The following is a 57,671-nucleotide window of genomic DNA, read 5'->3' as shown; positions in this document are numbered from 1 at the left end:
AGAACAAGTTGATTGACTACAAAGCCATGAGGGTTATACAAACCAATGGCAAGGAGGATTGGAAGCCAAAGGCACGCAGTTATATGATGAACCGCAAACCGGAGGATATTGTAGCCCAATTCAATAAGGAGATAAGAGGATTCTACAATTATTACTCGATAGCGAACAATGTATCTACTCTTTGCAAAAGGTTCGGTTATATTATGGAATACAGTATGTACAAAAGCATCGCCAAAAAGCAAAGCAGCAGTGTACGGAAGATTAAAAAGAAATACTCGAAAGACAAAGACTTTGTAATCAGTTACACGGATGCAAAAGGGCAATGCAAATGCCGTGTGTTCTATAATGAGGGTTTCAAGAGAAAAGACGCTCAATGTGATGCTAAATGCGACATAATGCCAAACACCAATTTTCTGCCAGCCTCAAGTCTTGTTGAGAGACTAAAGGCGGAACAGTGCGAGGTATGCGGAGCGCATGGCAAAACGGTGATGCACCATGTTCGTGCCTTGAAAGACTTGACAGGCAAGAACGAATGGGAACGCATCATGCTCAAAATGCACCGTAAAACATTGGCAGTCTGTCCAGAATGTAATGCTAAAATACATGGCAATGTATAACACTAAGTTGAATTATAACGGAGAGCCGTGTACATGGAGACATGTAAGCACGGTTCGGGGGCAGGCTCTCGGAAACCTACCGCAGAAATGCGGCAAGGCGCCGAGTGCCGAGCCTACAATTTACAAAAACGGTATTTATTGTTCCTTTCCGCATGCGGTGGAACTGCTTAACAAGCCTTATTCGGATTTGTTTACTATCCTGACCTCGTATCCGGAGCTGGAAAACTACCTTTCCCCCTTCATGGATGCCTGGAAAGGGGGCGCCCAGGACCAGCTCCAGGGCCAGATCGCTTCGGCAAAAATTCCCCTTACGCGCATGATTTCCCCACAGTTGTATTGGGTGATGACAGGTAATGATTTTTCGTTGGACATAAACAACCCGAAAGAGCCCAAGCTGCTTTGCGTGGGTAACAATCCGGACAGGCAGAACATCTACTCGGCGGCACTTGGACTATACAATTCCCGCATCGTCAAACTCATCAACAAGAAAGGACAGCTTAAGAGCACTGTCATCATTGACGAGCTGCCGACCATCTATTTCCGTGGATTGGACAACCTCATCGCTACCGCCCGAAGCAACAAGGTAGCGGTCTGTCTCGGCTTTCAGGATTTTAGCCAGTTGAACCGCGATTACGGTGAAAAAGAGTCGAAGGTCATCCAAAACACGGTAGGCAATATTTTCAGCGGTCAGGTGGTTGGAGAAACTGCGAAGACGCTTTCCGAACGTTTCGGCAAAGTACTCCAGCAGCGGCAGTCTGTCTCCATCAACCGTCAGGATGTATCCACCTCCATTAGCACACAACTTGACTCGCTCATCCCGGCTTCCAAGATTGCCAACCTGTCCCAGGGTACATTTGTCGGAGCCGTTTCCGACAATTTTGGCGAAAAGATAGACCAGAAAATATTCCATGCTGAAATCATTGTGGACCATGCCAAAGTCGGCGCGGAGGAAAAGGCTTACCGGAAAATCCCTGTCATCAATGAATTTAAGGACAAGGATGGAAACGATATCATGATGCAGCAGATACAGCGCAACTACGACCAGATTAAATTGGATGCTCAGGCAATCATTAATGAGGAAATGAACCGAATCAAAAATGATCCGGAGTTATGTGAAAGGTTGGGGTTAAAAGATGATACCTCACACAAGTAAAATCTGTCTAATTCAAAATAAACATAACATCTGAAAAGATTATTCTCCTTTAAGTACTGTCGTTCTTCTTTTCAGATGTTAGTATACCTTCCTTTATGACAATGATATTAGGATATTTCTAAGGTTTATTAATATTCCTGATGCGATTTTCTCGATCAATCAATTTATTAATATCAATATCTTGAATATTAATTATGGTTATAAGTCCAAACATAGAAATGCTTTCGTTACGTACAAACTCATTCAATTTCTTAGCCTCTTGATAAACTTTATCTATCCAATGATACGACGCTATTGTCTCATAATATTTACTCCCCAATAAGCCGTGCTCTCTGAATTTAACATTGGCTTCAAGAGTATAACGAACCCCCACGGATATATCATCCAACTTTTCATCAAGGATAAAATTGGCAATATCTTGAAAATTCGCCGTGTCAACTTTTGACAAGAGATTGCTTAAATTGTGAGTCCGAATAATTTTATACGTTGATTTTTCATCAGAGTCACTTCTCAAAAAAATCAAAGATTTCAAACTGCACTCAAAAGAAAATAATAAATCCACCAATATTTTACTACGTGTACTTATATTTGTAAACACATTTATTAAGGCCCTATATCGTGCTAAATAGCCAGAACTATCTGTCAAAAAAAAATCTGATATTTCTTTTCTTAAATCATCGTCCATAATCAAAATATTAAATCAGTTAATCCGTATTAATAAATTGCACTTTATTCCTTTTGCAATTTTAACTTTCACGTTGTTCTATAAACACATATTTGCTCAATTTAAGAATTAAGCAGAACAAGACAACAACTTTGTCTAACGAATAATCTTCGATTTGAAGTAAAGAATGTGCTACCTCATTTCTCAAATTCCAGCCTATTTTCTCTGACATTACATATTTGAGCATGGTAAGATGATCTTTGACAAAACTAGAAGGTCTCTCTGGAGTTCCCTTCAGATCTGCAATAATATCATCAAAAAGTTTTTCCATTATGACATCTCCATCTTTTGAACGTCTCTTAGCAAAAGTGGGTATTTTAAGTTTCTCAATAAAAAATCTCAAAAGACCTTCAATCTTAAGTGTTAAGCTATCTATAATAGTGACATAATCAGGGATATAACTTCCTTCAGCTTGTTTAAGTTCATCAAAGATTCTCTTTAATCCAGGTTTAACAGTATCTAAAGGAACAACACAAATCTTTTTACCATTATAGTTTCTCTCAATAGGTTCATTTAACCATGTTTTTTCCAAATAGTTTAAAACTGAATCGTATGATAACTTTTGAGAGTCAATGGCTGCCATAAATAATTTAAGCATTTTTAATGTACCAATTTTGAAGAAGAAACTATATGTAGACCAAAATTTTCCTTCTGCTGGTGTGTATGTTTTAACGGTGTTGCCATATCTGTCAAGGCATGACAAAGGAAGGGTACCTATAAGTCCATTGTCCACAGCATCAGATAAGGCTTGAATAGAATCATCTGTTTCATACCAAGGAGTCCCTGCAAATTGATCTAACAACTCATCTACAGAACAAGTCTCTATAGTCTGTTTTACAGTTTCATCAATTGTTTTTATATAATCATCTGGAATTGGAATGGAAGTTTCTGTCAATTGGAAAGTATTTCTCTTTTCAGAGTATAACTCTTCCATCTCTTTTATTTTTCCATTGTCCTTTATTTTAAGATAAATATCCAAAGCTAATTTTATAAAATGCATTGAAGCTATATCTTCCTGCCTGCTTTTGGCAATCTGTTCATATACCTCAGCTCTCTGTCTTAAAGAATCTTCTATTGAAAGATTTATTTTTTGTTTTAACTTATCCGTAAATTCAATAGCATCTGCGGCCATATAAAGATTATCTTTTTCTATCAAGCTGATAGCATATTTATTACGCTCTATAACTTTTTCAAAGTCTATGTATTTTTTACAAATGCTATAATGCTCTAACATGAACCTTGAATAATTTAAAGGAACATGTTTTGTGTTATCATTTACACTCCAATGTTGCTGTATATCAAAAACTTGTTCAATGATTGCCTTTTGACAATCTTCAAACTTACTATTTATTGCAATTTGTAAAGCCAATTCCAAACGATTAAGAACATATCCCAATTTGAAATATTCTCCTTTTTGAGCTTCACCATAATATTCTTGAGCTAAGGAGATTAATTCGTTGCATAACTGAAGCTTGAAACTGTTATTTTTCGACCAGTCTGTTTTTTGTCCGAAATATACCATCAAACCATATTCGGTTTTTGCATAGAGATTATTCGTTTTTTTATAACGCTGCTCAAAGAACTCGAAATTTTCTTTAGTAAGATTTCTAACATCAGGCCAATAAAAAGGTATTTTGTTTCCATTTGCCATATCTTGTGTTCCTGCCATTTGCCACGATAATCCTTTAATTGTCCCCTTTGTTTCATCATCTTGAAACTCAAAAGACTTTCTTATTAAAAAAACTTGTCGATCTAATTCTGCTTGCAAAGCAACATTAATCATATCTTTTTCACAAAGTTCACTTATTACTTTTTGAAATTCATTATTAATTGTAGATGAGTCCTTATTCTTATAATTTACAGAATCAAAATTCTTTAAGAACTCTTCATATATACCATATTCACTCTTATTTTCCATCTTTCCAGTATTTAATTGTTTTTTTTGATAATACTTCCGTGGAGAATGCATAAATCGCTTTCCTTTCTTTGTTCTACTGTCACCTTTTCCCATATTAACATTTACAATGTTATCATCCAAATTTCACAACAATCTCCGCCACTTCCCCATGCACCCTCTGCACATTCAGCACCCGTGCCGGAATCCCATGGTTGAAACAGCATTGGATAAACTCCATCCCGATAAACACTCCTGTATTGTATTCCCCGACATTATCTCCGTCATTTTTGCAGAAAGTTACGGTTCCTTTCATCTCCTCATTCTTTCTCTTGCGGTATTGCGCCTCCTTTTCAAACATCATAAAGACTTCTCCTCTAACAATCTGCACCTGTTGGCCTCCGGTTTGTAGGAATTGCAGGTAGCTCTCCAGCAGGTCTTCCGGGCATCCGCTATGGAATAGCATGTTTCTTATCCCTTGTATCTGAATTGAATTTTCCATTGCTTTTTATTTGGCTATGATTATCTTTTTATCCTTGATGACAAGTGTGTCTTTCCCGCCATGATTCGTTAGGCTTACATCCTTCAAGTCAATACGGCTGTTGGAAATGGAAAACTCCTGATGAATCGTATCATTCCGCAGGAAGTGGATGTCCTGCTTGTACAGGTTCGGAATGGAAAAGAACAAAGTGATTATCCCGATAAAGCACAGCACCATCAATACCGTAAAGGTTACAAACCAGCGTTGGTATTTACGGTCTTCCACAACCTTTACTTCAATAGGAAATGGAGATTCCTGATAGCTCACCCGTTTCTGTTTCCATGTTACTCTGCAACGTAGGTTCGAGAACTCATGCAGACTGAACAGTTCCGGCAGTTCCTGTAAGAAATGCAGGTACTGTTTGGTTTCCATCAGCACTTCCAGCTCCACGGTTACGCGAATGACACTGCGTTTCATTATCTTGGGTTTCCCCGATGCGCCTGCGGGCTTGGCTACATTGACAGGACGGATGTCCGATGCGCCTGTGTCTACACTCATGGCAAGCTCCATTCCGGTGTTTCCTAAAGAGGGGGCATCTGTAGGATGGGTTCCAAAAGATGAAGAACTTTCTGCACCTTCATATTCCGCTATCAGGTCTGCTATTTCGCGCACTTCAGTTACTGCCACATTCTTTGCCTCTGCATTGGCAAAGGTTTCCACTTTGGTCTTGACCATATCGGTCAGAAAGGCTTTTATCTTGTCTTCGCTTTTCTTATGGATAAGGTAGCTGGGATACTTCTTCGTGAAGTTCCGGGCTACGTTTTCCATATAGTCCATTGTATAATTAAAACTATCAATAATAGATATAAGAAAAGTAATAGATGAATTTACTTTCAAAGCAGAAGGAACCATAATTTTATTTTTTTAAATATTTACATTTATTACCTATGATTTTTCTTAACCATTCTGGTGTATATTCTTTACTTCGTGGATACTCTTTAAACATTTTCAACAACCAATCAGGATTATGAAATAAAGATGGAATTTGATCAAAGTCATCATAATTAAACTTGGATGTATATATGTCTCTATTTTTTAACGATATTTCAACTTGAAACCATGCACCTTGTTTTGAATTGTTCTTATACATTAGTTTACGTATATTTCTAAATGCATTACAGATTTTATCTACATTTTTTGTATTTAATGTTATTGTATCCCCTTTAGATGAAGTGATATTAAACATATCAACTATACATGAGACAAATAATATCTTATATCCAAGTCCTTCCTTTAGCTTTTGAGGTTCACAATTCATTATATAAAGTAGTACATCTTTGAATTGAGCCTCAATAGTATCATCAAATTGATTACGAAAAGGGATAGTAATTTTTTTATCTATTCTATTTTGATAAGATAAAGGAATAATCTCCAAATCAGTATCTCTGTAGATCTTTTTTATGGTATCCAATACCCAAAACCAATATGCTTCTCTTTTTCTTACACTACCACTATTTGGAGCAGCAAAGTAGATACCTTCAGACCAAATTATTTCCGCAAAAAAATCAGGATTCCACACTTCAAAATCATATTCATTATCATCTTCTTCATTATATTCCGCTATATTCAATATCAAGGATGCATCAGTAGCAATATTAAAACATAGTGACAATAATAATCCTCCAAAAGCATCATATTCATATAGATAATTTTTATATTTATCAAAAATTACCATAAAATGATTTTTATCACCTTTATTGCCATATAAATATTTTTGTATTTCAAATAATATCTGAAGCAATATTTCATTCTTACAAAATATTTCCTCATTTAGGCTCTTTATTTTAACTGCACAATTATAAAATATTTTGTTGACAATTAATGGACTACCTATATAACGCATAAGATGAACACGATATTTCAATGGTAAATGTCCAAAAGAGTTATTCCTTATTTCCTCTTTCAACAACATCAAATAATTATCTATTTCTTTCATATCATTCATATTTTTGTATTTCCAATTTTGTATATTCTACCTTTTTCTGAAGTTGGACTAAAGATATATGTTTCATCAATAGGTTGAGTTACAAAAATAGTATTACCTGTTGTTTGAGCTATTTTTTGTATAAATTCATAACAGCATTCACAAATCTTTTTATTTACTCCAAAAGCCATTTCATTTTTCTGCTTCACAAGCATCTGTTTTTCAGCATGAGAAGCACTGCTACTACCAGATATTCCATTATCTAAAAAGGAGTTTTTATGTAAACTATGCTCTATATTCATAGTTTCTGCAATAACTAAAGAAACAGGAACATCCACCATATTAGGAACCTGCTGTCTAAATTTCCTACTTACTCTTTTTTTACTATATCCGCTGATAGTTACGATTCCATCTGAACAAACAGTTCTACCACTATTACTTTTGGGCAATAATTTTGCTATATCTTCAGCTCTTCTCCAAGCCTCCTTAGACATTTCACAAAGAACATCTTCCAATTCTTCTTGAGATTTTATCTTTATTTCCCCAATAGAATCATCTTTCGGAAAGCTATTATCAACAACTGTGGATGATAAATTCTCATAAACTTTTGGATGTACGTTATTACTATAAGTTAATGTTTTATTCTTATCACTCCATTCTTTTTCCCTAACCTCCAGATTATTCCTTTTGATAATTCCCGGTGACAAATACAGCACCATCATCATCGGAGAGTTTCCGGCACTCATATACTCCTCTATTTTCACACAGAAGCAGTCCCAGAACCGGAAAATATCCACTATTTCCACTTCGTTGTAGATAAAATGGATTTCCCCGTTGTGCATGGCCCCTTCGTTCAGCCAGTCATAGAAGAACTGTTCTTCACCCTTGCACTCAAACGCAAGCGTAATCAGGTCTCCCTCGACCAGCAGACACTCCCGATTGCCGATTTCCTCGCATACTTGGATGTGGAGTTGTATGATTTTTCTCAGATTCGGGTCATCATAGTGCCGGATGTGGCACCGATAGTTATAATAGAGTATCGGCACCTCCATTCCTCTTATTTTCAGAATAGTTTCATAAATCATGATAATACAGTTTCAGGTGAATGACTATGGTAATAGGTCGCGGCTGATCCAATAGTATGTCTGCCCGTTGGACTGGAACGACTTGCCGGCGGCTTCGTCTAGCAGTTTTTTCTTTTCCTTGAAATATTCAATCAGCATGTCCAGCTCCGCATCCGTAATCATTTTCTTTTTCCGCAAGTCCTTGACACGGTAAACTTCAAAGAAAGGATAGTCGGTCGGGCAGGAGGTAAACCTTTGCAAGACCTCTGACAGGGGCATTCTCAGGAAAGTCTTTCTCCCTACCTTGCAATATCTGTCCCTGTTGCGCTCTGAAAGGAAATGTCTGGTCAGTTTTCTTCTTACACGTCGGGTTGAGGCATATTCCGGTGCGTTCAGGCTGTCCGTCTTTACACGTACGGTAGATTCTTCGGCATCTGTCTGTAGGTAGTCGTCCGGACAATCGCAGATATCCACCTTCGCTTGCTTTTTCTTTTTGACCGCTTCGTATTTATAGTCAACAATCAGCTTGGAGGGTGCTTCCACATACTTTCTCAACCGTTTGAACTCCTCTTCGTTGACAAGCAGATAATAGTCCAGTGTGGAGGACAGCGAGTCCGGCAGTACGATTGGCTGTGCAGGCAGGCTCCAGGCGGGTTCGGTATCCGGAAGTACGGATAGCATGGGTTGTACCCCCGACTGGCGGATATGGTAATAAGCTGTCATTGTCGAATCTGTCCTATATCGGTGTGTACCCACTTCGTCGAATGCCCTTGCCAGGCTGTTGCTCAGCAGGGTATTGTCAAACTTCACTTGTATCAGCATGGAATCCACGGCGGTGGTCAGTCCTTCCAGTTCCAGCGATTCGTTCTTTTGCGGAAACACCAGCCATCCCTGTGTCATGCTCCGGTTTGGAAAGTCCAGACAATAGGTGTTATGGTTCACCTCCGCATATTCGTTTTCATTTCTGATTTGTTCGGGATATACAATCAGTTCCCGTTTTTTCCGGCTGATGCGTGGTGCCGAGCAGTCTATCATGTTCCCGATTTGCAGCACGAAGTTGTTGAAGTTGTCCGGTTCTCCTCCGTAGAGCTGGAAGCCGATCATGCGGCAGTTGTTTTTTACCAGCTTGTTCACCAAGGTGGAGTCTGCCCACTCGCTGTTGAACCCTTTATCGCCGATGACAACCAGAATATTGGTTTCATCCGGACATTTGTTGAATTGCTCCACTCCGATCCGAAGGCCGGACCAGCTGCCGAATCGTCCGTATGTAGGTTTCAGTTGCTCGGCATTACGTGCTTTGGCGGAAAGGAAATCAAGCAGCTCCATGTAGTCGGGAGTCAGTTTGCAGATGGGGTCTTTCCGGTTGTCCGGTTCATTGAAGGTAAGCACGGCACCGAACCTGAAAGAAAAGCTGTCGTCATTCACCAGTTGCGATTGCAGTCCCTGGATGGCATTCACCACGGCTGGAAACCGTTGGATGGTGTTCTCTTTTCCTTCCAGGACAAACATGAGGTTTATTTTTTGCAGGTCCTTCTCTATCTTGTTTTTGAAAGTCCCGTAATAGATTGGATTGCCGTTGACATTCAGCACATAGCTTTCCCGTTTGTCGATGACCGGCATCGGAAGCCGGGTTTTGAAGCAGAAGCTCGTGTCATTGTTCCGGTAGGACAGTACCGGGCTGTAGCGGATAGCAGGCTGGCTGGCCGAAAGTTGCAGTTTCCGCTTCAGGTCGTTGGATGATAGCGGCAAGGTGTCTTTCCGTTCCCTGTCTTTAAAGACGAGCGTGCTGTCCGGCAGCGAGGTTATGTCTATATGGAGCTGCTGTTCGGGGGCGGTCAGCAGGCGTCCGTCTATCCATCCGATGACAGCATGCCCTATGCTGTCTGCGTCAAGCTGCGGCTTGTCTGCCACGAGGGTGCATCCTTTGTCTTCCGATATTTGATAAGGATATACGACACTGTAAAATGGAATCTTGCCAGCCTCTTGTGTCAGGTCTGTATTTTTGAACAGTTTTACGGAGTCGTTGGCAAAATACGTTTTTGGGGTGGCCAATGCCACGCTGTCGTTCAGCATGACCACCTGTTTGTTTTTGAATCCGGTAACAATGTCGGTAAAGCCGCTCCGGGTCAGCAACAGGTCGTTTTGGTTGATCCATCCGCAGTATTTTGCCTGTTTCCATTCTTTCAGTTTCCCGTTTTTCAGAATGGCTGGGTCGTATTGAATGACTCTGAGCCAGTCTCCTTTTCGCTTGATGACGAGAAATGCGTCCATGTATTTCACAGACTGCATCTCGTTCTTTCCGCTCGGACTCAGATAGGTCGTTCCTGCTTCATTGGCAAAGACAATCCACGGGGTATGCTTGGGCAGTGTCTGGCTGCGGGGAGCCTTTACCCCTTCTATGGAATAGTTTCGCATATATTCACGGGGTACATTCTTTATCCGCGTAAAACGGTGTACCGGTCTGCAGGATGCCATACAGATGATGCACCCGCAAATCCATCCTCCTTTTATGAGTGTCGATATGCAATTCTTTTTCATGCCTCATTTGTTTTTTTGTTCGGAAAAGCGTTCGTGCTGTGTTACCATCAGCTGCATCACACATTCGTTGTTCAGGTTGTCTCCCATATCGACGAACACCTCGTCTATAAGGGTTTTCCTGCGTGCTATGATTTTCAGTCCTTGACAATAGGAATAGAAATCATTCTTCTTGCTGTTGTTGACGGTTACCGCTATGTCCGGATTTCCGCAAAGGTATTTCTTCAGGATATAATTGTAATGGGTATTGAACGGCTTGCCGTCCACGATGGCTTGCAAGTGTTCACGGATGTCATTGCCGATGATGACAAGCACGTCTGTCGAGTCGTTCTCCGTATATTGGGGAAGGATTTCAATGGTGTGCCGGACCGGATATTGGGTATTCTCCGTAGTCAGCAGAACCTCGTATATGCCGGGTTCTGTATAGGCGTAGAGTGGGTTCTGCTCCCGCGAATCGACAATTCCGGATTCTCCGAACTGCCAGCGCCATTCTTTCGAAGGACCGTATCCTTTGAAAGATACGATTTCTCCTTGAAAGGCGGTTGCCGGTGCTTTCATCCTGACAAGCTCGTCGCTTCCGTAATCATCCCGGCTCCTGTGTACTGTGATGATCTGTTTCCTTTCCAGTCCTCCGTCCACTTGAAGGCGTACTTGGTAGCGTCCCGGTTTCTTGAACACGTATTCTCCGCTCCGTTCGTGTGATATGTCCCCGTTGCCGAATTCCCAAAGCCAGGAGCGTGCGTTGCGGGTGCTGTCTGCATAATGGACCGTTTCTCCGGTTTCCACCTCTATGGGGGTCAGTGTCATACGCACGGTGCGGCTGGAAAAGAACAGCCGGATCAGTATGGCGACAAGGATGCACAGCAGCATGGCTGCGATTACGAACAGAATCTTTCTGGTATAAATTTTTCCCATGTCATTTGTTTTTAGTTCCTGAGCGCAAGTCTTCCTCCTTTTTCTGCAAGCCTATCTCGCACTCCTCCAGATTGGCTTTGAACAGACTTATGTTTTGTCCGATACTCCATAGCTGTTTCCTGTCGGACAGCCACATGGCATAAAAGTCGGCAATGTGCATGAACAGCTTGTATCGCTTGTCCCAGCTGTTCCTTTCGTATGTGTTCCGCAGGTTGTTTATCAGATAATGGATGTCGTCTTCTTCATACTGGGCGTAAACGCCCGGTTCAAATGTTTCTATTTTACGGAACAGGGAGTCCACCGGCAACTGGCTTTCCGCTTGTTCCTGCTGGAAATCCTTGATGCGGTTCATCTTGATCTTTACGAACTCTTTCTGCTCAAACATCTTGAAATCTGAGTTCCACATGAAGATTACCAGACAACACGCTACGGTTGTCAGGAAAAAGAACAGGAATACATAGGCATGTCCCATGAATATTTCCCGTTTGTTCATTGTCTTTCTGTTGTTGTCCATGGCTTTCCGTTTTATTGTTTGTTGCCGCCGGAACCCACATTCAGGTTACGCCTTGTTTTCCAGTTGTCTTGGATGCACTGCATCAGGTCTTTCTTCACCATCTCTTCCTGGATATTCAGCAGACGGATGGAGTCTTTTACCCCGAGGAAGATGTTGAGGTTTTCCAGCAGCTGCCTGTAAAGCCTGCAATCTTTGGTGTCCATGCCTTGGACATATTTGAGCAGGTTCATCTTGCGCGTACTGACTACGCTTTGCAGGAGCTTGTCGTTTATTTGCGGTGAAGTGTTCATCAGTTTCATGTACTGGTAGATGGAGTCCATGCTGTTCGACAGGGACAGCTCTTTGGCATAGATATGGTCATATTCCAGCGCCTGCTCCGTGATTCGCTTTACTTCTATGCCGGAGGTTTTCAGGAAACAGGCAAAGATGCTTACTGCAAGGATGGTGCAGCATGTCAGATAGCCCGCGAATCTCAGATAGGCTTTCCTTACTTCTGTGTTGTTTTTCGGTTTCATATAGGATGATGTTTTATATTCATAAATAGGTGCTGATACCCAGATAGGCGCCTTGTTCGGTTGGGGTTCCCAGCCTGAACCGGGCATCTTCCTGCTGGATGATGTAGCGGATCTGTATCTCCTTGTCCGAGGGGAGGAACAGTTCTGTCAGCGCATTCAGTATTTTACTGTCGGCGGCGCCGGGAAAGAAGCTCTCCATCCGTCGGGCGGACAGGGGACCGATTTCCACCAGCATCTGGTAGGTGCCGTCGGCAAAACTGTTTCCCAGAACCATGTCGTCTCCCAGAATGCAGCTTCCCAATTTGGGAATAAGGCAGGAATCCACTTCCACCACGCATTTGTCTCCTCTCTTGATATGCATGGGCACACCAGTCAGAATGGTCATGCACTCGCCGGTTTTGGAGAGGCTCGCTGTAATCTGTTCCATATAGGCCAGCATATGGACAAGCATGACCGCCAGATGGGTCGGCAGCAATTCCAGTACGGGCCATTGACCGGAAAAGATGCTTACGAAATCCGGATGTACGTTCATCTCGTCAATGCGGCGTTCCTTGTTCTGGAAGGCTACCAGCATATGGTCCAGGGAGATTTCGAAAGGCTTGAAGAAACGGCGGGCGAAAAATTCCTCTTCACGGTGGATGCGGATTTCGTCCAGCACCTGTTCCTTCGATATTTTCTCGGACTGGTAAAGGTTCTTGTGGAATATGCCTTCGGGCAGCTCGTCATAAAGGCTTCTCCTGTTCACATAAAGATACAGGTAATCCGTCAGGTCATAATGGGAATATTCCGGGTGGATATCATGGATGTCTTTCGAGAATCCGCGCCGGATGTCTCCCCGTCTGAATATGAGGGTACGCTCTGCATCATACCCGGCCTCTTTCAGTCCGCTGGCCACCACTTCCGCCTTGAAGTCGGTATCCGGCAGGTTGAATGAATGGGAATTTTCGTCAAACCGTACTATTTTATCTTGTTCTTCCGTCATGTCCGTTCGCTTATAGGGGATTAGTCCAGTATGTTCCAGCGTGACTCGCTCGATTCTTTCGGTTGTCTGGAGCGTTCGGCGACAACGATGTTTTCCTTGTGCTTGCCGATATATTCCAGACGGCTGAGGGTTGTCCACAGGTCGTTGAACAGGTATAGGAAACGTTCCGCCGTAACCATCAGTTGGCGGATATTGTGGTGGTTGTACAGCAGCCCGCAGTTTTCCCTCAGCAGGCCTTCGTAGGCACCGGGAGTGATGCCGTTCCATTCGTTGAAGTATTTCAGCAGGTCCTCCTTGTCTTCCTTGTCCATGAAACTCAGGCATACATACAGGCGGTGAGCCAATGTGGAGAATACATTCAGGAAGTGTAGCGGTGAATAGTATTGCCCCTCGTTGCGGAAGGAGAAGTAGATATCGGATATGAACAGCATGACATGGCGGCACAGCATACCGATGTTGGTGGCCAGGCTGGTCTGTTTTTCTGCATTCTCCACTTTGGCAAGGATGTCAAACGAGGCCTTTTCTATGGAATCTACAAGTTGCCCGAATTTGGTATAGTAGCCTTTCAGGTCCGGATGGCTGGACATGCTTGTGCATGGCGGGATGAAGTTTCCGTCCACTTCACAGCGGTTTCCGTTCTTGCGCAGGCGGCCGATTAGCAGAAAGTGTCTTCCCAGCTCGCTTCCGTCGGTCTGTCCGCTCGGCAGCACGCTCAATGCATATTTGGGTAAGGCATTGGGCTGGCGTGGACTGATTTCCTTCTCGTTCGGAATACCCGAAGGAAGATGCTCGAAAGGGTCTGCCATCAGTATGACATCCCACCGCTTGTCCTTTTCTTCTTCCTCTTCTGTAGGGATATGGAAACTGGCGGTGAGTTCGTCATCCTCACCGGCATCATAATCTATCAGGTAACCTCCGGAAGTAAGGGCGTGGCAACGTTTCAGACGGACTTCCAAGGTGCCTGTAACGAGTTCCGTAATGCTGAAATCGCCGGAAACCGGCTCTCCTTTCTTGAATGGCAGGAGTCCGTAGGTATTGCGGTTCAGATGAAATGACTGGTATTCGCACAACCGGTCCGTAAAGTGGTCTTCCTGTTGGGTGAAATGCCCTTTGTTGACAGGCATTCCGTCCGCCCAGTTTACCAGCGGATATTTTTTCTTTTGGCTCTGTTTTCCTATCATAATGTTTCTATTTAATATTCGTTATACTTTATAAGTTCGTTTGCCACACGTTTGGCTATGATTACATCGTGTCTTTTCAGCTTGTTGCCGGCAAGTGTAACGTCGGGGTCTATATAGCGCCGTCTCTTGAAAAAGGACGGTTTGGTATAGAATACCCATTCGTAATAGGCTCCTCCTTCATTCTTATATACGATGGGCGAAGACGGTGATTTGAGGTTGCAGTCGTCAATCATGCGCTGGAACCACTGCCCGAAGATGACATCCTCGGATGCCTTGCCGGTTATGCGTTCCGATGCGGGGTCATCCACCCTGCGGAATATATCCACATCCATTACGATGCTCCGTTCACGGTTGATGTACAAGGTATCCGAGTCATATTCCTCCGAATATTTCCATACTTTATAAATTTCAATGGGTATGTCGAAATAGCTGTTCACCGTTTGGGAATACAGGAGTGGAAATGCAAAGGGCAGCAGACAGGTGGAGGCCCAGATGCCGTACTGGAGTTCGTTGCAGAGGTTGAACACTACGGAAAAGAGTCCGGCTCCTAGAAGCATGACCGTAACCGTCAGCAGGCATTGGATGCCGAAAGAAGGCATTTCCTTGCTTGATGCGAACACTTTGCGAAGGATGAGCCGATTGTAATATCCGGCAGTCCAGTACAGGATGACCAACAGGATGTAGGCATAGGGCATGAAGTTATAGTCCATGAATCCGGACAGACCGGGCAGGGCAAGGATTATGCCGCACAGCAGCAGATACGCAATCAGTTTTTTGTTGTTGAGCAGCTTGTTCTTGCGTGCGATAAAATAGGCTGCGATTCCGAAAATCACGGTCAGCAGCGGCATCAGCAGGTACGATGAAATGAGATGTTGGGTAACTGGGTTCATAAGTATGGTATTTATGCTTTATTGTATTCTATGAATATCCGGTAATTGAATGTGTCCGGCGAACAGGCCGAAAGTTTGGTACGCAGGTTGTCTTTTATCTGTTTTTCCTGCGAAGGCTCATCCAGTTTCGTTCCAAGAATCAGATGGACTTCTTTGGTTCGGATCAGTCCTTCGTGCGGCATCGGGCTGATTTCCACCCCGTTCCGGATTTCTGTACGCACCAGCAGTTCGCCGAGTTCTTTTTTGCAGAAACTGGCTATGTCGTTCTGTGTCAGGACACGGCCGTGCGAAATGAAGGCGTATTTGTAGATGTCAATCCGTTCTCTGTTTTGGGGGGCTTGTTTCCCGCCGTAGGTGGTACTTACCAGAGCCAATGTCTTCGGGTCCAGGTAAGTGGTGGCGTTGGGGGACAGGTTTACGCCTGCCTGTATCCGGTTTCCTACCTCACAGTTGGTTGTCCAGTATTTGACGGTAATCTGCCCCTTGCCGGACAGTTCGTCAATCATAAGGTAATAAGGTGTTTCCCTGAACTCGTTCATGTTGTCTGCTGTCTGTTTCATTTGCGCCATCAGCTGCTCCATCTGGATGGTAAGTGCCTGTAGCTTGATGCTTGATACGGCATTGAAGGCATGGGTCTCGTCATCCAGCAGGTCGGACAGATAGCCGAGCAGCTCCCTGGCGGAACGGGAGTCGAAACGCTCGCATCCTCCTTTGCGGATGGAGTAGGTTCCATAGCTTTCCGTGGAATCCTTTGCGGGATAGAGGAGTTCATGGTAGTTCTTTCCGTCAGAATCCTTCACGCTGTGTACAGACAGAAGGGATTCGTAGCTGCCCGTGCGCAAGGGTATCACCCTGAAAGTTTCCTCAAGGGTGGTCGTCTGTTCGTGAAGCGTTTTGTTCTCTACAGGCACGATGTTGATGCCGGCATGAAGTTCTTCAAGGACTTCCGCTGTGAAATGGGCGGGGAACTGTATCTTCACCCATACCAGTTTGTCCTGCATCTTCTCCAAAACGGCCTCTTTGAAACAGGGCCGCAGGGTATCCGGAAGGTTTTTCCTGCAGGAACCGTTGAGTGGAAAGGACTGCGATACTTTCAGAAAATGTTTGCTGTAAATATCCATGACTTCCTTGTCTATGACGGACATCACGTCATAGTCTTGGAAAAAGGCACGGGTTGGTTCTTTCTGTATGGTTGTCTTTTCATGGATTCCCCCTTCCATCACGACTGTTTTCCCTTCTACGGACCATTCCGTACAGGGGAGCAGGAGCAGATATTCATAGCTTTCCGTAAGGTTGGGAAAATCCAGATAGAACGAAAAGTCTTCAAGGTCGGAAATGGATTCATCCACCGCCATTCCTAACCAGACGGTACGCGGAGGCATCCTTGTCTCTGCACGGGCAATCATGGTCTTCTCCAAGGTAGGGGCTATCCGGTAGAGAAGGTCGTCGCAGACCATATATTTCACGTCGGCTTTGTGCAGCAGGGTATCGCAGGCGGGATAAAACGATACGCTTCCGGTCGATAGCTTCCGGGTAAGCGAGTCGCTCTCGTAATACATGCCCGATGCCCTGGTTATCAGGTAACACGGTTCTATGGGATAGGCGTGTACGATGCCGTGTGCGGGAAAGGGTGAGGTAAGGATGTCCGGAGTAAGGATTCGGGCGGTCTTTTCCAACAGCCTTGTCTCGATGGCGGTAAAATCCTCTCCCAGCATATATATCTCGTTGGACAACGCTTCCAGCAGGAGCTTGACAACCGGGTCGAAGTTTTCCGCCTTTTTTATTCCCCAGAAAGCCGCAGCGTATTTCAGCATACGGTTTCTGATTTGCTCTTTATTGTATTTTTCTGTACTCATAATCCTTTCATCGGGTTGAAATCGGTCCTAAATAGATTACATAATAGAAACACCGTTTTTCTCCGGTATGTACCAGGGTTCCATATACATATACTTGTACACGTTTCTTTACGGCGGGAGCATCAAATACATTGTCCTGTCGGGTGGTGTCATCAATGATGACACGTACATTTACACCCGTAAGCCGCTTCTCGTGCCGGGTAATTGCCTTGGTTATGTATTCCGAGAATTGTCCTTCCCAACGGGTGTGTGAAACAATGCTTTCAAAGTCGAGAAAAAAGATCTCACAGCCGAACTCCTTGTCAAAGGCATGTTCGCCGGGAGCCGTACTGATCAGCAGTTCGATAAACTGGTCGATGGACTCGATTTCCGAGCAGGATGCAAGACGGCTGTTTTCCACATCCTCGCTGAGCAGGGCTTCAAAATCCAGGGGCAACTTGCAAAACTTTGTTTCCATACTTGTCAGTACCATTCGTTTTCAAATTCTTCGTCTATGAACTTCAGTGTTCTTGCGGCAAACAGAAGGACGATGCTGCTGGAATTGGATATACGGTCAACCTTGCGTTGCAGGCGGATGCAGTTCCCTTCCACAAAGCGCAAGGCAAATGCCGCCTGTTGGTCAGGTTGGTCCTTCTGATAAATCCGTATTTCGCCGTTCTCACGGGAGTCGTTGTATGCGGCCCATCTCAACAGCTCGTCACCCGGCATCCCGCTGAGGGTACAGGTGACGAATCCGCCGTAGGCTTCACCTTCAGGCAATCCGTCACGGTCTGTATTCCGCTTGAATTGCAGGTCGAATTCTTCAATGCTGTATGTCTCATGGCAGACGGACAGCCGCATCACGTAGCGGTCATCCGGCATTGAGGATTTTTTGTTTTTGAACAATGAAGTGAACCAGTTCATGATTATAAGTTTAAGTGACACGAATCGCCGGTCTCCATTTCCCGGAAGTGGATGAATAGTGATATACGGCTCTCTTTGGTTGTTGAATGCACATTGAAATCAAGGCATTTTGCTCCCTTGAAACGGATGATCTCTTTGGGAGTACCGGGCAGGTCGGAAGTGTTCATCACCTCTCCGTCCTTCAGGATTCTTGAATTGAACATCCATTCCAAGAGTTCCTCTGTAGGAAATCCGGCAATGCTTACCCGTATTTTACCGCCGTAGGTCTTCCCGGTTACCTTTCCATTAGGAGTGGTTTCTTTCCGGAAGTCATACTCGTAGCCCAGCAGGTCGTATGCCTGCACTTCTTCATGCTCCGAGGGTTCGGCGGTCCAAAACTTAATATACGATTGTGCACTCATATCCTTATATTGTTTTATTCTTCTTTACTCATCAGATTGGTTTGCAGCATGGCGGTCAGGGTCTGTTCCTCGTTCATGCGTGATTCAACGAACAGTACCGTATCTTGGCTGTCCAGATGCTTGCGTACATAGGCTCGCAGGTAGGCTTTGAAAGCCTGTACCTTCGTCCGGTATTCCTCTAAAGGGAGGGCGAAGATACCTTGTTCTCCCACACGTTCTAATCCGTATTTTTCCAATTCTTCTTCAAATGACTTTTTTGATTGGTCATTGGAGATTGTATAAATTATTAATGTTTTATACTGTTTCATACTACTATTTATATAGCAGCTAATTAATTAAAAAATGATATATCAACACACCTAAAATCATTTCATAAATTGGTATACACCAAATCATCCAATTAGCTATAAGTTTATTCCTTACACAACCTTGATATTTTTTCATTAGACCTTCTATCTTTTTTTTACGATACACCATAACACAAAAAGTAACAAAAATGAATAATGGCGCAATTAAAAAAATAAGACTGGAAATTCCATTTAAAAAGTAAATATATACATTATGAATATCAGCCCATTTTTGAATGCAAAAAAATAATATAACTATTGCAATTCCAACTATGTATGATAAGAAAATACATGTACTTAATATTGGAGGATCTCCATGTTTTTTATACATTATATATAGTCTATAAAAAATATAATCAATCATAATGCTATTTCCTATAAATAAAAGGTGATACAACTTTCGTATTGTCTTGTGGCATAACAAAAAACGAATTATAAAAATCTGTACAGAAATTCAGTTCTTCCTTATTTTGTATAGGATCAATATTTTGTATAGGATCAACCTCATAATCATTCCCCCAAAGTACACCTCCATCCAATTCTTCATCTATCATATCACCTATTGTTTTATCAAAAAAACAAAGTCCCACTATATCTGCTGCAAAGAAAACACCGCCAATGGCCCAACCAACTCCAGGTATTGTTGCACAAAGTCCTGTTACCACAGTATAAACATCTGAAACTTTAACATTTTTATTGTTAAACATATTTGCAGCTGTGGAAAGTGTACTTAATACAGACCCAACTCTACCTGCTCTATTTAAAAATTTCCCCAAACTTTTTCTTATTGTACTTGATTTTATATTATATCCATTATTCCTTAATGATTTACTAATTTCATTTGACAAATCACGTCTAAATCTACGGTTCGAAACATTTTCTATATTCCATTTACTTTCTAACCAGGCAACAGGTGTTCCGATAAAAGCATTGACCATATCAAATGTCTGCAATATATCAGAGGTAAGTTGACTGCCATAATGTATATTGAAATCTTTCAACGGAATAGTATATTCTTCTGTTTTACAATTATCACTAATCCTTTCTAGCACTTTAACTGTTAATGTTGCCGGTACACAATTATAATTAAGTAAAACCTTTACATCATCTAAATTTGAAACCTTCACTATTCTTTTTCCAAATGCATTAAATCCCATATTTACAGAAAAAGTCCCGTCCGGATTGGAAAAGCAAATAGCATTTTTGATTTGTCCTTCTGTTAAATGTAAACTTCTTATATATGATTCTGGAGAATAATCAATTCTTTGTATAGACTTTGAATGAAAAAAATTATCTCCATTCTGCCTATATAATGATTCATCAATATATATTTGTTCTTCAAAGGCATAGCCAAGCCCTTCAACATATCCTGTATAAATAATATCCATCCTATTCATTTGAAAGAAATCATCTTTCGATATGAATGTTTGAGTTCTGTCATTGTATTCAGGCATAATTGTAATTATTTATTTTACCCACTGATTATCAAAATCAATACCATTCACGTTTACACTCTCTGGAGAAAGAACCAGTGTTGTTGATAATCCTTGTCCCATGTTAATTGCTCTATGTAACTTTGTACAATACGCATTCGTAAACGCCACCTCAAATATCACCCCGGATGTTCCGGTCTTGAACAGAACTGCCCCGTTCTTTTTCACCCACGGTTTCACAGCCCATCCGTAGATGTTGCTTTTCACCGTCTGCGAAAGGGTTATCATGATTCGTCCCCCTCGCACTTCGCCTTCCGGTTGGTTCTTTAGGTTATCTACTGGCTGGTGAAAACCTATTTTGAATTGTTCCACTGCATATTCGTCGCCGTCAACGCTGAATATGACATTCACGTTGCTGTCCACTTGCGGAAAATTAAAAAGTCCCATAACGCTGCTGTTTTTAAAACACCCACTGATTTTCAAACTCTTCTGTACCGAATGCCAGTTTCTGTGCCTGTACGGTCAGTTTGGTCGCAATATAGCTTTTGCCTTGCCGGATATAGCTGATTTCCATATCCACACAAGTCGCTCTCTCAAAGAGTATCTTTTCGAGCGTGGAGCCTTGGTTGTCATGAACTACGATGGCTCCGCTCTGGTATTTACGGGCATCCAGCATCCACTGGATCATGTCACGGTTGGGAAGATGGGGATAGGTTACATAAAACGTGCCGCCTTTTACCTCGGTCTGTGCCTGTCCTTTGATATCTATCCCTTGGGCAAATCCGAATTCGCAGCCGATGAGCTGGTAGCTGTCCTTGTACATGTCGGTCAGTGAGGAGGCAGCCAGGTTGCCTATCTTTAAGAATACGGTATATCCAAACATACGATACTTGATTATTGGTGAATATTCCAGGTTAATTCATTCTGTTCGTCCAGACCTACCTCCAGACTTTTTCCTTTGCCCAGCTCCTCGTTGATGATAAGCCGTGAAATCGGTCTGCGCAGATAGTTACGGATCACACCGGCCACTTGGCGGGCACCGTATTTGGGTGTGAATCCTTTGTGTGCAAGCATTTTACGGGCATCATCGCTGATGGTGATGCCGATACCCTGCTTGTCCAGAAGTTTTCTGACTCCATTGAGCTGTATGTCGAATATTTTCAGGAGTATCTCTTCACGGATGGGGGAGAACGGAACGATTTCAGACAGGCGTGCCAGAAACTCCGGACGGAAATACTGTCCCATTACCTCCATGATCTGGGTGGTGGACGGAACATTGCCGGACTCAAGTTGCTTGGTCAGCCACTCGCTTCCTACATTGGATGTGAACAGCACGATGGAGTTGGAGAAATCTCCTTCCTTGCCCAGACGGTCATGCAGTTTTCCTTCGTCCATGATTTGCAGGAAAATGTCATATACGGACGGGTGCGCTTTCTCTATTTCATCAAAGAGGACAACGGCGTATGGCTGTTGCCGTATTTTATTGACCAGCATGCCGCCTTCCTCATATCCCACATATCCCGGAGGTGCTCCGTACAGCAGGGCGGCGGAGTGTTCTTCCTTGAACTCGGACATGTCGAAGCGGATCATGGATTTCTCGTCATTGAACAGTGCCTCCGCCAGTGCTTTAGCAAGTTCGGTCTTGCCGGTACCGGTGGGTCCCAGCAGGAAGAAGGAGCCGATGGGCTGTCCCGGCTTGTTCATGCCGCTACGGGATTCCAGGATGGCATCCGTCAATGTCTTCAGGGCCTGGTCCTGTCCGACGACGCGTCGCCTCAGATAGTCTTCCATATTGAGTAGCCGTTCCTTTTCCTGCGACTGTATCTTGCCGATAGGGATGCCTGTCTTGCTGGCGACAACGGCGGCTACCTCATAGATACCTACCTCCTCTATTTTCTTCTCTGCAAATTGGAGGAGGACGTTCAATGCGTTTCTCAGATAGCCGGTCAGTTCTTCATACTCCTGCAATTCATGAATGTCCGCTTCATCGGGTATGACTCCTAAAAGGATGGGGCTTAATTTGTTGTGCATTACGAAAAGCAGCGTTTTCAGTTCTTCGGTCTTTTCCTGAAGGTCCTTTTCATCCTTTTCTATTTCATCCAGCCCGGACAGCAGGGTCTCCACATTCTTCTTTCCTGTTTCATTGACCATCTTGATGGCGGAGAGCGTCATGTCCAGCAGACCGATGGCGGAATCAGGCAGACGGCGGTCTTTGATATACCGTTTGGCAAGACGGACACATTCGGCTACGGCTTCGTTGCTGATTCTTACATGATGGTAGTCCACGTATTGTTTCTGCACGGAGTGTAGCATCTGGATAGCGGACTTTATGTCCGGTTCGCTTACCTGTATGACCTCGAAACGGCGGCTGAAAGCATGGTCCGGCTCGATGATTTTGCGGTATTCGTCAATGGTGGTGGCGCCGATGACGGTCAGATCGCCGTGCGACAGTTCGGATTTCAATACATTTCCCGCACCGGTATTTCCTTGTCGGTTGTCCAGCAATACATGGATTTCGTCAATAAACAGGATTGCATTGTCGATATTCCGCAATTCTTTCAGGATATTTTTCAGGCGGTCCTCGATTTCCCCCTTGTAGGTGGCTCCCGCAATCAGGGAGGCGTTGTCCAGTTCAAATACACGGGTTTCTTCCAGAAACGAGGGCACTTTATGGCTGACTATCTCCCAGGCAAGTCCGTAAACCAGTGCTGTCTTTCCTACTCCGGCATCACCGACAATCAGGACATTGGACTTGCTCCGGCTTCCCAGTATCTCCATGACCATACGGTTTTCACGGTCGCGGTTGATGACCGGATGCAGCTTGTTGGCCGCATCTTCGGTTAGATCCACACAGTATTTGCCCAAGAAGGAGGATGAGGCGGAAGTCGGGGCATAGGACTTCTCCGTAGTGGCGGAAGGACATGCCGGCTGCCCGTTACCTATATATATGGAATGGATATCCTTTTCCAGAATGGGGAAAGACCTGAGCTGGTCGCTGGAAAAAGCGACACCGGGCTTTGCCAGTGCCAATAGCACACAGATGGGATTGATGTCGAACAGCCCGAACTGGATTCGTGCATCGTCTGCGGCACGGAAAACGGCGTCAATCCGTTCCGAAGGCTTGATTTCGGACAACTGGGTGGATTTCGGGCATTGTTCGATATATACGTCCGCCCATTCCTCCAGATAGCCTAAATCCTTGCCTATACTTATTATAAAATCTCTTAACCCTACATCTTTATGAAGTAGAGCCTTCAACAAATGCGAGGGTGTATAACACTCATTCGCATTTTCACGAGCCACTGCAAGTGCTATGTTAAGCGCAATTTTTACAGAATCATCAAGATTGATGAAACCAACTCCTGTTTCCATAATCGTAAGATTTAAAAATTGCGCAGGAGAACATTGCAAATATAAGGCAAAAAAAATAATTCGGCTATTGTTGGCAGCGTTTTTTTTATGCTTATGGGCATATTTTCGGTAAAAACAAGAAAAAATCATCAAAAGTTCTTTGTAGTTTTCAGAAAATGCCATATATTGGGCGCAGAAATTGAAGGACAAAGATAGGACTGTAGCAGGCCTCCTTTGACCGGATATTTCAAAATCAACTTATTTTTTAATTTAAAACTTTGAGAATATGGCATTTAAAGCGTCATTTAAGTTTTCGGACTCAAGAGAGTTTGATGTACTGACCTGGAGAGTTAAGTTCAATCGTGATGTGGACCCCAAAGGCCGTCCGGCATCTGACATTTATGGTGGCACAATCTATGTGGAAGTCGAATCAACTCCCGATACCATTGTGCTGGATAAGATGTTCAAGCAGTACCAGCCCGTAAACGGAAACATCGTCTTCAAGAAAGCGGATGAAGATGCCAAAATGAAGGAATTGGTGTTCGAAAATGGTTATGTGGTGGATTACGAAGAGGCACTGAATGTGGCTAACCAGTATCCGATGACAATCAAGTTCGCCATTTCTGCACAGACCGTGAAGATGGACGAGGCTACATTTGTACAGGATTGGCCGGAAAACAACTAATGGTTGTTTCCTAATCAAAGTTTTAAGGTGCCGGAATATACCAATTCCGGTTATTTCGGCACCAAAAAACATACCGACCAGTCGGATTATTTATTTAAAATCATAGTTTAAGATAGTATGGGAGCAAGTTTTCTGAATTTGGTGGCTACTAAAGTAACCGTGAAAGGAGAAGAACAGAAATTCGTTTCACTGCATCTCCGTCAGGGTTTCAACCGGCATCACACCTTCACTGTGGTGGTGAATTATCTGTCGCCTAACAATACGTTCCAACAGACCCCGGAAAAATTCATCGGCTACATCGGGGAGACTGCCAGCATTTCATTTGTCCATAGGCAGACGGGTGAAAGTTATGACTTCGAGGGAATCATCACTCAAGTGGAAATGGTTGGAAGCATGGGCGAGACAGGCGGAGTGGCCATTCACGGAACAAGCCCTACGATACTGTATGAGAACAACAGGACACTCGATTCTTGGATGGATCAGTCCCTCTCTACCATAATAAAGGAGGCGACGCAGGAGTATGGAAAGGTCAATCTGGTTTCCAATCCCAAGTATGCGGCGCCCATACCCTACATGGCACAGTATAACGAGAGTGTCTTTGACTTTATGAATCGCCTTTCGGCTCTTTATGGGGAGTGGTTCTATTATGACGGGACGAAAGTGTATTTCGGCAAGCCTGACAGGGACAATACGGAGAAGATTGTTTATGACATGGATTTGGAGGAAGTACGTCTGGTTGCCAATCTGGTACCGGGTAAATCCGCAAGATACGATTATGTAGCGCAGGAGAACAAACAGCATAATGCGGATACGCCTGCCAAACCGGATGGCATGAACGACCTTCAGTCTATTGCACACAGCTGCTCTGAGAAGGCATATACCGCAAAAACGACCTCGGCTGCCGACCCCCATGTAACGGACAAGGCGGAACTGGACGAACAGATGAGGATTGTAAAGAATGCGTCTGGAGCCAATCTTCTGAACATCAAAGGTATAGGAAAGACTTGCCGGATAAGGATTGGTGAAATCATCGATGTTTCTTTCCCCGACAGGATGAAACTGCCTCCTTTAGGCAAGTTCCGTATTGTCGGGATTGAGCATGAGGTACGCCGTGACGGACATTACTCCAATAGTTTTGTCGGTGTGCCGGACGGTACGGTACATATTCCTGTTCCCGATGTGAAGCGGCCGTTGGCGTTGCCGGAACTGGCTACGGTGAAGGAAAACAACGACGACAAGGGACAGGGACGTGTGAAAGTGGCTTTCGACTGGCAGAAAAACGGCAAGACAACCAATTGGATCAGGGTGCAGACTCCTAATGCGGGAGTAAGTGGTGCGGTTCCCAAGAATCGCGGATGGGTATTTGTTCCGGAAGTCGGCGATCAGGTTATGGTAAGCTACGAGCATGGCAACCCGGACCGCCCCTATGTTACGGGATCGGTGTTCCATTCCGGTTCAGGTAAAGGAGGGGACAAGGACAACAAGGTCAAGAGCATTATCACACGCAGCGGCAATGCCATCGTTTTCGATGATGAGACGGGAAGCATCGTTATTACTGACCAGACGGGAAAACAGCTGATCATGTTGGATGGCACGGATGCCATTACCGTCATGGCGAAAAAGAGCATTACCCTTACCAACGAGGCGGAATCGGTCATCGTAATGGATGATAAGTCGATAGGCTTGCAGGCCGATACCATTGCTCTCGAAGGCAGGAAAAGTGTAACATTGCTGTCCGGCAACGAATGTATGGTGCTCAGCAGCGAAAAGAGTATAATTAGCAGCAGCGGTACCAATATCAAACAGGAGGCGGCAAAGGATTACGATGTTGCTGCAAAGAACGGAACGGTCAACGGTGTAAATCTGATGATAGAGGGAAAGGGAAACGTAACGGTTTCGGGAGGAATAGTAAAGTTTAACTCATAATTCGGTTGGCCATGGGAGCATCTGCATCTGTGATACAGGAATATTACAAAGCGGTCGATTACTGGGCGGACATAGTCGGCAACAGGGACTGGAAACTGTCTGTATGGATTGTCGGGCAGAACGATGTGGACTTGGTGGACAGGTTTCTGGAAATAGAACGTTCTCCGGTAGGGCAGTTCGATGACATATTCTTTCGTTTTGATACGCCGTACAGGGGGGATGACGAGGAATACACCGAACAGCTCTGGCAGGAATATGCCGGTTGGTTTTCAGAAAAGGTTGAGGAGAAGTATGATATTCTCAGGGCTCTGAGGCACGACGGGTTGCTGAAGGAAGAATACATTCCTGATGTGTCGGTTGAGCATACGGCGGGCAACTTGTGGAGAGAGATGTTGCGTTTCAAGGCATGTATCTCCCGGTTGGATGATGCCTTTTTCTGTCTGTACTTTCCTCCGGAACAGGAAAGGGGGTATTCCCGGACAGGATGGTTCGGCAATGTGCTGAAAGAAGGTGTCCCGCAGGGAATCCGGATGACAACCGTTGACTTGAAAAAGAACAGGAGTATCCGGCTGGGTGAGTCTCGGGAAGTGGTTTGCATACGCCCGCAGTTCGATATGGCGGCGGCTTTGCATAACCGGATGGCACGGTCGGATAGCGGTAACGACCTGATTGCACCTGAAAATCGGTTCAAGCAGCAGGTTACGGTTGTCATGGATTCTACACAAAAGCAGGATTGGAAATTATTGGACAGGGAAATCCGAAAACTGTTGGATATTGCACAGGAAATAAAGGATACGAATATCCGGATTTCCGCTCTGCTTATCGCATCCGAGGCATGTTATGCTATCAGGGAATATAAGCATAGCATGAAATACAGCGACGAAACCGTCCGGGAGGCGGAAAAGGCGATGCAGGGCGGTGAAACGGCAGGATATAGTTATTGGAAAATGGCTGTTTCCATGAAAGCGGCCATTCTGACAGCCGGGAAAAAACGGGAGGAAGCGGTTGCCTTGTATGACATGATGGCTAAAAAAGCCGTCATGCAAAAGGACCCTTATTATGTCATGGAAGGCTATCGCATGTGTGGTTTCCTGCGCTATGAGGATGGAAAGATGGAACAGGCTTTCGAATATTTTTTGCTTGCCCTGGCAGGAGGCAGCTACCTTTCTGCCGAAATCAGGCGGGGTTCCACGTTCGTTTATGCGGCGTATCTGGCTCTTCATACGGGAAGACTGGTTCGCGCTCCGATTGATGTCGGGATATTGGAACGGCAGCTCTGCGAATGGATTGGGGAGGATTGGAAGGAACTGGTGGACAATCCGGATATGCAGCAGGCGAAGGCCAGAAGAAGGGGAAGTTTTTTCAGTTGAGCGAGATTTAATTAATATATATTTTAAATTTAAAATTGAATAAGTATGGATCTTGGTAATTATGGAATCGGCGGAAACGAAGTGAAGATTGACGCTTCCGAAGGTATTGCGGAAATTCCACAAAATCGAACCTTATTGGTGGAACAGCTGACGAAGGATGAGCCGGTGGCTCCCGAAGTGGTTGCCGGTCTGACCAACATTGACGAAGTCTTTGCACATTTCCGGCCGGAAATAGATATCGAGTTCGCGGATGCGGACGGTGCTCCCGTAGAGGAAAATTTCCGTTTCCACAATGTCGGTGATTTTTCTGTCAGGAAAATGACGGAACAGAGTTCATTCTTGTCCGGCCTGAATGCGGAAAAGCAGTTTGCGGACAGGATGGAGAAGTCGTTGCGTTCCAACAAGGTGCTGCAACGGGTACTGGAAAATCCGGAGACACGTGGAGCGTTTGTCAATGCGATTTCTGCCATTTTGGACGATTTGAAGAACAATGAGAAGTCTAACCCCACTAATGAATGATAGTTATGAGCGAACAGAATACACAAAGAGAAGCAGCCGTACAGCAGCAACAGGCTGTGGCGCAGTCCAGAAATCTGAACGCTGAATTGCAGATTCTGGCTAAGTTTGGCGGTTTCAATGTCTTGGAATCTTCCGTGGACGGCATACAGAACATGAATCCGGAGCGTAAGGCACGGCGGAACATATTCCTTTCCGACCCCGAACGGGCGGCTGAGCGCAAGGAGCTGGAAAAACGGCTTGAGATGTGGGTCGATATGTTGAAAGGCAACAAATCCATCAGTGAGATGGTGGAGCTGTGCCAGAAGAAGTCTGCGGCGGTGTCCGGTCTGCTATCCCAGAACCAGCTGAAAGCGGTGGAAGAGGTCAGGCAGTTGGAGAAGTCCTACCGCACGGTCATGCTCTTCTACAAGAATACGGATTCCGACAAGATCAAGAATATCTCCATTGTGAACGCTTCGATGAGCCAGCTTACCGATTTGGACAACTCCTTCTTTATCGATGCCATTGCAAACGAGCTTCGTGCGAATTATGACCGTTTGGACTTGCGTACCAACTATTCCCTGCTGGTTATCCCGGGATATTTGGGTTCCAACAAGGTTGTTGAAAAATGGGCAAAGATTGCGCATGACAACAAGGTGATGATTTACACGGATTTCGCTGATCTGGAAAAACCGGATGATGTCATTGAAATGTTCTTTGATTCCAATCTTTCGGGAGGCGATGTGTACAAATCCAACGTATGTATGACCTGCAACTATTTGGTAGGACGGGGACGCTATGCGGAACTGGGCGAAACCGAAGACTTGCTGATTCCTCCTTCTGCGGCATTGGCCGGCAGTGTGTACAAGACGGTAATGGCACAGGTTACCGCCGGTAAGAAGTATGGTTCCATGAGCGAGGTGGACGGGGTGGCTTTCAACCTGAAAAAAAGCGAGATTTCCGAAATCGAGAAGATTGGCCTGATTCCGATGGTGAAGGAATACGGCAAGGTGATGGCTTTCTCTGCCAAGACATTGTTCAACGGGGACAACTTGGGATTGCAGACCTATTCCGTAGTCCGTGTGTTCGATTGGGTAACGAAAGTGCTGATGGATTTCCTCAACCGCCGTGCCTTTGAGAACTGGAACAGCAAGGCGGAAAGGGATTTGCGTGGTCAGATCAGCAAGTTTTTGGATAGCATACAGGGTCCCGGACGCTTGATTGAGAAATTCAAGATTCTTCGTTTCGAGCGCGATCCGAAGCAGAAAGACCGTATTTTCCTCGACATTCACCTGACTCCTTATTTCCCGGCAAAGAGTTTTGTCATCAAGTTGGAAGGTACAAAAGGGGATGACGAGAACGACTGGAACAGCGACTATGCACAGGATGCATAGGTAAGTCCTTACAGGGACAGCCGGAGTGTACCGGTTGGAACGCCCGGTTGTCTCTTTTTCACATTCTAAAAAATTCTCACCATGTCAGATGTGTTCAAGAATATAGCTGACGCCGCCGGTAGCAGCAGCGTCAGACGGGGCTTTGCCGACCTTTTTTCAGCCTCCAAGGCGGCTTTGGACGAGATTCAGGCGGGTCTGGGCGGAATCCTTCCTTCCATGCCGGGTATGCCTGTCGCCAAGTTCGGCGACCTGTCCATCGGGATAGACATGCATCCTACCGTTACCCCTCCCTCTCCCATCATGCCTGTGCCTCATGTAGGCAAGGTGTACGACCTCATGGCAGACCTCATGGCCGGCATGGCGGCTGCCATGCCGCCTGCGGCTGATGGAGTGGCCGGAGTGGCGTGCAACATCCTCAAGAGTATGGCTCCGTCGGTCAAGGTGCATAACCAGTGGATTGCGCAGGCAGGTATCGGCATCGTGCATCTGCCGGCATTTGTATTGCATCCGGCTCCGTTGGTCAGCGGTATGTCCGAGTCCGAGATGTGGATGGGCAGTTCCACTGTTCTGGCGGACGGTGCGCCCTGTTCCTCCCTCACACATCCGGCACTCTCATGCAACATTGTGGGAATACCGACGATTCCCCGCAAGGGGAAGCCCAGGAAGGTGAGCAAGGCCCTGCTTGCCCCCACTTCCATGCTCTCCACCATCACATCCGTAGGAAATCCCGTGCTTGTGGGAGGACCGCCTACCATTGATGTATTTGCGCTGGCGATGAAGTTCGGACTGAAAGGCTTGGGCAAGATGTGGAAGAAGATAGGCGACCGCTTCCAGAACCTGATCGACAGGCTGAGGAAAAAAGGCATGAACAGGCTGGCGGACATTCTCCAGCCCATCAAGTGCAAGACTTTCGGTGAGCCGGTGGACGCTGCTACGGGCAGGGTCTATCACACCAATGCAGACTTTGAGCTTCCGGGTCCGATTCCCGTCGTATGGGAACGTACCTATTACAGTGATGCCGCCGTGGACGGTCCGTTGGGATACAATTGGCACCACAGCTACAATCTGGGAATACGGCAGCTGGAGGAAGGGGCGTTCGCATTCCGTCATGCTGACGGACGGGAGTCTTTCCTGCCCGTACTGAAACCCGGAGATTCCTATTTTGACCGCAAGGAACAGTTGTCTTGGACACTCGATGGCCGGGGTTACCTGCTTACGGACATCCGGGGACTGCAATACCGCTTTGACGGTCCTGAAAACCGTTTCGGTTACCGCATGGTGTCAGGCATTTCCACGAAGGACGGATTCCGGATCCGCTTCGAATACGCTTCGGGGGGAAGGCTGGCAGGAATCATATCCTCACGGGGAGAATTCCTGAAAGTGGAAACCGACGAGTCGGGACGGGTGCTCTGCGTTTCCGTGAATCAGGATGGCGAGGAGGTGAAGCTGGTCCGTTACCGTTACGATGACCGGGGCGACATGGTGGAAACGCTGGATGCGCTGGATGTCAGCAAGCATTTCGTCTATTCCGGCGGGCACCTGCTGGTGCAACTCACCAATCAGGGAGGCATGTCCTTCCATTGGGAATATGAAGGTAAGGGGGAGAATGCCCGCTGTGTGCATACATGGGGCGATGGAGGCGTGATGGAATATTTCATCCGTTACGGCAAGGGATATACCCATATCCGCAACGGGGAAAATGCCGAAACCGAATATTATTACGGTGAGGACAAACTCATCTATAAGATAGTGGATGCCAACGGAGGAATTACCCGCCGCCAATACAACAGCTTTCAGGAGCTGGAGGTCACGGTCAATCCCGAAGGCTATACCCGTAAGACCGCCTACAACGAGTTCGGTCAGCCGGTCCGGATAACGGACGAGAACGGGGAGGACACCTTCCTGGACTATGACGGCAATCGCAACCTCGTCTCGCTCTACACTCCGGGTGGAAAAAGGCTTTCATGGGACTATGACGGACTGGACCGCGTCGTCAGCCGGACCACACCGGGCGGAGAAACTGTGAAATATACCTACGAGGGAGGCGTACTGCGCACCATAACGGACGGGCAGGGACGGGTTTACACGCTCACGTTCAACGACAGGTACGATCTGGAACTGCTGCAGTTCCCCAACGGACTGTTCCGCCGGTGGGAGTACGACGGCAGGGGAAGGCTTGTACAGGCGGTGGATGTGAAAGGCAACGTTACCCGTTATGCCTACGACCGTGCGGACAACCTGATACGGCTGGAAGAGCCGGACGGCAACGTGCACCGGTTTGAGTACGATGCCATGGGGAACATGGTACATGCCAGCGACAACATCCGCGAGGTCAGGTTCACCTATGGGGCACTGGGAGTACTGAAAAGCCGCGAGCAGGAACGGCACCACATCACCTTCGGTTACAACAGCGAGTTGCAGCTCCGGCGCATCGGCAACGAGGCGGGCGACAACTATTTCTTCGAGCTGGACGGGTTGGGACAGGTCGTTACGGAAACCGGCTTCGACGGCCTGCGGCGTGAGTACGAGCGCGACGGTGCGGGCCGTGTCACCCGTGTGAACCGTCCCGGAGGAAAATGGACGGAATACCAGTACGACGGACTGGACAATATCCTGAAGGAGGAACAGTATGACGGGGAAGTCTCCCTCTACACGTATGACAAGGACGGCATGCTCGTCAAGGCGAAGAACAGCGAGAACCTGCTGGAGTTCACCCGTGACAGGAAGACAGGCCTGGTTACAGAGGAAAGGCAGGGAGAACACACCGTCAGCCGCACCTATGACGACGAAGGCTACTGCACCCGCATCACCAGCAGTCTGGGAGCGGACATCCGTCACACTTATGACCGGGAAGGCAACCTGCAGACCATGCAGGCAGGTGAAAGCTGGCAGGCATCCTGGGTGCGTGACAACACGGGATTGGAGGTGCAGCGCACCTTCTCCGGTGGCGTAACCGTCAGCACCGAGCGCGACCGTTTCGGGCGCGAGGTGCGCAAGTCGGTCCGGTCGGGCGGCATCGAGCGCGGGGCTTACCGCTACGAGTGGGGCGTCGCTAATCGGTTGCTCGCCAAGGAGAACGAGCTGACCGGAACGGTCATGCGCTACGACTACGACCGTTTCGACTTCCTTATCCGGCAGGAAACCATCCAGGGCTCGGAAACGGACGTGATTTACCGCGTGCCGGACTTCGTGGGCAACCTCTTTGAGACACCGGATAAGAAAGACCGCAAATACGGTGCCGGGGGAAAACTTTTGGAGGACCCGGATTGTTTCTATCACTACGATGATGAGGGAAACCTCATTTTCCGAGAGTTCAAGCAGTTGCAGGAAACGGGCGTAAGGTACGACCGCAAACGCATGGAGAAGGAACGCGGCATCCGTTGTCTGGCAACGGGTACGGGATGGCTCTACGAATGGGCGTCCAACGGAATGCTGAAGAAGGTTATACGTCCGGACGGAAGACCGGTGGAGTTCCGGTATGATGCGTTGGGACGACGCACGGCAAAGCAATACTTCGGAAAGATTACACGTTGGGTATGGGACAGAAACGTACCTATACATGAGTGGAGCTACAAAGTCATCGATATACAATCAGATGAGGAAGAAAGCACTCCGTTAAAGGAACCGACAGAAGACATCACTACCTGGGTGTTCGAGGCAGGCACTTTTGTTCCAACGGCGAAGATACAGGATGGCAAGCAATATTCCATTGTGTCCGACTATTTGGGTACGCCCATTCAAATGTATGATGAACAGGGAAACAAGACATGGGACTGTACACTGGATATCTATGGAAAAGTGCTTGCCATTGATAAGGGAACAGAGTTTGATTGTCCTTTCAGGTATCAGGGGCAGTATGAGGATGAGGAGACGGGACTATATTATAATAGGTTTAGGTACTACGATTCCAATGCAGGGAGCTACATTAGTCAAGATCCTATAGGATTGGAGAGCGATACTTTAAACTTCTATGATTATGTTTGCGACTTAAATGACGGGATAGATCCTTTGGGTTTATACAATCCCTATGGAAATAAAAAAGGAGGTGGGTTTAAAAAGAAACCAGGAAGGAAACCTAACAAAAAAACAAGTTTACATGGGAATTGTAGAACATCGACAAAACCTGCTGTACTATATGCACAGTATGATAGTGAAGGGAATTTTATGAAATATGGTATTACGCAAGAAATAGACAATCCTATGGCCAGATACAGAAATACAATACCTTCCGATTGGGAAGTTGTTGAAATGACAAGAGGAAATAGAAGTGATATGTTGGACTTAGAAAGAGAGTTAAGCGAGAAAGTTGGAGGCCCACTGAATCAAGAATCATGGGCAGGTACTAAAAGAGGTGATCCGTTAAGTCCAAAGGCAGAAGCTGTTCATACTAAAATGCAAAGTCATCATTAGTTTTAAAATTTATGGAAATAATATTGAATGTAGTTTACGGTGGAAACAATTTAGCAGAAACTACAACTGCTCCTATAGTAAGAGAAGTTCGTAGAATGTTGAAAAAATCTTTTTATTATTTTGACAATGAAGCCGTCAAACAAATTAAACTTTTTTTATTTTTTAATGGTGATATTACTTCTTATTGTGATAGTACTGGAGTATATCAGTCTAAATATTTTTCTAAAAAGAAGGAGTTTGTTGCAAATCTTTGTTTTGACGATAAAAAATGGTCAGGACACAAATTGGAAGATGCAAACTTTTTCCTATCAGAATTAGTGAAATTATTACTTCAGTGTGGTGTTTTGCTAAGGCTGAAATTAGAAAAAATAAACTATTCATTTAATATGAACGAGTATGAGCGATGTATTGATATAAAAACTGTCTTACCCTGACAGACACAGGTTGACTATTTCATCAGTATATTGGATGAACAGAGTAAGACAGTGAGTCAAACTTCCATGTCCTACTCTTGAATCTACTATTCATAGGACTTTTAAAGTAGGACGACACTGAAATATTCCACGTAATTATACTGTCTTACCCTAAAAATAGTTGACTGAACTTTTGATTTTTAAATAGAAAGCACATTTCTATTTTTCAAAGAAGCTTTTTTGAATTACACATTTGATTTGAATGTATATGGAGATAAGCAGGATTCAAATCTTTATAAATTTGCAATTGCTTGCTTTTTAGTAAACTTTAAATAGAAAAGGGATAGGATATACTTCAAACTGTCCAAGAACTCTTATTGAACACATAGCATAGTATGTATAAACAAGATATAAGTTTTTGGACAGCTTTCTATATCTATAAAAATAATACCAAGGCTATAAAACATTATTCCACATCACTCAACTCATGGTCCAAATCAAACCTCAACACATAAAAAATATCATTATCCACATAACCAAAACATCTGTTCCGCTGAGTGATTCTGAATTTTTTAATGCCTTTCTTCCATTATCTGAAAAATAACGCTTGCTTTTCTTGATCTTGTTATACGTTTTATAATCCAACCCATTGTCCGTTGCTATGGCATTCCAATCCAATTCTTCAAATTTGCGGAATGAATCAATAAACTCGTTTTGGTTCTCATTGTCAATAAGGGAAAATCCATGAGTGTCATCTATAAGGCTGGATCAAGTTTCCCTCCGCTGAAACGGGTCGTGATATACTTCTCGAGAGGCAATTCTCCCCTTTCAAACAAGATGGAATACAATTGCTTCTCCTTCCATATATTTCCTACCGGAATAGCAACTCCGTCTTTGGTTACAACAACCGGATGCTTCTCATACAAGGAGCGTATAAACGACAGAAGACAGGCCACACGGGCGGTGGCTTTGGCAACTGAACTGCCGGACACATCCGCTTTATCTGCCGGATAATGCGCATTCGGTTCCTGTTGGGGTGCATCATCCCAAAACGGATTACAGATGGCATGTGCCAATGTACTCTTGCACCGTTTCGCTTCGTCTATGATACGGGCTTCCGGTGCTATCGGCAAATCATTGATAGTTCTAAAACATAAGCCTAATAATCATAACTTTTTTAAAACCGGGTTTGTCGCTTCCGTTTTTTAAATTACCTTTGTAGTTACTTAGTTATAAATGAAACATATTCAATGATTAACAGCATATTATTAACTGATTTTACAGGCTTTGCAAATACCCGGTTTGATTTCACCAAAGGGATAAACGTCCTTATTGGCAAGAATGGTACGGGCAAGACGCACGTTCTCAAATGCTTGGCGGCAACTTTGCAGGCACGCCATGACTTCCTCGGCAAGAACTCAGCTTCCAAGGAACAGTTTGAGTATATCTTGGCGGAAGACATGATATTTTATTTCAAGCCGGATGTCATAGGCAACCTGGTCAACAAGGGAGTGCCTTCAGGCAGGGCAAACATTACAGTCACGATAGACGGCAAACTGTTGCAATACAGCTTCTCATCCGCATCCAAAACAACTGTAAAATTAGAAACGGACGAAAAGTGGGACGACCGCCACTTTATCTATATTCCCCCACGTGAGATGTTCTCTTTGTTCGAAGGCTTTATCGGTTTGAGCAGTAAACGTGAAATCTCATTTGACCAAACGTATATCAATCTGGCGCACGCGTTGTCACTCCCCATATTGCGTGAGTCGGAAGACAATCCGTTGAAACCGGCTATCGAGTTGCTGGAGCAGGAATTGCAGTTCAAAGTATTGCAGATGAACGGACGCTTCTATATACAGACGGAAAGCGGAAACATGGAAGCGCACTTGGTGGCAGAAGGACTCCGCAAGCTGGCTTCCATCTTGTACCTCATACTGAATGGGGAAATCAATGCGGACACCATCCTGTTCTGGGACGAGCCCGAAGCCAACCTGAATCCGGCTCTTGTGAAAGTCGTGGCAAAGTTTATCCGTGTGCTTCAGAAATGCGGCTTGCAGATTTTTGTTGCCACTCACGACTACCTGCTTACACATACGCTTTCTCTCTATTCCGAATACAAGGAGCACACGAACATATCCGTCAAGTTCTTCGGCTTGAAAAAAGAAGATAAGGGAATTATGGTAGAGGAAAGCGACACCTTGGCAGGCATACAGAACAATCCGATATTGGAGGAATATGCGGCTTTTTACGATTTGGAACAGCAATTCATCAACAGATATGAGTAATTTTCAGGAAAGCGGTATAAGCTTCAAGTTCAGCTCTCCCCAATGGGCTGTTGTCAAGTATGATGAACATTTGGCACACAAAAAGGTAAGCAATGCCTTGCAACCTACCAAGGCGGTGGACTTCTTGGGCATTCACGATAACAGACAGCTGTTTCTGGTCGAGGTGAAGAATTACAGGGGGCATACGCACGATGCGGAGACTCAGGAGGTTTTTCAGGCAAAAGGCGACGAGTTGATGCGCAGGATTGCTGTCAAAGTCAGGGACACGATTGCCACGGCAACCAATGCGGCACGTTTCTCAACCAACGATGAAGATTTTTTCACCCGGATTAACCGGTTGCTGCTTGACGGGCAGAAAAAGATAGTCATTATTGCCTGTATAGAACTGGATGTGGCAGATGAAAAAGGACATAAGGTCCGTATGAGTATTTGGATGCAAAAACTAAAGCAAAAGTTGTCTTGGTTACATGCTGCTAAAATTTCCATCAATCCGGTTGAAAATATTTCCGATGTATTGCCGGATGCGGAAATCTCGTTCTTATAGTCTCCCGTCAGATTCTAGTATCCTTTGCCACCGTTCTTTTATGCTCCCTTTTTATTGCGGATCGATTGCGTAGCCTGTTTATGTATTGTTTTCTGAAAAATAAATCCTGTATTTTCCTCTTGTTTAAAAGGAAAAAGATATATTTGCAAAAACAGACCCGTTAATCGGTTTGTTGCCGAACGGAAAGTGTTTGCTCGAATGAAAATAGAATATATTATTGAGGTTGCAGTGATTTTCGACGAAAAACGGAACTCCGGTACGAAACTTGATGCCTACATTTGCACTGTTAACAAAATGTTTCACTTAAAACCAATAGTTTATGGACTATACCCAAAAGATTAAGTTGCTGAACGAGTTAATGCTCAATGCAACACCGCAAAATGTAGATTTCACACCGCAAAACGGCAATTATTGTGTGGCACTGATAGCTACGCGGCCTGTTCACACTTGGGGATACCAAAAGCGTAACTTCAAGATTAAGGGACGCTTGGAAGAAGGCAAGACGGTCTCTGCCGATTTGATAGCGGAAAATGAAATGCTTTTTGGCGTGGAAGACCTGCCTTACGTGGCTCACGAGGGTGACCGTACCCCTATCTTCAAGATAATTCGTGCTTCCATTTTCTGTGCTTATGCGGGGTTGCAGCTTACAGACCTGCATCTGGGGATGCGGAAGATTGCCTGGTCAGATTATCCTTTCAAGAGACCGGATAAGGAAGAACAGGCAAAAGCGGAAATCAGATTTATGAAACGTTTGGCATCGGTAATGACTGTTCCGGATCATTGTGTGGTAGGACGTTCCGTGGTAACCCATCTCACTTCCACCCGTTTGCGGGATGTTATGCTGTACAACAAGGAGTACGAACCGTCCTTATATGGAAAGATAAAGGATTCAATAGAATCCTTATCTCCCTTTATTCCGGCAAAGGACCATGCCGATAATGTGGTTCCCGATGTATTTGTTTCGCAACAAGATTGGGAAAATCCTCGTGACACTTATGAACATCAGGTTATCATACTCAATGCCAAAAGCAAAAAGAAAGAACAGTTCTGGTGGGATTACCTGAAACTCAATATTTTCCTGAGCGATTTGGAGTATTATTTCGGCTACTATATTTTGATGAACCGTTGGCAGATTCCGATGATTCAGAGGTGGATTGCCGAATATCGCGAAAAAGGTTTCTTCGAGTCCCAGCGTGCGAAGGATTATCTTCTGTTCTATTTGAAAGCCGGAGAAAAGACACCGGTTCGTGTTTTAAACTCACAGGGAGTACAGGTTAAGATGAAGATGCTCAAGATAAGCCGGTAACATAATGTTTCTCATAGGGAAAAGCGGATTATGTATATTTCATAGGCATTTCTTTGTCGATAGAATGCATAATTGGCTTTTCCCTTTGTTTTTATGGTATATATTTATACTTTTGCCGTAAAAAAAATACCATCCGGTCGGTATTTTTTAGGGATATGGCGGAACAGGGATAGAATTCGGTTGCCGGAAGATGGAATAACAAAGACATAGAGGAACATCTCTGTTTTGAAATTCCACTTTCTGTTTGGGTTCCTCTATGCCGAACAAACCGACTAATCGGCTTATTTGAAAACAAATATAGCCAAAATTATGATGGTACAGGAAATTATGGATAAAAATATGTTGCGATAAGGTATCATGAAAGTGTTTATTGATTTATAAAAGCCTTTGGTTCATTTAGTTTATCTGAAAATGCATACATATTTAATAATATTAAAAACCAAATGTATTTTCATCTAAAAAAACTACTTTTGTGTAATACTAAAAAAGATTATCATGAAAGGAACAAAAGGTTCAGAAACAAAAGCTTTAATAAGGGAGACTGCATTCAAACAGTTTCTGACAAAAGATTACAGCATGGTCCCCCTAAAGGATATAGAGAAAAGCCTTAATCTGTCAAGAGGCTGTACTTCTTATCATTATCCGACAAAACAGGAATTGTTTATAGATGTCATCAACGTTTATATTTTAGACGTGCAGCGGGTAAAACATGCGTCAGATAATCTGTCAGGTTTGTCTTTATTCGAATACTTCAATCAATATGTTGACAACATTGCAAAAGCAATGGATAGACTTTCTCAGTTTGTCATGCCGGAAGCTAATATTAATGGTACGCGTGCGTATATGAGTCTGATTTTGCAGGCTGAAAAATATTATCCCGGATTTCACCAGATGCTGAGTGAGATTGAAAAAAATGAGATGGCGCAGTTAAGACAGGTTGTTGTCAAAGCACAAAAGGACGGTGAGATACGCAGCTCTTGCAATACAGATTTGCTTGTTCAACAAATCAGATTGATTTTCTTGGGTAAATCATATCAGGATGCATTAAGAAATGGATTAGATGTGAATTCCTTAAGAGAACAATTGTACTTTATATATTTTCTAATTAAAAACAAGTAAGAAAATGAAAAATGATGTTTTTATTACGGGAACATCTTGTTATTTCCCTAATAAACCGGTCTCTAATGAGGACATGGAAGAGTTTTTAGGATTGATTGCAGGAAAACATTCAAGAGTTAAGCCTGTCATCTTAAAGCAGAATGGTATCAAACAACGTTATTATGCACTCACAAAAAGACAGGAAATAACGCATACAAATGCGGAAATGGCGGCTGATTCAATACGGAAGCTGTTACAGGATTCTTCTGTTTCGGAGTCGGATATTGAATTGTTGGCATGTGCAACCTCAAGTCCGGATCAGATGCTTCCGTCCCATGCTTCTATGGTTCACGGATTGCTGAAAAACAAGCCGATGGAAATCTTTTCTGCTTCAGGTATCTGCTTGTCATGCCTTCAGGCATTTAAAACCGCCTTTTGGGGTATTTTATCAGGAGAAAAAAAGAATGCGATATGTAGTACTTCAGAATTGACTTCGGCTACACTGCTTTCAAAGAACTATGATATTGAATATGAAAAATGTGCCGATATAGGAACACAGCCCTATATGGCACTGGAGAAAGATTTTTTGCGTTTTATGTTGAGCGATGGCGCCAGTGCTGTATTGCTTCAGAATCAACCGGGTAAGGAAAAGGCTTTAAAAGTTGAGTGGGTAGAAATGACTTCATTTGCAAATGAATTGCCCACGTGTATGTTTATGGGAGCAGAGAGTAAAGATGACGGGGAGTTGAAAAGTTGGAAATCATTCAGCAGTCAGGAAAGGATAGACCGTTCACTGTTTGTTGTAAAACAAGATGTAAAACTGCTGGGAAACTGTGCTGTACGATATTGGGCTAAGCACATTAAGTATTGTCTTGAAAAACATAATGTATTGCCGGATACAATTTCCTATGTTCTTCCTCACGTTTCTTCCATGTTTTTTTATGATAAAATAATAAATGAGCTTGAACAAGTGGGGATTGGAATCGACGAGAGCAAATGGTTCACTAATTTGCCGGAAGTCGGAAATATTGCTTCAGCAGCCATATTTGCAATTCTGGATCAATTCTGGAAGACACATAAGCTCGTGCCGGGAGAAAAAATACTGCTGCTTGTCCCTGAAAGTGGACGCTTTTCTTATGGAACAGTGCTATTAAGTGTCGTATAAATTTGGAAATAAACGATAAATAACGTATTTTTGCGCTGTTAAAACGACATAGTATAGTATCATATATCATCTTCCAAACGAAAAGTGGAAAATTTCAAAGAGATAAGATGGAATATGACGGCTTGCGCTATATTAAAATATATAGCACAGGTGCGTCAGCATCATCTCTAGGTATTTCACTACCGCGTTGGGGTGTTGATTGCATCTGTGCTATTTTTTATAATATAGGCAGTAGGATGGACCCGAATTTGAAACAGCGGATTATAGAGGAGGCATACAGGTTATTCATCACAAAAGGAATGAAGCAGACCTCATTCTGCGATGTGGCTGTCGCCGTGCATAAATCCAAAGGGGCTGTCATACACTACTTTCCTTCCAAAAAGAAACTGATTGATGCGGTTGTCAGAATGCGTTTTTTCCCCGACTCGCAGATTTCTTGTGAAATGTATTCCTTGGCTGACAAGGATTGGAATGAGTTTTTAAGGCAATACAGGAATCCGATAGAACGGGTGATAAACAGTTTTCCCGAACATCTGAATGGCAATCTCCTGATATGTTATATGCAGTTTGTTTCCTCCGCCCATGAATACATGGACGAATTTCCACAAATGTATCAGCAACTCCTTGTCCGGGAACAGGACTTTCTTTCCAATGTGGCTTATGGTCATAAAATAAGTTTGAAGGATGCCAAGGCATTCAGCAGACAGGCATTGAACACTTCTATTGGTAAGACTTTCTTGGGGATGTTTTCGGAAATTTAGGCCCGCATTCCTTTCCTTTTCCTCCCTTTCAGTTCATTCCGTTGTCTTTTAGGCTGATAAATGATAAAACTTTACTTGCTCGAACCTGTTTTTTTTCATTATTCTTGGAAAAGGCTTATCTTTGCAAAACAAACCGACTGGTCGGTTTATTTTGCAAATAATTTTAATAGAATATAATGAATTAAAAAGTGAATAATTGGAAAGTAGGAATAAATTGTTGAAATCTTTGCGCCGGCAACCGCTTCTTGCCAAAATAGCGGTAGGATATATGGCCAAGATTGTAGTCATAAGTGGTATTGCTTACGTTGGCATCTGCGAATGGAAAGAGACTAAGGCCAGGGAAATGGAAGTACTGATGATTAACCGGAAAAAGCATGAGATAAATGATATATATGTGAAAATGCTCAGGCTTTCTTTCTTCTGTGAAACCTTTATGGAGTGGAGTGAGCAGGATTTTTTATTATTTCAGAAGCGGAGACGGCACATTGACAGCCTGTTGTGTAGCTTGAGGTACTCCTCTTCCGGCTCACATACAGACAGCATCCGTAATTTGTGGAGAGCCAAGGAGCGGTATATGCGGGAAATCATATATTGGGTACACAGGCAGGAGGAAGCCGACCGGGAAATTGCAGCGCAGATTCCGGCCATTGCCAGACAGAGTGAACGGGAAAATGCCCCCAAAGGGGGATTCCTGAAGAGGTTGTTCGCAAAACGCCACAAGGCGGATACTCCTTCTGCCGCATCCATGCTTCATGAACTTAACCGGAGCGTGGTGGGCAGACAGCAGGCGTATGCCCGGAAGCTGGCAGAACGGACGGACAGCTTGGATGGGATGAACAGAAGGCTGAACGTGCAGTTGCGGCAGATGATTGAGAATATGGACGGAACGGTACAAGCGGAATTGAAGAGACAGGAAGAAGAAGTTGCGGAAGCCGGGAAACGGTCATTTGCCACGGTCATCGGTCTGACGGCATTCATGGTTTTGCTGCTGATATGGTCCTATATGGTGATACACCGGGATATGATGCGTATAAACCGTTATAAAAAAAGGCTGGAAGGCACAGTCCGTCAGTTGGAGCAGACCGTTCTTGAAAACGAGGAACTGATTGAGGCAAGAAAGAAAATCATGCTGGCCGTAACCCATGACTTGCGCGCGCCGCTTGCTTCTATCAGCAGCTATGCGGAATTGCTTTCCACGGAAAGAGAAGTGTCGAAGTGCAGGGAATACAGCCGGAACATACGGCAGGTGGCGGGACATATGTCTTCCATGCTGAATTCCCTGTTGGGATTTTTCCGGTTGGAGAGTGGCGGGGAAAAGGCCGTTCCTGTCCCGTTCAGGTTATGTTCCGTCACCGAGATTTTGGAAACGGATTTTATGCCGCTGGCAGCAGGAAAAAACCTTTTGCTGAACGTACTGAGTGCCGGAGATGCGGTTGTTATAGGAGATAGGGACAGGATAATACAGATAGGAAGCAACTTGTTGTCCAATGCAATCAAGTTTACGGAGCGGGGAAGTGTAACGGTTCGCACACAATTTGACCAGGGCATATTGACGCTTATCGTGGAAGATACCGGCACCGGAATGGACGATGAGGAGCAGACACGCATTTTCACTGCATTCGAGAGGCTTCCCAATGCGATTGCGGAAGAAGGGGTCGGACTGGGACTTTCAATAGTAAAAGGTCTGGTCGGATTGTTGGACGGCAGGATTGAAGTGGCAAGCCGGAAAGGGGTGGGCAGCCGGTTCACTGTCTGTCTTCCTTTGGCTGTGGCAGAGGAAGCGATGGCGGAGAGCGGCAGGAGCCGGATTTCCGTACAGTCCTATACGGTACTGGTATTGGACAATGACACCGTTTTGCTGGCGGCAATCAGGGAAATGTTTGCGTATCACGGGGTGGCTTGCACGGTATGTGAGAACACGCGTGATCTGATGGAGCATGTCCGCAGCCGTAGTTATGACCTTTTGATTACGGATTTGAAAATGCCCCGGACAAACGGATTCGAGGTGTTGAATCTCCTGCGCATGGCCAATGTGGGAAACTCACGGAGCATTCCGGTTATCGCGAGTACCGCATCGGGAAACTGCGATACGGGGGATTTGTATGCGGCAGGGTTTTCGGGCTGTTTGAAAAAGCCGTTTTCCGCCGAAGAACTTTTGCAGGTATGTACGGAATGTCTGGGAAGTGAAAGGCAGTCTGAACAGATAGACCTCGATGCCCTGCTGAAATATGGGAACAGGAGGAAGATGCTGGATACCCTGATTCGGGAGACAAGGAAGGATATGGAGGCTATGGCTGAATGTGCAGAAAAGAATGATCATGAGGCACTGAAAGAATGGATACATCATCTGACAGGCTCATGGGAGATCATTCATGCCGGCAAGCCGCTGCGTGAGTTGTTCGCACTGATTCAGGATTCGGGAGAGTTTTCTGTGGACGAGTTCGGGCGGACTGTACAGCAGGTATTGGATAAAGGAAAAGAAATAATATGTTTGGCACAACAGGCTAAGAAGGCTTATGAGAGTAATTGTTGTTGAGGACAATGTCTTGTTCTGTAATTATATCTGCAATTTTTTGCAGAAGGCGGATTTGGATACTGTAAGGACTTACAGGCTGGCACAGGCTAAGAAGATCATTGGGACATCCGTCCGTGAGGATGACATCGTATTGGCGGATTTAAGATTGCCTGACGGGGAAAGTACCACGCTGTTGCAGTGGATGAGGGAGAACGGCTATATGCATCCGTTCATCATGATGACTAATTATGAAGAGATACATTCTGCGGTTCATACCATGAAGCTGGGTGCGGAAGATTATATCCTCAAACCGCTGGTTGAAACCAGGCTGCTGCCCGTCATCAAAAAAATAAGGACGGTGAACGAGGCTTTCACCAAGGTAATCTATGAACGCAAAAGCCCCCCTTTTTGCGAGTTGAACCGGTACATTCACATGGTAGCGCCGACGGATATGACGGTACTGATATTGGGAAGCACCGGAACGGGAAAGGAACACCTGGCAAAAAAGATTCACAGGCAGAGCCTCAGATCCGGCAAGCCGTATGTAACGGTCGATTGCGGCAGTTTGTCCAAAGAGCTGGCACCTTCCGCCTTTTTCGGCCATGTCAAGGGGGCGTTTACCGGAGCCACAGAGGAAAAGGCAGGATATTTTCAGGAAGCGCAGGGAGGCACCCTGTTCATGGATGAGGTGGAGAACCTTTCGATAGAAACGCAGCGGATGCTGTTGCGTGCCATGGAGGAACGGCGGTATCGTCCGGTAGGCGGACAACGGGACAGGCTGATGGATGTGCGCATCATTGCGGCCACCAATGAGGATTTGCAGGAGGCTGTTGCGGAAAAGCGTTTCCGGAAGGATCTGCTTTATCGCTTTCAGGATTTTACCATCACCGTACCTGCATTGCATAATTGCCTGGAGGATATACTGCCTTTGGCGGATTTTTTCCGGGAGCAATCTTGCGGGTTGCTCCGGAAAGAGGTCTTGGATTTTGACGAACCGGCAAAGAAGATGCTGCTGGGATACAGTTGGCCGGGAAATGTACGGGAACTGAAGCAGGTCATTCATGCGGCGGTATTGATATGCAAAGGAAAACTGATTACCCCCAATTCCTTACGGCTCCAATATACGGGAGAGCCCGTTTCTGACCCCATGGGGAAAGAGAAGATAGACAAGTGTTTGCAGAAAGATGAAAGAAGAAACATAGAGCAGATCAAGACGGCTCTTTCCATCTCTAAAGGGAACCTGACACAGGCAGCGGCCTTGTTGGGAATCAGCCGCCCGACCCTTTACAAGAGAATGAGCCTGCACGGAATTTCCAGATAGGTTTGTTTGCGATACAGTTTTCCCCCTCATCAAAGGAAAATCGAATTTGTCTTGCCGGCCGCATTTGCCGAATCTTTTCGTGGAAATTTTCCTTGCGGCTTCGCCGTGGAAAATTTTCACGAAAAAGAATGCGGCGGCAATCCAGATTCGATTTGAAAAACGATTACAGGGGCAAACTGCGACCGACGTGACGCATGGATAAAGGATATGGGCTGCTTGAAGAGGCCGTGTTTCATAATCCATGAAATTCCACATATCCAGCCGGAATACAGGTCTTATGAAAGTCTTGCTGTAAAAAAGCGGAAGGCATGAGAAGACAGGGGGCTCCAGCTCCCTCTGTTCTGCATGGTTTTGTCTTGCCTGCCCGCCTGCTCTTTTTCTGATGTCGGATGCGCAGGCTTTTTCCCTTCTGCCTCACGTATCTTCTCTCTTTCCGTTCATTCACTTCCCTTCTTCTCCGTTCACGGTTTAGCCGTTGGAAACAGTCATGTTTATGACATCTGACGACATTTGATGACATCTGATGACACCTTTTTGAAAATCAGCATATTATTTGGAAATACCCCATACCTTTGAAGCGTCAAAGCGATTCATTAACCCCTAAAAGAAAAGGTATGGCACAAGAAAAGACCCCGAACGAAAAGCCCAAACGGACCCGGAAACCGAAGGCCGGAAGTGATGCTCTTCCGGTGGAACAGATTACGGAATTGATGCTGGTTCATAACAAGAACGATCCGAAATTCGGTGTACAGGCTGTCAGTGAAATTGACAAGGACGGAAAAGCGAAGACGGTTCCGGCGGACGAGAAGAATGAAAATTCATTCCTGAAATTCGACAAGAATTCGAGTATTCTCGAAAACTTCATCAAGAATTTTTGGAGCCAGCTCAAGGAACCTACCCATTTCCGCCTGCTCCGCATGACCTACCACGACTACAAGGTGAACAAGCAGGCCATCAGGGATTTGTCGGAGGGAAAGCAGACGGATGCGGTGAAAGAGTTCCTCAAACGCTACGAAATCCGTCCGAGAGAAAACAAGAAGGAACAAAGTGTAAACCAAAAAGAAACAACAGCTATGGCAGACAAAGAGACACAACCGCAGGAACCCCTGCAACAGAGCGAAGTACAGCAGGCGGCACAGCAACAGCAGCAGCCCCAGGCTCAACAGGCAGCGCAGGAGTCGCAAGGACCGCGTTACCGGTATAATGAGAACATGGTCAACTGGGAGGAGTTGGAAAAGGTCGGAATCTCAAAGGCTTCGCTGGAACAGCAGGGACTCCTTGATTCCATGCTGAAGGGCTACAAGACCAACAAACTGGTGCCCCTGACCATCCATCTTTCCGGTTTGCTGACAGCCAAACTGGATGCAAGGCTCTCACTCATCCCGCAACAGGACGGACAGGTAGGACTGGCCATTCACGGCATACGCAAGGAACCGCAGTTGGAACGTCCTTATTTCGGGTTTAACTTTAACGAGGAGGACAAGAAGAACCTGCGTGAGACCGGCAACATGGGGCGTGTGGCGGAACTCAATCTGCGCGGCAGTGAATATACCCCCTGTCTGATTTCCATCGACAAGAGCACCAACGAGCTGGTTGCCGTCCGTCAGGAGCACGTTTACATCCCGCAGGAAGTGAGCGGGGTCAAACTTACCGCAGAGGAAATCAGGCTGCTGAAGGAGGGACAGCCTGTCAAAGTGGAGGGCATGACTTCCAAAGCGGGCAAGGAATTCGATGCCACGCTCCAGTACAGTGCCGAGCGCAGGGGACTGGAATTCATCTTTCCGAAAAACCAGATTTTCAACGAACGTTCCATCGGAGGCGTGCCTCTCTCGCCCACCCAGATAAAAATGCTCAGCGAAGGACATACCATCCTGGTGGAAGACATGAAGTTCAGGAACAGGAATGACACCTTCTCGTCCTTTGTAACGATAGACAAGGTAACGGGGCGCCCGAACTACACGCGGCACAATCCGGAAACCGGAGAGATTTATATTCCAAAGGAAATCTGCAACGTGCAGCTGACTGCCGAAGACAGGGAAACCCTGCGCAAGGGACAGCCGGTCTATCTGGAAAACATGATCGGGCGCAACGGGGAGGAATTCTCCTCGTTCGTCAAGCTGGATATGAATACCGGCAGGACGATGTATTCACGCACGCCGAACGGATTCAACGAGCAGCAGGCACCGCGTATTCCGGCGGAGGTTTACGGGCACGTGTTCACGGCACAGGAAAAAGCGAACCTCCAGGATGGCAAGACTTTGCTTGTCGAAGGGCTGAAAAACAACGGGCAGACCTTCAGTTCCTACCTGAAAGTCAATCCCTATTCCGGGCAGTTGCAGTATTTTCAGGAAAATCCGGACATCCGCAGGGACACTTCCCGCCGTGCCGCACAGACGGAAACCGCACAGGGACAGCAGCAGGAGCAGAAGAAGGGTGCATCGCAGGCGGTATAGACCTGCCCGGAGAGAAACAGAATCAATCATACAAACCTAAAAAAAACGAATCGTATGAATACGGATCAGAATACCCGTCATATTTATAAGACGGAAGATATCGACTGGGACGGTCTGAAGGCCGCAGGTATCAGTAAGAAACAACTGGAAGCGGAAGGCAACATGGAACTGTTGCTGCAAGGAAAGGAAACGGGCATCGTTCCGCTGAAACTCCATATTTCGGTCCTCAGCCTGACAATGGATGCCACGCTGAAGCTGGTACCCGACGGCAACGGCAGGCCGGTTATGGAAATAAACGGTCTCCGTCAGAAGGAGGAGGCGGCAGTTTGACCGGGAAACAATAAGTATAACTCACGTTCCGTGCCGTTCCTGACGGTACGGAACATCAAAAGGAAAAAGAATATGATAGCGATAGTGACTGACAAGCCCAATGTGGGCAGAGAGATAGCAAGGGTTTTGGGAGCTGACAGAAAAGAGAACGGATATATGAGCGGAAACGGATACATGGTAACATGGACATACGGCAACATGCTTTCCCTGGCGATGCCGAAAGATACCGGTACGGCATGGGTGGAGCGGGAGAACTTCCCCCTGCTGCCGCCTCCTTTTCTGACGGTACGGCATGTAAAGACGGACACGGGATGGAATCCCGACATCAATGCGGTGCTCCAGTTGAAGGTGATAGCCGGGGTGTTCGATGCGTGTGACACCATTGTTGCGGCAACCGACGCTTCCCGCGAGGGGGAAATGCTGTTCCGGTATCTTTATCGTTTTTTGGGATGCAGGAAACCTTGCCTCCGCCTGTGGATCTCCTCCTTGACGGACGAAGCCATTGCCAAAGGAATGGAAAACCTTCGTCCCTGCAGCCTGTTCGACAACTTGTTTTTGGCGGCAGACAGCCGCAACAAGGCCGACTGGCTTCTTGGAGTCAATTCGAGCTATGCCGTCTGCAAGGCGGTCGGTTTCGGGAACAACTCGCTTGGAAGGGTACAGACCCCTGTATTGGCAGCAATAAGCGGACGGTACAGGGAAAGGGAAAATCACATTCCTGCAGACAGCTGGCCCGTATTCGTCAGCCTCTGCAAGAACGGGAAGATAATAAAGATGCGGCATGTGGAAGATTTCTGCAACCGCCGGGATGCCCTGGAACTTTACGAGGACTGCAAGGCGGCAGGATATGCCCGTATCACGGCGGTCAACAGCCGGACTGAGGAAATCACCGCACCTGCCCTTTATAACCTGACCGGGCTTCAGAAGGATGCGAACCGTTACCATAACCTGACAGCCATACGGGTGCAGGAAATTACCCAAAGCCTGTATGAGAAAAAACTGATCTCCTGCCCGCGCACTTCCAGCCGTCTGCTGCCCGAAGATGTGTATGGCATGTTGCCTCCGGTTATGGAAAAGCTGCTGTCCGGCAAGGAATTCCGTCAATATGCCGGTATGATCGACCTTGCTGCAAGGAAAGGCGTAACCGGAAATCAGGACACGGCGGAGCATCATGCCATTGTCATCACCGGCATACAGCCGGGGGAACTGGACAGGGAGGAAAGGCTGGTTTACACCCTTGTTGTCGGCAGGATGCTTGAAACGTTCATGCCGCCCTGCAAGGTGGAATATACGACAGTTGAAGCGGTCTGTGCCGCACGCAAGTTCCGAATCCGTACATACCGCATTTTGGAAGCGGGGTGGCTCGGTATCTTTCATAGGGAACGGCTTGTCGCGGAAGACAACGACCTCTGTCCCGTATCCCCTGAACTTTTTCGGGAGGAGAAGCTGCCGGTAACGGGATGCAGCCTTATACACAGGAAATCGCTGCCCGCTGCCCCTTATACGGATGAGGAACTGGCGGACTATATGGACAAGACCGGTCTGGGAACCGCATCCACGCGCACGAATATCATCCGTACGCTTCTGGAGCGTAAATATATCCGGTATTCGGGCAAATACATTATCCCGACCCCAAAAGGTCTTCTTTTATATGAAACGGTACGCGGAATGAAAGTGGCTGACGCCTCCCTCACCTCCGGCTGGGAAGCGGAGCTGGCACGGATTGAACGGGGAGAACTCACACAGAAAGAATTTCTGGATGGCGTATTGGAAACGGTAAATGAGGTTACCGGTGAGATTTTCCGGAAACTTTCGGAAGATGAACGGCCGCATGGTTCCATATAGACGGCCGGGCGGAAGGTACGGAACAGAAGAGGTGCAGACTGGGGTCTGTGCCTCTTTTTTATATATGTACAAGATACGTTTTTCCGCTTTTAAGCGGCAAAGGTCTTGGATTGCCTCGTTTTTGCCGCAAGGCGGCCCCTTTCAGGGGCTGGTCGGCTAAAAGAAAATCATCCTTGCTTCGCTGCGGTATTTTCTTTTGCCAAGCCTTGCGCAAAAAGGCAATCCAAGGGCCGGAGGCCTATAAAATCGGGAAAACATATCCCGATGGGATTATTCATTCTTAAAAATTTAAAGACATGAAACTGAAACTCATCGAAAACATCTGCAGGCAAGTGGTCGCACTGGTTCTGCTTACAGGAATATGCCTGCTTTACTGCAAGGGCGTCATTCCCGTGTACCTGTCTGTCCTGTTCCTTATGTCCGGAACACTGGTCCGTCTCGCCTTCAGGACATTCACCTTTGTCTTGAAAACAATCCTTGTCCTGATTGTCATGGGCATACTTGTATAATCATTAAATGCAGAAGATATGAGAACTTACACATTTACCTCCTCGGCTCCGGTCATGCCGGCTGCATGGCCTGCCACAAACCGGACAACACCTGTCAAAAGACAGCCTCCCTGTACGACAGACGGACCCAGACGTATCGGCTACTATCTGGAACCGTTGAAAGGCATCGCCTCGAATCCGGACAGGCAGAGAATCCTGAAGGATTTTTTCAAGGAAACTTATGTATAACATTTTAAATTTTACCATTATGTTTTTTCAAGCAATCAACCAAATGATTACGACAGGCACAGACCTGAGTATCAACATCAGACGGGTAAACGACAATCTGACGGTAGCCGTCGTTCCCAGACGGTCGGGAGTAAAGGCCGGCGAACGCATTGTCCCGCTCATCCTGAACGGTACGCCGGAAGAACTGGATGCAGGATTCCTGCAGGCTGTCGGTGCACCCGTACAGAAAGCGCAAGGTATCCTTACCAACCTGGAATCGTTCGAGAAGCAGGCAGAGCAGGCGGTTTCACAAAGCAAAACCTCCAAGCCTACGGTGGAAAAGGAGTCCAAGGAAGCCCGTGAAAAACGGGAAAAGATGGAAAAACTGCTGAAGAAAGCTGAGGATGCCACGGCAGGAAAGCATTATTCCGAAGCATTGACCTGGCTCAGGCAGGCTAAGGTACTGGCACAGCCGGACAAACAGACGGACATTGACAAAAAAATGGCGGAAGTGCAGAAGAAGGCATCCGAGGGAAGTCTGTTCGACATGGTACAGCCGCCGGTAACTGCTCCACAGCCATCCTTGCAGCAATCGGCTCCACAACTGATGGCAGCCCCGACGCCACAATACCGGAGCGGAGAGCAAGTTCCGATGTTCATGCCCGAACAGCCTGCCCCGGCTCCGCAACCCGTTGCACAGCCGCAAGTCCAGCCCGTACAATATAGGCAACCTGCACCGCAACCGGTTCCTCAGCAGGCTGCTCCACAACCGCAAGACATCCAGTTCCATCAACCGGTACAGGTGCCGCAACCGCAATTGGCGGACAATCGCTGGATACAACAACCGGCTCCGTCACAGTATGCAACGGTGCAGGAGGCTGCAATGTATAACTTCGACAAGGATTACGAGGATGACCGGGAGCTGCTCAGGGAGGACCCTTATGCGGAATATCCGGACTTTCCGAAGGAATGCCGCATGACGGATATGGCACAAATGGATATGGTATATTGTTAAACCCTATAAAAGAAAAATAATATGGCACTTGAAATCAAAGGATTACAGAGAGTATTCAAATTTAAGAAGGACTCCATGGAGCTCGTGTTGGATGATCCGAACAGCGAACTGTCCGTAAACGAGGTGATGGACTTCTATTCCATGACCTACCCTGAACTGACCACGGCAACGGTACATGGTCCTGAGTGGGAGGACGACAAGGCGGTTTACCGCTTCAAGACAACCATCGGAGTGAAAGGGTAAGCGATATGAACAAGAAAAAAAAGGATAAGGAAACATGCAGACAGCTTTCAGAACAAGCCAAGGATGGACTGGCACGGCTGATTATTCTCTCAGTAAGTTCGTCCCACATCCGAAGGGGAACCTCGGAACGGAAAAGAAGGATACTTCCGCCACCGGGAAGCACAATGCTTTTCTGACCGGTAGAATCACACCCCTTGCACCGGATTATTGGCATCAGGATATGGATAATGATTCTCCGGTCAATCTCACGACTCCGGAAAATTTTGACTATCTCTACCGGTCGGCATCAAGATATGCGGAACTTATGGGCATAAAACTCCCTTTCCGATACAGGAAAGGGGGGTGCCCCCGCCTGAATATTACCGAGTTGTACAGAGTTATGGAAGAGTGTGTACCGGAGTGTATCAATCTGGAAAAGAAAAGCGGAAGGCTGCATTTCTGTCTGTTCCGCCATCACGACTGGCCGGAACCTGCTTTGTTCTGGATTCCGGTTGATTTTACGGAACGGCTTCCGGTACCATTGAAGGACATTGTCAGGGAATTCATCCGGCAATTTGTCCGGCATCACGGGCTGTACGATGTTACCGAGACATTTTATTATGACTTTGCCATAGAAGAGCTGGAAGACTGGGGAAACCGGGATTCCGATGCTTCCCCGAAGGAAATCAGGGCGAACAGACGACTGGCGGATTCCTATCAGTCTGGAAAACGGATGAAAGCACTCAGACGGATGTCGGGCAAACCGTTCTGCAAGTCTTTGGAAGAGGCTGTGCGGAATTACCGGACAAAAAAGGAAAAAGAGCTGAAGCTGTTGGAACTGATAGAGGACGGCATGGCATTGATTACTCCGGAAAGCCCGGTCCTGACAGGCTACCAGTACGATTGGGCTTATGAAGAGGAATGCGATTTTCCCCCGGTGGGAATGGAAAGCCAGGTCATGCTGGTCTATTCTACTGGTGATACGCTGACGGAGTGTGTCAAGGAGTATATGAATTCGGACTACCGGGAGGTCTATGCCCTTACTCCGGTCACTTACAAGCTACTGACACCGGAAACGGACTGTCTTTTTCAGATGGATGACTATCCGGAAAGGCTTTCCAGATGGTTGGTGCGTTTTACAGACTATATTGATGACAACTTTTAAAACGAATGAAATGAATGAACTGACTAAGAAACTTCAACAGGTGATGGTTCCCAAAGCGGCACTGATTGCTTACGAATACAGTGATGGCCGCTATGGACACGGGACATATTATCTCGAACTGCATCCGATCAACGACAGAGGCCGGATGGAGGCTGCCGTCCCCGTTACGTATGAATTTATGGACTCCCTTGTGGAATACTATACGGATAACCGGCAGGATGTACCGCATGGGAAAATCCCCGCCAATATGCTGTGGTGCGATACACGCAAGGGACACGAGAGGTACATCTGGTACAATCCTCCGGGAAAACGGCAGATGTTCTTTTCCGAAAGGCTGAATATTCCGGACGGGACATTCCATGTACCCGGTGTCATTTACAGGGTTTCCGGTGACAGACTGGAAATTTTTGCCTATAAGGGAGAAGCACCGGCAGAAGACAGCCCGCTTTTCCTTGCCCCGTTTTTCAATGTAACGGGAAGCAGTGTCTGTCTGGGAAATGCCTCGTTGACTCCTCCGGAAAACATGACTTTCTCAAAACTCCTTGAGCATTGGGAAAAACGCTTCTGGCTCAGTGAATTTTCCCATTTGGGAGGAAGCAGGAATCCCACCGAAAGCAATCTGGTTTCGGTGACGGAAAAGGCACGGACCAATCCGTTTGACTATAACGAATTGAAACCTATGGACAGACAACTTAAAGACTTATTGGTATGAAAAAGATTCATTATACAGACAGATACCTGCTCAATCCCCACCATCCCGTAACCGTTTTCATAATCGGTGCAGGCGGAACCGGATCGCAGGTGGCCACCAATCTGGCAAGGATGAGTATCGCATTGCAGGCACTCGGACATCCGGGCCTGCACGTGACGGTTTTTGACCCCGATACTGTCACGGAAGCGAACATCGGACGCCAGTTGTTCAGCGAATCCGAGCTCGGACTGAACAAGGCGGTGGCACTTGTAACCCGTATCAACCGCTTTTTCGGCTTTTCATGGGAGGCAAAAGGGCAATGCTATCCGTCAGGAACATCAGATTCCGTTTTGGCGAATATCATCATCACCTGCACGGACACCACCCGTTCACGGACCGGTCTGTGGCGTTTTTTGAAAAAGCATAGGGAACGTTCATACGATGACGAGAAATCACCGATATACTGGATGGATTTCGGCAATGCCCAGACCACCGGACAAGTACTGATAGGAAATGTCAAAAGCAAGATACCGCAGCCCTCCTCCACTGAATACCTGCCTATACCCAAGATGAACGTCATAACGGAGGAAGTTCCTTATTCCACCATCAGGGAGAAGGATTCGGGACCGAGCTGCTCGCTGACGGAGGCATTGCAAAAGCAGGATCTCTTCATCAATTCCATGTTGGCACAAATCGGATGCGACGTCCTGTGGCGCATGCTCAGGGAAGGAAGAACGTTCTACCGGGGAGCCTATCTCAATCTTGACACGTTACGGGTAAACCCCATCCCGGTATAGAACACAAAAAGGCGTTTTCCTATTGTCTGGGCAGACAAAGGGAAACTGCCTTTTTTATATTTCCCTCACTTTCTTGTATATATGTGAAACTATTTTTGTATAGTTTTTGGAATTATCCCTTATTTTTCATTACTTGCAAACGAAACAAAATTGTGGTTTATGGCTGGATACAAAACAATAATGAGAACAGGCAGCATTTATAATACAAATTCTGACGGTGTGCCTTTCTTCACGGATGTCTTTGAGGTGGAAAGCATGGAATACTCTTTCGACAGAGGGATCAGCGATAACGGAAAACCTTCCACTCCTATCATTGGCGGTATGGTTACCGTTGCATTCAGGGGATTTCCTCCCCAATATCTTCATAAATGGATTCTTGGAAGTGAAGAAAGGTTGAATGTGCAGCTGGAGGTCTTGGACCTTTCGGAAACAAGAATACCCGAAGAGACATTGCAATTACTAAATGTTGCCTGTATTGCAATGAAGTTTTCTTATGAAGGGTTTGGCAAACAAGGTCTTGTCACAACCATACTCACATTGCAAGGTGAAGATGTTACATTAGGCTCGGACTCTCTGTTTTATGAATGGCAGGAAAGTCGGGATAAACCGCAACGGACAGCAACCATATTCAACTCGACCTATAATGCAGACAAGGCAATTCCCATTGTTGTTGACCCATGTATCAAGGCATTTATGGAGATTGACGGGGACAGAGAACTGAATTCGTATAGTCTGGACTCTTTCTCCATAGAATTTATGCAACGTGTGAATCACAAAGGAGAACCCGCATGGGAAGAGAAAGGAGGATTGTTTTCCATATCACTGAACCATCCTTCAAATTTTCTGTTCAACCATTGGGCTATGTATAAATACAAGCAGCAACACTCCGGTTACATCATTTTCAGGAATCCTGACGGGCTGTCCAGTGCCGTTCTTTCCATTCGTTTTGAGAACGCATATTGTATAAGCTATAAAAAGTCCGTATCAACTGCAACCGATGGAATCCTTTTGGAAATGATTTTCACACCAGAGTTCCTGAAGTTCGGAAATATAGATTTCAATAATGGTAAATGGGCAGAAGAGTGATATGGAACATAAGAATACAAATGACAAGAATGAATACCACTTCCAGCTGCCGGAAGTGGTAGTGAAAGGTAAAATGCCGGGATGGATGCGCAGGCAATTGGGTATGGTGCTTCACCATAATCCTGCATTGTTTAGAAAATGTATGAAAAATGCCACTTCATTAGAGGAAGAACAGTTTTATTTTAATCTGGCTTTCAATGCGGCAAGGGAAGAAGCCAGTCAACAGTTTGTTCAAGCCGCTTTGACGGCAGCAGGGATTATTTCCGCCATATCCACCGCAGGAGCTTCACTCGGTTTTACTTCCTTGGGAAAGGTTGGTGGCAGATTATGGGGAAGTTCTGTTTCCCATAATGCAGCCTTGACATCACGGCTGACAGCAGCTATGAAAGATATTGGCACTAAAGGAGTGCGTACAATTTCAAATGCCATAATGAGAAATGCTCCAGGACAGCATACATTGTCAAACATTACAGCAAAAATGCTGTACCCAAAACATACAACACTGAAAATGATACTGAAGGAAGGAGTGGGTAATGCTTCTTGGCAGTATGGTACTAATGTTATTTATAATGCATATTTTAAAGATATGGGTTTTAGAGAAGCAGGAAAAAAGGCAGTAAGAGAGATTAATTTTGTTGAAGTAGGTGCTAATGCGTTAGGACTACCTCTTGGTTTTAGTTCTGCTATATCAGCAGCCTTTGATTACAGTATAGAAAAGCAAGAAAGTGTTTTTGATTCAATCTCAGCTGAAAAATTTCTTATAAATTGGGGATTGGGATATGCTTTCGGAAAAGTGGAAAGTAAGATTCCTTTTGAGATACAGAACAAAAGAGAAATAATTCTTTCAGTAGGACTGAATACGGCAACCCAAATTCCACATTTAACAGAGACAGCAATGCAAACGGTCTATCGAGGATTGAGATTTGGGGAGATCTTAGATCAAGGGGCTATAAAATTGGGGACTTCATTAACCCAAGAATATTTTCAGAGCAAGATTGATATTATTTTTCCAAAAACTAATAATAAAGAAACAAATGGGAAATAAGTATATAAATTGGATAAAGGATAATTGTTGGATAATAGCAGGTATTTTACTAGCTGGAAATATTATTTACGTCTATTTTTCTGATAAATATTACTTTTATAATTCTCAAAATGTACGTTATACTATTGCCAAGTATAAAGATACCAATTTTCTGGTAGGAAAAAATCCCAAAATACAATATGATTTTTCTTATGAAGTAAATGGAAACAGCTATAATACTTACACAAGAGCAACTCTAAGCAATTATAATCTTGAGGAAGATAGACTACTTATTAAATATTCAACAAAAATGCATGGAGCAGGAATTGTTGTAAAAACAGTTGTTCCTAAATGGGTATTATCCCCTCCCAAAGACGGATGGAAACAGTTCCCTCCCGACATAAACTGGAAAGGTGCTGAGCTGGATACAGCGTATATGAAGAAAATGAATATAGAGATACCATGATTGGTAGTGCCGTTCAGCTTTTCAGCTGCACGGCACTTGCCCATTTGTCTGTCATGACCTGCTCATATCGGTTCAGCTTTTCATAAAGTTTGCCCAATGTTTTTCACCTATATCTTATGACCATTAATTTTGGCATCATTCTTTTCAAAGTACCGCCGATTAGGGAAAGGGAAGCTTCTTCTTTGCTGTCAGTAGCATAACTTTTCAGGGATGGCATTCACGCTCTTATCTTTTTTTCCCACGTTTCTGTAAAAACTCCTGTATTTCCGAGCTTCTGTAGAAGTTTTTCCCGTTATCGTCCGTCTGGTAATAACGGATCAGCCCTTTTTCCCTGTAACGGGCGACTGTCCGCAATGACACGTTTAGCAGTTTGGCAATGTCATAGTTGTCCAAAAGCTCGTCTCCGTTCAGGCAGTCCTTCACGCGT

Annotated in this window: 53 protein-coding genes and 2 pseudogenes (2 of these 55 running past the window's edge); 30 read left to right on the top strand and 25 right to left on the bottom strand. The window is 45.5% G+C overall.

Annotated elements, in window-relative coordinates; all coding sequences use genetic code 11:
• Together GKD17_RS19605 and GKD17_RS19600 are read left to right on the top strand one after the other, a co-directional pair.
• Positions 1–617: the 3' portion of a reverse transcriptase domain-containing protein gene (locus GKD17_RS19605; RefSeq protein WP_007839264.1), read on the top strand. It extends 1,189 nt beyond the left edge of the window; 617 of the gene's 1,806 nt are visible here — the last part of the coding sequence; its start codon lies beyond the left edge, outside the window; it ends in the stop codon at positions 615–617.
• 118 nt (positions 618–735) lie between these two features.
• Positions 736–1,770: pseudogene (locus tag GKD17_RS19600) on the top strand (TraM recognition domain-containing protein); the annotation flags it as partial.
• Between the two features lie 118 nt (positions 1,771–1,888).
• On the opposite strand, the gene GKD17_RS19595 reads toward GKD17_RS19600, so the two are convergent.
• From GKD17_RS19595 to GKD17_RS19490, 22 genes are all read right to left on the bottom strand, one after another.
• A complete protein-coding gene (locus tag GKD17_RS19595) occupies positions 1,889–2,455 on the bottom strand; it encodes a hypothetical protein (RefSeq protein WP_005802624.1) in 567 nt (188 codons plus the stop codon).
• 61 nt (positions 2,456–2,516) lie between these two features.
• Positions 2,517–4,505 carry a DUF4209 domain-containing protein gene (locus tag GKD17_RS19590; RefSeq protein WP_032935684.1) on the bottom strand — a complete coding sequence of 663 codons (1,989 nt, stop codon included), beginning with the start codon at positions 4,503–4,505 and terminating at the stop codon, positions 2,517–2,519.
• Positions 4,506–4,524: 19 nt separating this feature from the next.
• The gene (locus GKD17_RS19585; RefSeq protein ID WP_007832753.1) at positions 4,525–4,890 is read right to left on the bottom strand and encodes a hypothetical protein; all 366 of its coding nucleotides are present in this window, start codon (positions 4,888–4,890) and stop codon (positions 4,525–4,527) included.
• Positions 4,891–4,896: 6 nt separating this feature from the next.
• On the bottom strand, positions 4,897–5,781 hold the full coding sequence (locus GKD17_RS19580) for a hypothetical protein (protein ID WP_007832754.1): 885 nt from the start codon (positions 5,779–5,781) through the stop codon (positions 4,897–4,899).
• A gap of 4 nt (positions 5,782–5,785) precedes the next feature.
• The gene (locus tag GKD17_RS19575) at positions 5,786–6,865 is read right to left on the bottom strand and encodes an Imm5 family immunity protein (protein WP_235778217.1); all 1,080 of its coding nucleotides are present in this window, start codon (positions 6,863–6,865) and stop codon (positions 5,786–5,788) included.
• Positions 6,866–6,870: 5 nt separating this feature from the next.
• Entirely contained in the window at positions 6,871–7,938 is a 1,068-nt protein-coding gene (gene tssD, locus GKD17_RS19570) for a type VI secretion system tube protein TssD (protein ID WP_007832756.1), read from the bottom strand.
• A 24-nt stretch (positions 7,939–7,962) separates the two neighbouring features.
• Entirely contained in the window at positions 7,963–10,455 is a 2,493-nt protein-coding gene (tssR, locus tag GKD17_RS19565; protein ID WP_032935687.1) for a type VI secretion system protein TssR domain-containing protein, read from the bottom strand.
• Between the two features lie 3 nt (positions 10,456–10,458).
• Positions 10,459–11,367: a PKD domain-containing protein gene (locus GKD17_RS19560; protein ID WP_004288733.1), complete on the bottom strand. Its 909-nt coding sequence runs from the start codon at positions 11,365–11,367 to the stop codon at positions 10,459–10,461.
• A gap of 1 nt (position 11,368) precedes the next feature.
• Positions 11,369–11,881 (bottom strand): type VI secretion system transmembrane protein TssO, encoded by a 513-nt coding sequence (locus GKD17_RS19555; protein WP_004288732.1) that lies wholly within the window; start codon positions 11,879–11,881, stop codon positions 11,369–11,371.
• 11 nt (positions 11,882–11,892) lie between these two features.
• The gene (locus GKD17_RS19550; RefSeq protein ID WP_004288731.1) at positions 11,893–12,396 is read right to left on the bottom strand and encodes a type VI secretion system TssO; all 504 of its coding nucleotides are present in this window, start codon (positions 12,394–12,396) and stop codon (positions 11,893–11,895) included.
• A gap of 19 nt (positions 12,397–12,415) precedes the next feature.
• The gene (locus GKD17_RS19545; protein WP_032935693.1) at positions 12,416–13,378 is read right to left on the bottom strand and encodes a type VI secretion system baseplate subunit TssG; all 963 of its coding nucleotides are present in this window, start codon (positions 13,376–13,378) and stop codon (positions 12,416–12,418) included.
• Between the two features lie 20 nt (positions 13,379–13,398).
• The gene (locus GKD17_RS19540; protein ID WP_004288729.1) at positions 13,399–14,559 is read right to left on the bottom strand and encodes a hypothetical protein; all 1,161 of its coding nucleotides are present in this window, start codon (positions 14,557–14,559) and stop codon (positions 13,399–13,401) included.
• Positions 14,560–14,570: 11 nt separating this feature from the next.
• Positions 14,571–15,449: a TssN family type VI secretion system protein gene (locus GKD17_RS19535; RefSeq protein ID WP_005858621.1), complete on the bottom strand. Its 879-nt coding sequence runs from the start codon at positions 15,447–15,449 to the stop codon at positions 14,571–14,573.
• Positions 15,450–15,460: 11 nt separating this feature from the next.
• Positions 15,461–17,305 (bottom strand): type VI secretion system baseplate subunit TssF, encoded by a 1,845-nt coding sequence (locus tag GKD17_RS19530; protein WP_007832766.1) that lies wholly within the window; start codon positions 17,303–17,305, stop codon positions 15,461–15,463.
• Positions 17,306–17,312: 7 nt separating this feature from the next.
• On the bottom strand, positions 17,313–17,777 hold the full coding sequence (locus tag GKD17_RS19525) for a GPW/gp25 family protein (RefSeq protein WP_007832768.1): 465 nt from the start codon (positions 17,775–17,777) through the stop codon (positions 17,313–17,315).
• Positions 17,768–18,208 carry a type VI secretion system tube protein TssD gene (gene tssD, locus GKD17_RS19520; RefSeq protein ID WP_007832769.1) on the bottom strand — a complete coding sequence of 147 codons (441 nt, stop codon included), beginning with the start codon at positions 18,206–18,208 and terminating at the stop codon, positions 17,768–17,770. The genes GKD17_RS19525 and tssD (GKD17_RS19520) overlap by 10 nt, the downstream gene beginning before the upstream one ends.
• A gap of 2 nt (positions 18,209–18,210) precedes the next feature.
• The gene (tssD, locus tag GKD17_RS19515) at positions 18,211–18,609 is read right to left on the bottom strand and encodes a type VI secretion system tube protein TssD (protein ID WP_007832771.1); all 399 of its coding nucleotides are present in this window, start codon (positions 18,607–18,609) and stop codon (positions 18,211–18,213) included.
• Between the two features lie 14 nt (positions 18,610–18,623).
• The gene (locus GKD17_RS19510; protein WP_007832772.1) at positions 18,624–18,917 is read right to left on the bottom strand and encodes a hypothetical protein; all 294 of its coding nucleotides are present in this window, start codon (positions 18,915–18,917) and stop codon (positions 18,624–18,626) included.
• Positions 18,918–19,324: 407 nt separating this feature from the next.
• Positions 19,325–20,410 carry a hypothetical protein gene (locus GKD17_RS19505; RefSeq protein ID WP_007832774.1) on the bottom strand — a complete coding sequence of 362 codons (1,086 nt, stop codon included), beginning with the start codon at positions 20,408–20,410 and terminating at the stop codon, positions 19,325–19,327.
• Between the two features lie 12 nt (positions 20,411–20,422).
• Positions 20,423–20,836: a type VI secretion system tube protein TssD gene (gene tssD / locus GKD17_RS19500; RefSeq protein ID WP_007832775.1), complete on the bottom strand. Its 414-nt coding sequence runs from the start codon at positions 20,834–20,836 to the stop codon at positions 20,423–20,425.
• Between the two features lie 13 nt (positions 20,837–20,849).
• Positions 20,850–21,272 carry a type VI secretion system tube protein TssD gene (tssD, locus tag GKD17_RS19495; RefSeq protein WP_007832777.1) on the bottom strand — a complete coding sequence of 141 codons (423 nt, stop codon included), beginning with the start codon at positions 21,270–21,272 and terminating at the stop codon, positions 20,850–20,852.
• Positions 21,273–21,283: 11 nt separating this feature from the next.
• On the bottom strand, positions 21,284–23,761 hold the full coding sequence (locus tag GKD17_RS19490) for an ATP-dependent Clp protease ATP-binding subunit (protein WP_032935755.1): 2,478 nt from the start codon (positions 23,759–23,761) through the stop codon (positions 21,284–21,286).
• Between the two features lie 265 nt (positions 23,762–24,026).
• Here GKD17_RS19490 and tssD (GKD17_RS19485) point away from each other — a divergent pair, with 265 nt between their 5' ends.
• From tssD (GKD17_RS19485) to GKD17_RS19455, 7 genes are all read left to right on the top strand, one after another.
• The gene (gene tssD, locus GKD17_RS19485; RefSeq protein WP_007832783.1) at positions 24,027–24,425 is read left to right on the top strand and encodes a type VI secretion system tube protein TssD; all 399 of its coding nucleotides are present in this window, start codon (positions 24,027–24,029) and stop codon (positions 24,423–24,425) included.
• A gap of 117 nt (positions 24,426–24,542) precedes the next feature.
• On the top strand, positions 24,543–26,351 hold the full coding sequence (locus GKD17_RS19480; RefSeq protein ID WP_007832785.1) for a type VI secretion system Vgr family protein: 1,809 nt from the start codon (positions 24,543–24,545) through the stop codon (positions 26,349–26,351).
• Positions 26,352–26,362: 11 nt separating this feature from the next.
• Positions 26,363–27,721, top strand: a complete 1,359-nt coding sequence (locus tag GKD17_RS19475; protein ID WP_007832787.1) for a hypothetical protein — start codon at positions 26,363–26,365, stop codon at positions 27,719–27,721.
• 45 nt (positions 27,722–27,766) lie between these two features.
• Entirely contained in the window at positions 27,767–28,240 is a 474-nt protein-coding gene (locus GKD17_RS19470) for a hypothetical protein (protein ID WP_005802596.1), read from the top strand.
• Positions 28,237–29,613, top strand: a complete 1,377-nt coding sequence (locus GKD17_RS19465; protein ID WP_004288713.1) for a DUF5458 family protein — start codon at positions 28,237–28,239, stop codon at positions 29,611–29,613. Before GKD17_RS19470 ends, GKD17_RS19465 begins: the two co-directional genes overlap by 4 nt.
• A gap of 81 nt (positions 29,614–29,694) precedes the next feature.
• Positions 29,695–34,023 carry a DUF6531 domain-containing protein gene (locus GKD17_RS19460; RefSeq protein ID WP_007832792.1) on the top strand — a complete coding sequence of 1,443 codons (4,329 nt, stop codon included), beginning with the start codon at positions 29,695–29,697 and terminating at the stop codon, positions 34,021–34,023.
• An 11-nt stretch (positions 34,024–34,034) separates the two neighbouring features.
• On the top strand, positions 34,035–34,457 hold the full coding sequence (locus GKD17_RS19455) for an Imm12 family immunity protein (RefSeq protein ID WP_007832794.1): 423 nt from the start codon (positions 34,035–34,037) through the stop codon (positions 34,455–34,457).
• A 734-nt stretch (positions 34,458–35,191) separates the two neighbouring features.
• Here the strand turns inward: GKD17_RS19455 and GKD17_RS23480 are convergent.
• Positions 35,192–35,569, bottom strand: coding sequence for a hypothetical protein (locus GKD17_RS23480; protein WP_007832800.1), 378 nt, complete (start codon positions 35,567–35,569; stop codon positions 35,192–35,194).
• A 117-nt stretch (positions 35,570–35,686) separates the two neighbouring features.
• Between GKD17_RS23480 and GKD17_RS19445 the strand changes: the two genes are divergently transcribed.
• The 21 genes from GKD17_RS19445 to GKD17_RS19345 all read left to right on the top strand — a co-directional run bounded on the left by GKD17_RS19445 (position 35,687) and on the right by GKD17_RS19345 (position 57,244).
• Complete coding sequence (locus tag GKD17_RS19445; protein ID WP_007832801.1) at positions 35,687–36,724, top strand: AAA family ATPase; 1,038 nt, start codon at positions 35,687–35,689, stop codon at positions 36,722–36,724.
• Complete coding sequence (locus GKD17_RS19440) at positions 36,717–37,268, top strand: hypothetical protein (protein WP_007832802.1); 552 nt, start codon at positions 36,717–36,719, stop codon at positions 37,266–37,268. Before GKD17_RS19445 ends, GKD17_RS19440 begins: the two co-directional genes overlap by 8 nt.
• Positions 37,269–37,587: 319 nt before the next feature.
• Entirely contained in the window at positions 37,588–38,574 is a 987-nt protein-coding gene (locus GKD17_RS19435; RefSeq protein WP_007832804.1) for a hypothetical protein, read from the top strand.
• 495 nt (positions 38,575–39,069) lie between these two features.
• Positions 39,070–39,693, top strand: coding sequence for a TetR/AcrR family transcriptional regulator (locus GKD17_RS19430; protein WP_007832805.1), 624 nt, complete (start codon positions 39,070–39,072; stop codon positions 39,691–39,693).
• A gap of 4 nt (positions 39,694–39,697) precedes the next feature.
• Complete coding sequence (locus GKD17_RS19425; RefSeq protein WP_007832806.1) at positions 39,698–40,837, top strand: beta-ketoacyl-ACP synthase III; 1,140 nt, start codon at positions 39,698–39,700, stop codon at positions 40,835–40,837.
• 236 nt (positions 40,838–41,073) lie between these two features.
• Positions 41,074–41,598 carry a TetR/AcrR family transcriptional regulator gene (locus GKD17_RS19420; RefSeq protein ID WP_005858561.1) on the top strand — a complete coding sequence of 175 codons (525 nt, stop codon included), beginning with the start codon at positions 41,074–41,076 and terminating at the stop codon, positions 41,596–41,598.
• A gap of 196 nt (positions 41,599–41,794) precedes the next feature.
• Positions 41,795–44,134: a hybrid sensor histidine kinase/response regulator gene (locus tag GKD17_RS19415; protein WP_170272841.1), complete on the top strand. Its 2,340-nt coding sequence runs from the start codon at positions 41,795–41,797 to the stop codon at positions 44,132–44,134.
• Entirely contained in the window at positions 44,115–45,434 is a 1,320-nt protein-coding gene (locus GKD17_RS19410; RefSeq protein ID WP_007832810.1) for a sigma-54-dependent transcriptional regulator, read from the top strand. The genes GKD17_RS19415 and GKD17_RS19410 overlap by 20 nt, the downstream gene beginning before the upstream one ends.
• A gap of 614 nt (positions 45,435–46,048) precedes the next feature.
• Entirely contained in the window at positions 46,049–47,887 is a 1,839-nt protein-coding gene (locus GKD17_RS19405; RefSeq protein WP_007832813.1) for a DUF3945 domain-containing protein, read from the top strand.
• Between the two features lie 54 nt (positions 47,888–47,941).
• Positions 47,942–48,217, top strand: a complete 276-nt coding sequence (locus GKD17_RS19400; protein WP_004288697.1) for a DUF4099 domain-containing protein — start codon at positions 47,942–47,944, stop codon at positions 48,215–48,217.
• 72 nt (positions 48,218–48,289) lie between these two features.
• Entirely contained in the window at positions 48,290–50,062 is a 1,773-nt protein-coding gene (locus GKD17_RS19395; protein ID WP_007832816.1) for a DNA topoisomerase, read from the top strand.
• A gap of 296 nt (positions 50,063–50,358) precedes the next feature.
• The gene (locus tag GKD17_RS19390) at positions 50,359–50,571 is read left to right on the top strand and encodes a hypothetical protein (protein ID WP_080549494.1); all 213 of its coding nucleotides are present in this window, start codon (positions 50,359–50,361) and stop codon (positions 50,569–50,571) included.
• Between the two features lie 18 nt (positions 50,572–50,589).
• Positions 50,590–50,799, top strand: a complete 210-nt coding sequence (locus tag GKD17_RS19385) for a hypothetical protein (protein ID WP_005858546.1) — start codon at positions 50,590–50,592, stop codon at positions 50,797–50,799.
• Between the two features lie 19 nt (positions 50,800–50,818).
• On the top strand, positions 50,819–51,793 hold the full coding sequence (locus GKD17_RS19380; RefSeq protein ID WP_032935767.1) for a PRTRC system protein E: 975 nt from the start codon (positions 50,819–50,821) through the stop codon (positions 51,791–51,793).
• 21 nt (positions 51,794–51,814) lie between these two features.
• On the top strand, positions 51,815–52,036 hold the full coding sequence (locus GKD17_RS19375) for a PRTRC system protein C (protein ID WP_005802570.1): 222 nt from the start codon (positions 51,815–51,817) through the stop codon (positions 52,034–52,036).
• Between the two features lie 34 nt (positions 52,037–52,070).
• Positions 52,071–53,180, top strand: a complete 1,110-nt coding sequence (locus GKD17_RS19370) for a hypothetical protein (protein ID WP_007832828.1) — start codon at positions 52,071–52,073, stop codon at positions 53,178–53,180.
• Positions 53,181–53,190: 10 nt separating this feature from the next.
• Positions 53,191–53,892, top strand: coding sequence for a prokaryotic E2 ligase family D protein (locus GKD17_RS19365; RefSeq protein WP_032935770.1), 702 nt, complete (start codon positions 53,191–53,193; stop codon positions 53,890–53,892).
• A complete protein-coding gene (locus tag GKD17_RS19360; protein WP_007832830.1) occupies positions 53,889–54,668 on the top strand; it encodes a PRTRC system ThiF family protein in 780 nt (259 codons plus the stop codon). Before GKD17_RS19365 ends, GKD17_RS19360 begins: the two co-directional genes overlap by 4 nt.
• Positions 54,669–54,827: 159 nt before the next feature.
• Complete coding sequence (tssD, locus tag GKD17_RS19355) at positions 54,828–55,754, top strand: type VI secretion system tube protein TssD (protein ID WP_007832832.1); 927 nt, start codon at positions 54,828–54,830, stop codon at positions 55,752–55,754.
• A gap of 1 nt (position 55,755) precedes the next feature.
• Positions 55,756–56,799 (top strand): hypothetical protein, encoded by a 1,044-nt coding sequence (locus GKD17_RS19350; RefSeq protein ID WP_032935701.1) that lies wholly within the window; start codon positions 55,756–55,758, stop codon positions 56,797–56,799.
• Positions 56,789–57,244, top strand: coding sequence for a hypothetical protein (locus GKD17_RS19345; RefSeq protein WP_007832841.1), 456 nt, complete (start codon positions 56,789–56,791; stop codon positions 57,242–57,244). The genes GKD17_RS19350 and GKD17_RS19345 overlap by 11 nt, the downstream gene beginning before the upstream one ends.
• Positions 57,245–57,257: 13 nt before the next feature.
• On the opposite strand, the pseudogene GKD17_RS23635 reads toward GKD17_RS19345, so the two are convergent.
• Positions 57,258–57,440 (bottom strand): annotated as a pseudogene (locus GKD17_RS23635) (NYN domain-containing protein); the annotation flags it as partial.
• 29 nt (positions 57,441–57,469) lie between these two features.
• On the bottom strand, positions 57,470–57,671 hold the 3' portion of the coding sequence (locus GKD17_RS19340) for a helix-turn-helix domain-containing protein (RefSeq protein WP_007832842.1). It continues 92 nt past the right edge of the window; 202 of the gene's 294 nt are visible here — the last part of the coding sequence; its start codon lies off the right edge, out of view; its stop codon occupies positions 57,470–57,472.

It is taken from the genome of Phocaeicola dorei, from assembly GCF_013009555.1.
Lineage (GTDB): Bacteria > Bacteroidota > Bacteroidia > Bacteroidales > Bacteroidaceae > Phocaeicola > Phocaeicola dorei.
This window is presented reverse-complemented; position numbering and strand designations above follow the sequence as displayed.

Coding starts and splice junctions, on each gene's coding strand:
- GKD17_RS19595 (WP_005802624.1), bottom strand. CDS start 2,455: ATGGACGATGATTTAAGAAAAGAAATATCAGATTTTTTTTTGACAGAT.
- GKD17_RS19590 (WP_032935684.1), bottom strand. CDS start 4,505: ATGGGAAAAGGTGACAGTAGAACAAAGAAAGGAAAGCGATTTATGCAT.
- GKD17_RS19585 (WP_007832753.1), bottom strand. CDS start 4,890: ATGGAAAATTCAATTCAGATACAAGGGATAAGAAACATGCTATTCCAT.
- GKD17_RS19580 (WP_007832754.1), bottom strand. CDS start 5,781: ATGGTTCCTTCTGCTTTGAAAGTAAATTCATCTATTACTTTTCTTATA.
- GKD17_RS19575 (WP_235778217.1), bottom strand. CDS start 6,865: ATGAAAGAAATAGATAATTATTTGATGTTGTTGAAAGAGGAAATAAGG.
- tssD (WP_007832756.1), bottom strand. CDS start 7,938: ATGATTTATGAAACTATTCTGAAAATAAGAGGAATGGAGGTGCCGATA.
- tssR (WP_032935687.1), bottom strand. CDS start 10,455: ATGAAAAAGAATTGCATATCGACACTCATAAAAGGAGGATGGATTTGC.
- GKD17_RS19560 (WP_004288733.1), bottom strand. CDS start 11,367: ATGGGAAAAATTTATACCAGAAAGATTCTGTTCGTAATCGCAGCCATG.
- GKD17_RS19555 (WP_004288732.1), bottom strand. CDS start 11,881: ATGGACAACAACAGAAAGACAATGAACAAACGGGAAATATTCATGGGA.
- GKD17_RS19550 (WP_004288731.1), bottom strand. CDS start 12,396: ATGAAACCGAAAAACAACACAGAAGTAAGGAAAGCCTATCTGAGATTC.
- GKD17_RS19545 (WP_032935693.1), bottom strand. CDS start 13,378: ATGACGGAAGAACAAGATAAAATAGTACGGTTTGACGAAAATTCCCAT.
- GKD17_RS19540 (WP_004288729.1), bottom strand. CDS start 14,559: ATGATAGGAAAACAGAGCCAAAAGAAAAAATATCCGCTGGTAAACTGG.
- GKD17_RS19535 (WP_005858621.1), bottom strand. CDS start 15,449: ATGAACCCAGTTACCCAACATCTCATTTCATCGTACCTGCTGATGCCG.
- GKD17_RS19530 (WP_007832766.1), bottom strand. CDS start 17,305: ATGAGTACAGAAAAATACAATAAAGAGCAAATCAGAAACCGTATGCTG.
- GKD17_RS19525 (WP_007832768.1), bottom strand. CDS start 17,777: ATGGTACTGACAAGTATGGAAACAAAGTTTTGCAAGTTGCCCCTGGAT.
- tssD (WP_007832769.1), bottom strand. CDS start 18,208: ATGAACTGGTTCACTTCATTGTTCAAAAACAAAAAATCCTCAATGCCG.
- tssD (WP_007832771.1), bottom strand. CDS start 18,609: ATGAGTGCACAATCGTATATTAAGTTTTGGACCGCCGAACCCTCGGAG.
- GKD17_RS19510 (WP_007832772.1), bottom strand. CDS start 18,917: ATGAAACAGTATAAAACATTAATAATTTATACAATCTCCAATGACCAA.
- GKD17_RS19505 (WP_007832774.1), bottom strand. CDS start 20,410: ATGCCTGAATACAATGACAGAACTCAAACATTCATATCGAAAGATGAT.
- tssD (WP_007832775.1), bottom strand. CDS start 20,836: ATGGGACTTTTTAATTTTCCGCAAGTGGACAGCAACGTGAATGTCATA.
- tssD (WP_007832777.1), bottom strand. CDS start 21,272: ATGTTTGGATATACCGTATTCTTAAAGATAGGCAACCTGGCTGCCTCC.
- GKD17_RS19490 (WP_032935755.1), bottom strand. CDS start 23,761: ATGGAAACAGGAGTTGGTTTCATCAATCTTGATGATTCTGTAAAAATT.
- tssD (WP_007832783.1), top strand. CDS start 24,027: ATGGCATTTAAAGCGTCATTTAAGTTTTCGGACTCAAGAGAGTTTGAT.
- GKD17_RS19480 (WP_007832785.1), top strand. CDS start 24,543: ATGGGAGCAAGTTTTCTGAATTTGGTGGCTACTAAAGTAACCGTGAAA.
- GKD17_RS19475 (WP_007832787.1), top strand. CDS start 26,363: ATGGGAGCATCTGCATCTGTGATACAGGAATATTACAAAGCGGTCGAT.
- GKD17_RS19470 (WP_005802596.1), top strand. CDS start 27,767: ATGGATCTTGGTAATTATGGAATCGGCGGAAACGAAGTGAAGATTGAC.
- GKD17_RS19465 (WP_004288713.1), top strand. CDS start 28,237: ATGATAGTTATGAGCGAACAGAATACACAAAGAGAAGCAGCCGTACAG.
- GKD17_RS19460 (WP_007832792.1), top strand. CDS start 29,695: ATGTCAGATGTGTTCAAGAATATAGCTGACGCCGCCGGTAGCAGCAGC.
- GKD17_RS19455 (WP_007832794.1), top strand. CDS start 34,035: ATGGAAATAATATTGAATGTAGTTTACGGTGGAAACAATTTAGCAGAA.
- GKD17_RS19445 (WP_007832801.1), top strand. CDS start 35,687: ATGATTAACAGCATATTATTAACTGATTTTACAGGCTTTGCAAATACC.
- GKD17_RS19440 (WP_007832802.1), top strand. CDS start 36,717: ATGAGTAATTTTCAGGAAAGCGGTATAAGCTTCAAGTTCAGCTCTCCC.
- GKD17_RS19435 (WP_007832804.1), top strand. CDS start 37,588: ATGGACTATACCCAAAAGATTAAGTTGCTGAACGAGTTAATGCTCAAT.
- GKD17_RS19430 (WP_007832805.1), top strand. CDS start 39,070: ATGAAAGGAACAAAAGGTTCAGAAACAAAAGCTTTAATAAGGGAGACT.
- GKD17_RS19425 (WP_007832806.1), top strand. CDS start 39,698: ATGAAAAATGATGTTTTTATTACGGGAACATCTTGTTATTTCCCTAAT.
- GKD17_RS19420 (WP_005858561.1), top strand. CDS start 41,074: ATGGACCCGAATTTGAAACAGCGGATTATAGAGGAGGCATACAGGTTA.
- GKD17_RS19410 (WP_007832810.1), top strand. CDS start 44,115: ATGAGAGTAATTGTTGTTGAGGACAATGTCTTGTTCTGTAATTATATC.
- GKD17_RS19405 (WP_007832813.1), top strand. CDS start 46,049: ATGGCACAAGAAAAGACCCCGAACGAAAAGCCCAAACGGACCCGGAAA.
- GKD17_RS19400 (WP_004288697.1), top strand. CDS start 47,942: ATGAATACGGATCAGAATACCCGTCATATTTATAAGACGGAAGATATC.
- GKD17_RS19395 (WP_007832816.1), top strand. CDS start 48,290: ATGATAGCGATAGTGACTGACAAGCCCAATGTGGGCAGAGAGATAGCA.
- GKD17_RS19390 (WP_080549494.1), top strand. CDS start 50,359: ATGAAACTGAAACTCATCGAAAACATCTGCAGGCAAGTGGTCGCACTG.
- GKD17_RS19385 (WP_005858546.1), top strand. CDS start 50,590: ATGAGAACTTACACATTTACCTCCTCGGCTCCGGTCATGCCGGCTGCA.
- GKD17_RS19380 (WP_032935767.1), top strand. CDS start 50,819: ATGTTTTTTCAAGCAATCAACCAAATGATTACGACAGGCACAGACCTG.
- GKD17_RS19375 (WP_005802570.1), top strand. CDS start 51,815: ATGGCACTTGAAATCAAAGGATTACAGAGAGTATTCAAATTTAAGAAG.
- GKD17_RS19370 (WP_007832828.1), top strand. CDS start 52,071: ATGCAGACAGCTTTCAGAACAAGCCAAGGATGGACTGGCACGGCTGAT.
- GKD17_RS19365 (WP_032935770.1), top strand. CDS start 53,191: ATGAATGAACTGACTAAGAAACTTCAACAGGTGATGGTTCCCAAAGCG.
- GKD17_RS19360 (WP_007832830.1), top strand. CDS start 53,889: ATGAAAAAGATTCATTATACAGACAGATACCTGCTCAATCCCCACCAT.
- tssD (WP_007832832.1), top strand. CDS start 54,828: ATGGCTGGATACAAAACAATAATGAGAACAGGCAGCATTTATAATACA.
- GKD17_RS19350 (WP_032935701.1), top strand. CDS start 55,756: ATGGAACATAAGAATACAAATGACAAGAATGAATACCACTTCCAGCTG.
- GKD17_RS19345 (WP_007832841.1), top strand. CDS start 56,789: ATGGGAAATAAGTATATAAATTGGATAAAGGATAATTGTTGGATAATA.